The following is a 56651-nucleotide window of genomic DNA, read 5'->3' on the forward strand; positions in this document are numbered from 1 at the left end:
CTACCAGTCGATCGAGGTCGTCTTCCTCGTCCGCGACCTCGGCGTAGGAGCGGGCGCCACCGGCCTCGTGCTCGCGCTCGTCGGCGCGGGCGGCGTCCTCGGCGCCGCGCTGTCGGGCAAACTCGCCGCGCGGATCGGCACCGCCCGTGCCTTCGTGCTCTGCGAGGCCTTCGGGGCGCTGATGATGCTGCTCGGCCCGCTTGCGCGGGGCGGCTGGGGGCTCGCGTTCTTCGTCGCCGCCGGGTTCTCGCTCAGCGCCGGCGTCGTCGGTTCGAACGTCCTCAACGCCACCTTCAAGCAGCGGTACGTCCCGGCGGCGATGTTCGGCCGGGTCACCGCCAGCATGTCCGTGCTCAGCTTCGGCGCGATCGCGCTGGGCGGCCTGCTCGGCGGGATCCTCGGCGAGACCGCCGGCGTACGGCAGACGCTGGGCCTGATGGCCGGGCTGGAGGTCGTCGCCGTCTTCGCGCTGCTGTTCACGCCGATCGGCCGGTGCCGCGACTTCCCCACGGATCGCGATTAGCCCGCTAAACGCAGGTCAGAGCAGGAGGACGGTCACCTCGTCGCCCTGCTCGACCGAGTCCACGTCCTCCGGCAGCACGATCAGGCAGTTCGCCTGCGTGAACGACGCCAGCAGATGCGACCCCGGTCCGCCGCGCGGGCCGACGATCCCGGTGACCTCGCCTTCGGAATGCGTGTAGAAGCCCCGCCGGAACTGGCGCCGTCCGGCGGGGGAGGTCATCGCCTCGGTCAGCCGGGCCCGCACCTGCTGCCGGTCGACGCCCGCGTGCCCCATCGCCGCCAGCAGCGCCGGCCGCAGGAACGCTTCGAAGGAGACGAGCACGCTCACCGGATTGCCCGGCAGCGTCACCACCGGCACGCCGTTCCAGCGTCCGCAGCCTTGCGGCCCGCCCGGCTGCATCGCGACCTTCCGGAACTCCACGCCCTGTCCGGTCAGCGCGTCCTTGACCACTTCGTACGCGCCCGCGCTGACCCCGCCCGAGGTCACCAGCAGATCCGCGTCCGCCAGCCGCGGCTCGATCACCGAGCGGAACTCCTCCACGTCGTCGACCACACTGCGCACGACCTCGGCCTCGCAGCCGAGCGCGCGGATCGCCGACGCCAGCATGATGCTGTTCGACTCGTAGATCTGCCCGTGCCGCAACGGCTCCGGCGCGTCGACGAGTTCGGTTCCGGTGGACACCACGAGCACCTTCAGCGGCCGGTACACGGGAACCTCGGCGAGCCCGACGGCCGCCGCGAGGCCCAGTTGCGCCGGGCCGAGCACGGTCCCGGCCGAAAGCGCCACCGTGCCCTCGACGACGTCTTCGCCCCGGCGCCGGATATGCGCGCCCGGGACGGCTGTCCGGAGAATCCGGACGTCCGTCACACCGGCCGTGTCGCTCTCCGTGTGCTCCACCATCACCACCGAGTCGGCGCCGGGCGGCATCGGGGCGCCGGTCATGATCCGGTGCGCGGTGCCCGGCTCCAGCTTCGTGATGTCGACCCGGCCCGCGGGGATGTCTTCGGCGACCGGCAGCGTCACCGGCGCCGTCGCTGTGTCTTCGGCGCGGACGGCGTAACCGTCCATCGCCGAGTTGTCGAACGGCGGCAGCGAGACCCCCGCGCGCACGTCCTCGGCCAGGACGAGCCCGGCGGCGGAGGCGAGCGGAAGGCGGATGACGGGGGCGTTTCCGAGCAGGCCGGTGACGGTCTCACGGTGGGCTTCGACGGAGATCACGCCGACCATCCTCCCGCCTCGTGGCCCGCATGCAAGACTCTGCGCGTCACAACCACCACCGGGGAGAAGAAGACATGCAGGTTCAGATCCGTCACCAGCCCTCGTTCGCGGTGGCGAGGCTCATGCTCGCCCCGGGTGAGCCGGCGCAGGTCGAGTCGGGCGCGATGATGGCGACGAGCTACGGCGTGCAGGTCCAGTCCCAGGCGCAGGGCGGCATCATGAAGGGCCTCGGCCGCGCCTTCCTCTCCGGCGAGTCGTTCTTCATCTCCACCTACACCGCCCCGCAGAACGGCGGCTGGGTCGACGTCGCCGCGAACCTGCCGGGCGACATGCAGATCATCAACCTCGACGGCCGCACCGGCTGGTGCGTCACCCGCGGCTCGTGGCTCGCGTCGTCGCACGGCGTGCAGACCGAGACCAAATGGGGCGGGCTCAAGAACCTCGTCGGCGGCGAGGGCGGCTTCCTGACGCACGCGACGGGACAGGGCCCGCTCGTCGTGGCCTGCTACGGCGCGCTGGAGACGGTGACCCTGCAGCAGGGCGAGGTGATCACCATCGACACCGGGCACGTCGTCGCGTTCGCCGACACCCTGCAGTACCAGATCCGCAAGGTCGCCACCGGCGTCATCCAGTCGATGAAAAGCGGTGAAGGCCTCGTCTTCGATTTCGCCGGGCCCGGCCAGCTGCTCACCCAGACCCGCAACCCGTCGGCGCTGTCCGCCTGGGTGATCGCCCAGGTCCCCTCCCGCTGAGCGCATGCGAGTCCAGACGAGACACACCCCGAACTTCGGGGTCGCACGAGTGCTGTTGTCCCCCGGCGAGGCCGTCCAGGCCGCCGGGGACACCATGCTGGCCAGCAGTTTCGGCATCACCGAAACCGTTCCCTCCCGCGGCGGTTCGCGGGCGGGCAAGGGCGCGCCGTCGGTGTTCAACGCGCCCGAGGGCGGCGGCTGGATCGACTTCGCGCCGCTGGCGGCCGGTGACGTCTACCCGCTGGAATTCACCGGCGGGGCGGGCTGGTGCGTGAGCCGGGACGCGATCCTCGCCCGGCCGGCGACCGTCCGGCTCGATCCCGGCTGGGCGCCGCTGCAGACGCTCTTCGGGGCCGACTCCGGCTTCCTGGAGCACTACAGCGGAACCGGCCCGCTCGTACTGGCCGCGCAGGGCCCGGTCGACGCCTTCGAACTCACCGCGGGCGAGCTCGTCACCGTCCGGCCGGAGTTCCTGCTGGCCTACCCGGACACCGTCCAGTGCCGTCTCCGCGCCATCGACCAGTCCGGCCCGCAGTCGGTCCGCACCGGCGAAGGGCTCGCGCTGGACTTCGCGGGACCAGGACGCGTCCTCGTGCAAGCGCGCAATAGGCGGCTTTCCCGCGGATGACCTTCGGACGAATTGAGCATTGCCGACGCCGGTAATTCGGGTAGCGTGAACTGCACTCGAAACCGCCGGCCGGGGCAGAGAAGGCCGACGGATCCTGTGCTGAGGGAGTGCGCCGTGGCAGTCGGCACCGTCAAGTGGTTCAACTCGGAAAAGGGCTACGGATTCATCGAATCCACCGAAGGGCCCGATGTCTTCGTCCACTACTCGGCCATTCAGGCCGACGGATTCCGGACGCTCGACGAGGGTGATCGCGTGGAATTCGAAGTCCAGTCCGGCCGTGATGGGCGGAGTCAGGCGGCGGACGTCCGCAAGGTCTCGTAGCAAGACTTCGGCCGACCCCCGGCGGCCTCCGGAACTGGCGCGTTAGGCTGCGCTGCGTGACAGGCGATGAGTCGGGGGACCTGACCGGTCGCCGGCTGGGCAACTACCGCATCGACGGAGTGCTCGGCAAGGGCGGCATGAGCGTGACCTACAAGGCCACGGACGTGCGGCTCGGACGCAAGGTGGCACTGAAGGTCATCGGTGATCACCTCGGGGCCGACGCCGAGTTCCGCGAACGCTTCGTCGACGAGGCGCGGAACACGTCCGCGATCGACCATGCCAACGTCGTGCCCTTGTACGACTTCGGCGAGCTCGAAGGCATGCTCTACATCGCCATGCGGATGGTCGACGGCGGCGACCTCGCCGGCCTGATCTCGGGCGGCCCGATCGCGCCCGCCCGCGCGCTGAACATGCTCGACCAGGTCGCCGACGCGCTCGACACCCTGCACAACCGGGGTCTCGTGCACCTCGACGTCAAACCGGCGAACGTCCTGGTCACCAGCAAGGAGACCTCGCGCGAGCACGTCTACGTCGCCGACTTCGGCCTGACCCGCCGCGGCGCCACCGGGCACCGGACCCGCGGCGGCGACTTCCTCGGCTCGCCCACGTACGCGGCCCCCGAGCACCTGCGCGGCGAGCCGCTCGACGGCCGCACCGACCAGTACGCGCTCACCTGCGTCCTCTACGCCTGCCTGACCGGCAGCCCGCCCTTCAAGGGCGACGTGCAGACGGTCATCAAGGGGCATCTGAACGGCGAGCCCCCGGCCATCTCGCGGATCGTCGGCCTGCCCGCCGGCATCGACGAGGTCGTCCGGAAGGGAATGGCGAAGAATCCCGCCGAGCGCTACCCCAACTGTGTTGAGATGATCGCGGCCGCCAGGCGCGCGCTCGGTCCGCTCGCGACTTCGAACGAGCCTCCCGGCCCGCCCGGGGCCGCGGCGCCGGTCCAGCAGACCGCGCCGCACCAGGCGCCACGGCAGAACACGCCGCCACAGGGAGAGGGGGGCCCCGTGCACCCGTACGGAGGACAGCAGCCCGGCTACGGCCAGCAGGGACCGGGACCGCAGGGTCCCCCGCCGCAGGGGCCGCCGCCCGGCTACGGCCCCCCGCCGCAACAGCAGGGCGGCTACCAGCAGGGCGGTTTCCAGCAGGGTCCGCCGCCGGGTTACGGCCCCCCGCCGCAGCAAGGCGGTTTCCAGCAGGGTGGCTTCCAGCAGGGTCCGCCCCCCGGTTACGGTCCCCCGCCCCAGCAGCAGGGCGGTTTCCAGCAGCAGCCCAAGAAGGGCGGCGGCGCCAAGTGGATCTGGATCATCGTCGGTGCCCTCGTGGTCGCGGGCGCGATCGTCGCCGCGATCTTCATCTTCGGCGATTCGAGCGGCGGCAACGGCCCGCAGACCACCGCGCCGAACATCCCGGTCGGCCCCGGCGGCTCCCAGTCGCAGGCCCCGGGCTCGTCGCTGAAGCCGCCGCCTTCGTCCATCTCCATCAAGCCGAGCAGCTGACGCCGGGGGCCGAAGGACGCTTTCACCGCATGAGACGTGGCGAAAGCGTCCTTCGCCGCGTCTGATGAGGGCGTGGTCCCCTCAGCCACGCCACCGCGCTGACCTGCGGTTCTTGCACTCGCCCCTGGAGAGTGCTAAACACGACGTTGGCACTCGACGCCGTCGAGTGCCAGGCAGAGCGGTCACCGATCGCTCGCCTGAAGGTCGGGACGGTGAGGCCGCACCCTTGATCGGGTGGGTCGTCCGTCGCGGGCACCGAGCCTGGCCGAGGAAGAGTCCTGCCGCCGCGCTGTAGTAGGCGTGCGGCGGCGCCCAATACCGGAGGACCACACCGCAATGGCCAAACTGATCGCGTTCGACGAGGACGCCCGCCGCGGTCTTGAGCGCGGCTTGAACACCCTCGCCGAAGCCGTCAAGGTGACCCTCGGCCCGCGGGGCCGGAACGTCGTGCTCGAAAAGAAGTGGGGCGCGCCGACGATCACCAACGACGGTGTCTCCATCGCCAAGGAGATCGAGCTCGAGGACCCGTGGGAGAAGATCGGGGCCGAGCTCGTCAAGGAAGTTGCCAAGAAGACCGACGACGTCGCGGGTGACGGCACCACCACCGCCACCGTGCTCGCCCAGGCTCTCGTCCGCGAGGGTCTGCGCAACGTCGCCGCCGGGGCCGACCCCATCAGCCTGAAGCGCGGCATCGAGGCGGCCGTCGAGGCCATCACCGAGCAGCTGCACAAGGCCGCCGTCCAGATCGAGACCAAGGAGCAGATCGCCGCCACCGCGTCGATCTCCGCCGCGGACCGCACCATCGGTGAGCTCATCGCCGAGGCGCTGGACAAGGTCGGCAAGGAAGGCGTCGTCACCGTCGAGGAGAGCAACACCTTCGGCCTCGAGCTCGAGCTCACCGAGGGTATGCGCTTCGACAAGGGCTACATCTCCGGTTACTTCGTGACCGACCCGGAGCGTCAGGAAGCCGAGCTCGAGGACCCGTACGTCCTCCTCTTCGGCTCCAAGATCTCCACCGTCAAGGACGTCCTGCCGCTGCTGGAGAAGGTCATCCAGTCCGGCAAGCCGCTGCTGATCATCGCCGAGGACGTCGAGGGCGAGGCCCTGGCCACCCTCATCGTCAACAAGATGCGTGGCACCTTCAAGTCCGTCGCCGTCAAGGCCCCGGGCTTCGGTGACCGCCGCAAGGCGATCCTGCAGGACATCGCGATCCTGACCGGTGGCCAGGTCATCTCCGAGGACGTCGGCCTCAAGCTGGAGAACGCGGACCTTTCCCTGCTGGGCAAGGCGCGCAAGGCCGTCATCACCAAGGACGAGACCACCATCGTCGAGGGTGCGGGCGACGCCGACCAGATCCAGGGTCGCGTCAACCAGATCCGCGCCGAGATCGACAACTCGGACTCGGACTACGACCGCGAGAAGCTCCAGGAGCGGCTGGCGAAGCTGGCCGGCGGCGTGGCCGTCATCAAGGCCGGTGCCGCCACCGAGGTCGAGCTGAAGGAGCGTAAGCACCGCATCGAGGACGCGGTGCGCAACGCCAAGGCCGCCGTCGAAGAGGGCATCGTCGCCGGTGGTGGCGTCGCTCTCATCCAGGCCGCCGAGGCCGCCTTCGCCGGTCTGAAGCTCGAGGGCGACGAGGCCACTGGTGCCAACATCGTCAAGGTCGCCGTCGAGGCGCCGCTCAAGCAGATCGCGATCAACGCCGGCCTCGAGGGCGGCGTCGTGGCGGAGAAGGTCAAGTCCCTCCCGCAGGGTCACGGCCTCAACGCCGCCACCGGTGTCTACGAGGACCTGCTCGCCGCCGGCGTGCCGGACCCCACGAAGGTCACCCGCTCCGCGCTCCAGAACGCCGCTTCCATCGCGGCGCTGTTCCTGACCACCGAAGCCGTCGTGGCGGACAAGCCGGAGAAGGCCTCGGCCGCTCCCGCCGACCCGTCCGGTGGCATGGGCGGCATGGACTTCTGAGTTCGAGCCTGTAGCACCACCGGAAAGCCCGGACGCGCCCCGCGCGTCCGGGCTTTTCCTTTGCCCCGTTGCCGTAACTCGCGTGCTCGGGGACGTAACTCGCGTGCTTGGCGCCGTAACTCGCGTGATACGCCTTCAAGCACGCGAGTTACGGCTTCAATCACGTGTGATACGGAAAGCGAAAGGCCCGGGCATCCCCATGCCCGGGCCTTTCCTCGTCCCCCTGCCCCTTCGGACGCCGCGCCCCCTGCGCGCGGCGTCCGTCCCGTCAGGATTCGCCCGGCTGTTCCGGAGTCAGGAGCCACGCGGCGGCGTAGAGCGGGATGGCGAATCCGGCGGTGAAGAAGACGCCGGCCACGAGGGCGATGCGCAGGATCGCGGCGTCGACGCCGAGGTAGGCGGCCCAGCCGCCGGCGACGCCCGCGAGCATCTTGTCGGTGCGGCTGCGGTAGAGCTTCTTGGTGGCCTGGGGGGTGTACACGCTGTTCGTCATGGCTCAATGTTCGCTCCGGAACGACCCCCGGCACATCAGGGACCGGCCCCGAACCGACCCTGGAATCCGACCCTGAGGGGCCGGAAAACCGGATGCCCCGGGATCGTCCGCGCTGGTACGACTTCTCCGGCGAAACACGACAGCCCCGAATTCGCCGCCATCGCCGAGCAGGGCACCATCCTGCGGTGCCAGGTCGGTTCCGGTCTGCACGGCACCGCCGTGCTCGGCCAGGACGACCGCGACGAACTCGGCATCTGCGTCGAGCCGCCGGACCACGTCATCGGCCTGAAGCGGTTCGAGCAGTACGTCTACCGCACGCAACCCGAAGGCGTCCGGTCCGGTCCCGGCGATCTCGACCTGATCGTCTACTCGCTGCGCAAGTGGCTGCGGCTCGCGCTCAACGGGAATCCGACCGTCCTGCTGCCGTTGTTCGCGCCCGAGACCGAGATCGTGGCGATCGACGAGCTCGGTGCCGAACTGCGCGAGAACGCGCACCGGATCGTCTCGCGTCGCGCGGGCCTGCGGTTCCTCGGCTACTTCCGTGCACAGCGCGAGCGGATGCTGGGGCTGCGGGGCAAGGCCGGGCGGCCGGAGCTGATCGAGAAGTACGGCTTCGACACGAAGTTCGCCATGCACATGGTGCGCCTCGGCGTCCAGGGCGTCGAGCTGCTGGAGACCGGGCGGATCACGCTGCCGGTCCCCGAACCGTGGCTCGGCTGGCTCCGCGATCTGAGACAGGGCGAGAAAACCCGTGAGGAAGCCCTGGAAGCGGCCGAGTCCCTCGAGAGCCGTCTCGTCGAACTCGTGCGCGGGGCCTCGCCGCTGCCGGAGGAACCGGACACCGGCTGGGTCGACGCTTGGCTTGTGCAGGCGTACCTCCGGGCGTGGAAAATGCCTTGATGACGATCAAGGCGAAAGTACTCACGTTCGGGGTCGCGGTGCTGACCGTGCTGGGAATCGGCACGGCCGGCGCCGCGCCCGAAGGTCATGACGCGCGGAGCAGGCTCGACGTCGTCCAGGCTCGTGGCGAGATCCGCGTGTGTTCGACGGGCGACTATCGCCCGTTCACCTATCGCGACGCGGCGGGCGCGTGGAGCGGGATCGACATCGACCTCGCGGGCGACCTCGCGAAGCGGCTCGGCGTCCGGCTCCAACTGGTCCAGACCACATGGAAGGCGATCGCCGACGACGTCGGGCGGAAATGCGATCTGGCGATGGGCGGGGTGTCGGTGACGTTGGACCGCGCGAAGAAGGGATTCTACGGCGTTCCCTATCTTCGTGACGGAAAGACCCCGATCACCTTGTGCGAGAACGAAAAGCGGTTCCAGACCCTGGAGCAGATCGACCAGCCGGGCGTCCGGGTGATCGTGAATCCGGGCGGTACCAACGAACAGTTCGCCGACGCCAATCTCAAGCACGCGACCATCGTGCGGCATCCGGACAACAACACGATCTTCGCCGAGATCCTGGCCGGCCGGGCCGACCTGATGATCACCGACGCGACCGAAACCCGTTGGCAGGCAAAGCAGAACCCGCGGCTGTGCGCGGTGCATCCCGACGAGCCGTTCACCTTCTCGGAGAAGGCGTACCTGATGCCGCGTGACGTCGTGTTCAAGGAGTGGGCCGACCAGTGGCTGCATCTCGCGCTGAACGACGGCACCTACGCGCGGATCGCGAAACCCTGGCTCGGCTGAAACCGGTTTGAACCACTTCCGTTACCCGGCCGTATCCCTGGTTGTGGGTGAGGAGGAACCAGACCGGAGGAAGCACCGATGATGAACAGTGCCGGGAAACACCGCAAGCGTGCGACGATCGGCATCGCGTCCGTTCTCGGCGTGGCCGCCATCGCCGCGGCGATGTTCGCGATCAGCACTCCGGACGGGCAGGCCGCGGAAAGCTGCCAGGGACTGGACACCGCTCTGCGGAACAACCTCGACTTCATCGCGGGCCAGCAGGCCGATCCGGACGCGCAGTCCGGGGCGCGGATCGCGAACCGGCAGGCCGTCGTCGACCTCATCCAGCAGCGTCGTGAGGCCGCGGGATGCACCGAGGACGTCCAGGCCGGCGCCGGGAAGCAGGGGCAGGAGGACACCATGGCGGGTGAGGCCGCCGAGCAGGCGGCGGGGGAAGGAGAAGTCGTCTGCCAGGGCTCCACGGTGACGCTGTCCGGCGAGGGTGGCGCGCCCGCGGCGTCCAGCAGCGAATTCCCGGCGGGTACCAAGCTGAAGGTGACGAACCTGGACAACGACAAGTCCACGACCGTCGAGGTCACCGGCGTTTCGGGCAGTTGCGCGCTGCTGAACAACGCGGCCTTCGAACAGGTCCGCGAGCCGGGCAAGTTCCTGATCCGCCGCGCCACCATCGAGCGGGTCGGCTGAGGCACCCGCACCGGGGCGGGGAAGACGCGGACGGTCCCGGTGCGGAGGCGGCACGAGTCCTCCCGGTCCCCTCGGCCGGGAGGGCTCGTGGTCGTTTGTATCTCGCTTGTACGCCCTTTCGGGACGCTTCTCGCGAAACGCCGAGAAAGGACATCCGATGAGAATCAGACGAGTGCTCACGGCGGCCGCGACCGCCTTGCTGGGCATGGCCGGGCTGGCGATCACCGCGACGTCGGCCGAAGCCGCCGTCGGGCCGCGTCCCAACTTCCAGCTCCCGTTCCCCTGCAACCAGGTGTGGAACGGCGACAACGACAACAGCAGCGCGCACCGGGCCTACGAGATCGACTTCAACCGCGGCGGCTCCGCGGGGGCGGACCTGGGCGACACCGTGGTCGCGGCGGCGGCGGGCAAGGTCGTCATCTCGGCGCACCAGGGGTCGCAGAACGGTTTCGGCAACCTGGTGAAGATCGACCACGGTGGGGGATGGTCGACCTACTACGCGCATCTGAAGGTCCGCTCGGTCGCGCTCAACGCGCAGGTCGCGCAGGGGCAGAAGATCGGCGAGGTCGGCAACACCTCCAAGCCGGGCAACAACATCAGCCCGCACCTGCACTACGAGGTCCGCACCAACGACTCGTCGTGGCCGAGCAACATCAAGCCCGCGTACTTCAACGGCGTGCGCTTCGGCTACCCCAACGCCAACGTGACCTCGAAGAACACCTGCGGCGGCAACGGGAATCCCAACCCGTACGACGCCGTCGAGGTGTGCGGCGACGGCTACAAGGTGATCGACTCGCAGGCGCTCGGCAGCGCCGCGACCGCGTACCTGCTGTACAATTCCGCGAACCGGAACAACTGCGTCACCACCATCAAGGCCACCTCGGTCGGGACGGGCAGCGCGGTTTCCGCCTTCCTCGAGGTCCAGGGTTCGGCGAGGAAGACCGACTCCGGCAGCTTCGAGTACTACGCGGGGCCGGTGAGCGCGGCCGCCGGCGCGAAATGCGTCCGGTGGGGCGGCTCGGCGGGTTCCAATACCTACGAATCGCCTTTCGAGCACTGTAGCTGAACCCCCATGAACGCGTCGTTCCTCGCGAAATCCGGGAGGAACGACGCGTTCATGGCGTCGGCAGGTGGGTGCGGACGCGGGTGAGGCGGGCTTCCCAGGCGTCCCGGACGTCCGGGGTGGCGGCGTGTGCGGCGAACAGGTCGGGTGTGGGAGCCTGAAGCGGCACCGGCAGCCTACCGTCCACAGGGGACAGTGAGTCGCCGCAGACATCCCCCGTCAGCAAGGACATCGTGCCCAGTCCGCAGGCGAAGTCCAAAGTGGGCAGTGCGCCCGCGAGGGCCAGCCCGGCCGCGAGACCGACGCTCGTCTCGACGGCGGACGACACCACGCACGGCAACCCGCATGCTTCGGCGACCTCCAGCGCACGCCGGACGCCGCCCAGCGGAGCGACCTTCAGCACGGCGACGTCGGCCGCCCCCGCCACGGCCACCTTGAGCGGGTCTTCGGCCCGGCGGATGGATTCGTCCGCGGCGATCCGCACCCCGACCCGGCGCCGGACGCCGGCGAGTTCCTCGATCGACGGGCACGGCTGTTCGACGTATTCGAGCCCGCCGGCCGCGCGGTCCAGTTCACCGATGGCCTTGACCGCGGTGTCCACGTCCCAGGCCATGTTCGCGTCGACACGGACCGCGCCGCGCGGGCCCAGCGCCGACCGCACCGCCTCCACCCGGGCGCAATCCTCGGCGAGGCTCACCCGGGGGTCGGCGACCTTCACCTTCGCCGTGCGGCAGCCCGACGCGGACACGAGTTCGTACGCCTCGTCCGGGGACACCACCGGGACGGTCGCGTTCACCTCGACGCTTTCCCGCACCGGCGACGGCCAGCCGCGTTCGCTCGCCTCCAGTGCGGACGCCAGCCACGGCGCGCTCTCGGCGTCGGAGTAGTCGGAGAACGGGCAGAATTCGCCCCAGCCCGCTTCGCCGCGGATCAGCAGTCCTTCACGGACGGTGATGCCGCGGAAGCGCGTGCGCAGGGGGATCGCGTAGACGTCCATCGGCACCGATCATGCCACCGCGGGAATCACGTGCCGTTCGGCTCGGTTCCGGTCAGAATGAGCGGCGTGGCACTCGACTTTCGCGTGCTGGGGCCCACGGAGGTCACGGCGGACGGGCTGCCGGTGCCCTTGGGCGGCAGCAGGCCGCTCATCGTGCTGGCAGGCCTGGTGCTGCGCGCGAACACCGTGGTGCCGGTCGAGGAACTGGGCCGCTGGCTGTGGCCGGACGACCAGCGGCGGTCGAAAGGTGCCCTGCAGACCTACGTCCTGCGGGTCCGGCGCGCGCTCGGCGACGAGGTCGCCATCCGCACCGAACGCGGCGGCTACCTGCTCGAACTCGACGAGAAGCTGCTCGACCTCGCCCGGTTCCGGTCACTCGCCGCGGCCGGGACGGAGGCCGCGCGGGACGGTGACCTGCGCGGGGCGGCGGACCGGTTCGCCGCCGCGCTGGCCGAGTGGCGTGGCCCGGCGTTGCAGAACGTCCACTCCGAAGCGCTCCTTCGGGACGAAGCCGACCAGTTGGGCGAAGAGCGGTTGCGCGTGCGCGAGCAGTGGGCCGACGCGCTCATCGCCCTCGGCGAGCACGCCACCGTCGTCCCCGAGCTGACCAGGTTGTGCCGTGAACATCCGCTGCGGGAGCGGCTGCACGAACAGTTGATGATCGCGCTCTACCGCTCCGGCAGGCAGGCGGAGGCGCTGGACGTCTACCGCCGGATCGGCGCGGTGCTGGCCGAAGAACTCGGCCTCGATCCCGGCGCGTCGCTGCGGCGGGCGCACCAGGCCATCCTGACCGGTGAAGAGTCCGTCGAGACCACATTGGACTCCGGACTGACGCGGTACCGGCTCGGCGCCGAACCGTTGATCCCACGGCAGCTCCCCGCCGATCTCCGGGTGTTCTCCGGCCGTCAACGCGACCTCAAGGCGCTGCACGGCCTCGTCCCGGAGGCGCTGGACACCGAACGCTCGACGTCCATCGCGTCGATCGAGGGGATGGGCGGTATCGGGAAGACGACCCTCGCCGTCCACTTCGCGCACGAGGTCGGAGACCGCTTCCCCGGCGGGCAGGTGTACCTCAACCTGCGCGGCTACGGCCCCGGTGAGCCGGTCGAAGCCGCCGCCGCGCTCGAAACCATGCTCGTCTCGGTCGGCGTCCCCGCCGACCGGATCCCCGCCGACGTCGACGGGCGCGCGGCCACCTGGCGCACCTACAGCGCCGGCCGCCGGATGCTGATCCTGCTCGACAACGTGGGGAGCACCGAGCAGATCGGGCCGTTGCTGCCCGGCCCCGGCTGCCTCGTGCTGGTGACCAGCCGATGGCAGTTGCGGGCGCTCGTGGCGACCCACGGCGCGCGGCGTGTCGCGCTGGAGGAACTGCCTGACGAGGACGCGATCGCCCTCCTCGCGTCGACGATCGGGCTGGACCGGGTCGCCGAGGATCCCGAGGCCACCGAACGGTTCGTCCGGTACTGCGGCGGGCTGCCCCTGGCCATCCGGATCCTCGCGGTGCGGGCGGCGCAGTTCCCGGACCTCGGGCTGCGGGAGTTCGTCCGGCTGCTGGAAGCCGAACAGGACCGGCTGGGCTCGTTCGATCTCGCCGACGGCGACGAGACGAACATCCGGGCCGTCTTCTCGTACTCGTACCGCGCGCTCGACGAGCGGGCCGCGCGGCTGCTGCGGCTGCTCGGCCTGCCCACCGGCGGCGACTTCAGCGTGCCCGCGGCCGCGGCCGTGGCCGGGGTCGACATCGACGAAGCGCACGAGGATCTGGCGAAACTCGCGTCCGCGCACCTGATCGCGCGGTCCAAGCCCGGCCGGTACCAGTTCCACGACCTGATCCGCGCGTACGCGGCCGAGCTCTCGGCGAAGATCGACGGGCCCGAAGCGCGGACGGCCGTGCTCGACAGGCTGCTCCGCGCGTCGCTGGCCTCGGCGTTGAACGCGTCGAGGCTCCTGCGTCCGGAGCGGCACTACCGGCTCGTCGAGCCGGAGCGGTTCGACGGTGACGGCCTGAGGTTCGGGCACTACGAGCAGGCGCTGGACTGGTTCGACGAGGAGGCGGGGAACCTCATCGCCGCGGTGAACGGCGCGTACCGGGAGCGGCGGTACCGGGAGTGCTGGCAGCTGGCGTGGTTGCTGCAGTCGTACTTCATCGTGCGGGCGCGGCTGGAGGACTGGCGTTCGGTGTTCGGGGTGGCGCTCCGCGCCGCCCGCGACCTGGGGGACCGCTCCGGCGAGGCCGCCATCCTCAGCGGGCTCGGCGTGGCCTGCGGGGTCGCCCGCCAGTACGACGACAGCATCGCCTACCTGAAGCAGGTCGTCGAACTGCAACGGCAGGTCGGGGACCGGCAGGGCGAGGCGCGGGCCCTCTACAACCTCACGCTGGCCAGCCAAGACCCCGAAACCGGTTGGGAATACGGGACGCGGGCGTTGCGGCTCATCCGGGAGAGCGGCGTCGGTGCCGGCATGGAGGCCAGCGCGTTGCAGGCCCTCGGCGACATCTGCACCCAGGCGGGCCGCTTCCGGCAGGCACTCGACTTCGCCGATCAGGCCCTGGCGCTGGAGGCGCACGCGCTCCCCGACGAAGCCCGCTTCACCCTGCACACCAAGGGGACCGCTCTGGTCGGGCTCGGCCGCGGCGACGAGGGCATCGCCTGTATGCGGCGCGCCGTCGAGATGTTCTTCGCCCACGGCGAGCTCTACGAGGCGGCCGACGTGCTGGCCCAGCTCGGCGGAATCCATCTGCGGCTCGGTGATCCCCCGTCGGCGAGGGAGTGCTGGCTGCGTTCGGTCCGGGTGCTGACCGAGCTTTCGCATCCCGACGCCGAGGACGTCCGGACGAAGCTGGCCTCGCTCGTCGGCGAAGCGGCCAAGGCGGAGTGAGGCACGGGCGCCCGGCGTGCCGACCCCCAGCCGCAGCACGCGAGTACGCCCGTGCCCGCACACGTCATCCAACAGGACACCGCTCACTGGGCGCTGACTGTGCAGCGTGCGCGGGTCAAGCCAGCAGTTTCGCGAGGGTGATCGCGTTCTTCGGCGCCTCGACCTTGACGTCGTTGTCGAAGTAGACGTACGTGTCGCGGCCCCATGCCTCGATCTTCCGGGCCCACTTCTTCAAGGCCTTGTCGCTGTACCCGCTGACGTACAGCTCCTCGTCACCGTGCAGGCGGACGTACGCGAACTCGTCGCTCGTCATCTCGTCGACGAACGGGAACTTGCCCGCGGTGTCGGCGACCACGAGGGCGATGCCGTGCTTCCGGAACAGTTCGAGGCTTTCGGGCCCGGCGAAGCTCGGATGCCGTACTTCGACGGCGTGCCGGAGCTTCCGGCGAGGCTTCGGATCGATATGCGGCTCGGACTTCAGCTTGTCGTCGTGCTTGCCCGCGAGCTTGGCGGCGGCTTCACTGGTGCGCGGCAACAGCTTGAAGAACGCCTCGACGCGCTCGGCGTCGAACGCCAGCCGCGGCGGCAGCTGCCAGAGGAACGGCCCCAGTTTCCGGCCGAGCGCCAGCACACCGGACGCGAAGAAGTTCGCCAGCGGCGTCTCGACGTCACGCAGCTGCTTCATATGCGTGATGAAGCGGCCGCCCTTGACGGCGAAGACGAAATCGTCCGGCGTCTCCTCGGCCCAGGACCGATACCGCTCGGGACGCTGCAGCGAGTAGAACGAGCCGTTGATCTCGGCCGAGTTCATCCGGGACGACAGGTATTCCAGCTCGCGCCGCTGCACCAGGCCGCGGGGGTAGAAGTCCCCGCGCCACGGTGGGTAGCGCCAGCCCGAAGTGCCTATCCTCAGCTCCGCGACGTCGATCACCGCCTTCCCGTGTCGCCCTGGTTCCCCCTCCTTTCTCGGGATAAACGCCCGCTCACGCCCACGAGAACCGCCACCTCCGGGTCTGGACCAGGCTGGTGGCGAACTCGCGGAGATTGCCCGGCTGACCGGCGAACGAGGGCAGGCAGAACGCCCGGTGCTCGGCGGCGACGGTGAGCGCGCGGCCCTGGGTGCGCGGTGGCGCGGCCACCGAGAGCTCCATCGAGTCGAAGCCCAGCACCGTGAGCGTCGCGCCGAAACGGTCTTCCCAGCTGCGCAGGACGGCGGACAGCTCGTGGACCTGATCGGTCGCCTTGATCATGCCCGTCCAGCCGAGGATCGCCGGGATGTCGGCGGGCCGCTCCGTCTGCACCAGGGCCAGCCGATGCGGCCCGCGCGCGGCCAGGATCGACCCGGTGTTGCCCGCCTCGGCCAGCGGATCCGCCCGGCGCGATGGACGGCGGGCGAGCCCGGGGAACTTCGCGCCGAACGGGCGCAGGCAGGCGCCGTCGCAGCACGACGTGTCCCACCAGCGGGCGAGCACCTCGGCCGGATCCACCGTGGCGATCCGGTGGTCGGCGGGGGCGAGCCTGCCGCGGTCGTCGATCCAGTCCTCGCCGTTGGCGGCGAAGCGCTGGTCGTGCGGGATCAGCACCGGCCACAGACCGGAGCGATCGAACTCGGCGACGCAGCCGGTGTAGCGCTCCGGCCTGGCCAATGGCAGGTCCGAAACCCAGATCCGGCCGTGCCACCGGCCGGGCGGCAGGGTCTGGACGGGCGGCGTACCCGGACGGAACGGTGCGATCGTCATCGGCTTCCCCTCGAACTGGTGTTCGGTCGACTCTACCCGAACACTAGTTCGAAGCACCGACAGTTTTCGATACCCCGTTTGCGGGATCTCGCGGTGGTGCCCCATGTGTCTCTGGAGTCACAAGGGCACCAGGACCGCGAGTGGTAGCAAAGGTCCCTTGCTCTCTTTTCGCAGTTCAGGCGGCGATCGGACGTGCTGAAGGGCTCCCAGCGGGCCCGATCCCGACTGAAGTACATGAAGGCCCCCTTCACCGCGCTAGACGCAGTGAAGGGGGCCTTCACGTACTTGGGCAGTACCGAAGAAGCGGCCCCTACATGGGGCGCAACAGGTCGTCCGCGTCCACGATCCGGTACGCGTACCCCTGTTCCGCCAGGAACCGCTGCCGGTGCGCCGCGTACTCCGTGTCGACGGTGTCCCGCGAGACGACCGAGTAGAAATGCGCCTGCCGCCCGTCGCCCTTGGGCCGCAGCAGCCGTCCGAGCCGCTGCGCCTCTTCCTGTCGCGAGCCGAACGTCCCGGAGATCTGGATCGCGACCGAAGCCTCCGGCAGGTCGATCGAGAAGTTCGCGACCTTCGAAACGACCAGCGTCCTGATCTCACCGCGCCGGAACGCGTCGAACAGTTCCTCGCGTTCCTTGTTCCGTGTCGCGCCCTGGATCACCGGTGCGTCGAGTTCGTCGCCGATCATCTCCAGCTGGTCGAGGTAGGCCCCGATGACCAGGGTCGGCTCACCGGGATGCCGGTCGACCAGCGATTTGATCACCTTGGTCTTGGTGTCCGCGGTCGCTGCCAGCTTGTACCGCTCTTCGGCCTCGGCCGTCGCGTACGCGAGCCGCTCGGCGTCGGTCAGCGTCACCCGGACCTCGGTGCATTCCGCCGGCGCGATCCAGCCCTGCGCCTCGATGTCGCGCCACGGGACGTCGTATCGCTTCGGGCCGATCAGGGAGAACACGTCGCCCTCCCGCCCGTCCTCGCGCACCAGGGTCGCGGTCAGCCCGAGCCGCCGCCGCGACTGCAGGTCCGCGGTCATCCGGAACACCGGCGCGGGCAGCAGGTGGACCTCGTCGTAGACGACCAGGCCCCAGTCCCGCGAGTCGAACAGGTCCAGGTGCTTGTACTCGCCCTTGGTCTTGCGCGTGACCACCTGGTACGTCGCGATGGTGACCGGCCGGATCTCCTTCTTCTCCCCGGAGTATTCGCCGATCTCCTCCTCGGTGAGCGAGGTCCGCGCGACCAGCTCCCGCTTCCACTGCCGTCCGGCGACGGTGTTCGTCACCAGGATCAGCGTGGTCGCCTTCGCGTGCGCCATGGCCGCGGCGCCGACCAGCGTCTTGCCCGCGCCGCACGGCAGCACGACGACACCGGACCCGCCCGCCCAGAACGCCTCGGCGGCCTTGCGCTGGTAGTCGCGCAGTTCCCAGTCGACCTCGGCGAGATCGATCGGGTGCGCCTCGCCGTCGACGTAACCGGCGAGGTCTTCCGCGGGCCAGCCGACCTTCAGCAGCGCCTGCTTGAGCCGCCCGCGCTCGGACGGGTGCACGATGACGGTGTCCTCGTCGATCCGCGCGCCCAGCATCGGGCTGATCTTCTTGTGCCGGAGGATCTCCTCCAGCACCGCGCGGTCGATGGTCGACATCACCAGGCCGTGCGCCGGGTGGTTCGCGATCTGCAACCGCCCGAACCGGCCCATCGTGTCCACGATGTCGATGAGCAGCGGCTGGGGGACGGGGAAGCGCGAGTACGTCGTCAGCGCATCGACGACCTGTTCGGCGTCGTGGCCAGCCGCGCGGGCGTTCCACAGCGCCAGTGGCGTGATCCGGTAGGTGTGGACGTGCTCGGGCGCGCGTTCCAGTTCGGCGAACGGCGCGATGGCGATCCGCGCGTCGTCGGCCTGGCTGTTGTCGACCTCGAGCAGGACGGTCTTGTCGGATTGGACGATCAGCGGGCCATCGGTCACATCCTCCTTTATACGTTCCGGCCACACCGGCTCCCGCCGCGGCACCGCTGGTGGAAGGATGTGCGGAAGGTGACTGGAGGGGACCTTGACGACTACACCGACCGGCGGGATGCCCGAGTACGACCCGTTCAACGCGCCCGCGCCGCTGCCGTCGATGCCGGAGGCGGTACCGCCGACACCGTTCCCCAAGCCGCCGCCGCTGAGCGTGCTGGCCAAGGCCTCGATCGTGCTGGGCGTCGTCGTCGCGCTGGGCCTCGGGAGCCTGTTCGCGTTCGCCGTCTCGCGGTCGAGCGGGTTCACCAAGGTCGAGGCGGGCAAATGCCTGTACCTGACCGACGAGGCGGGCGGCAACCAGAGCTACACGACGGCCAGCTGCTCGTCGAACCGGGCGACCTTCCGCATCGACGAGGTGCGGTCGGGCTCGTCGGACTGCCGTAGCGCCGACTACGTCCAGTTCGAGCTGTACGGGGGTTCGTCGAGCAAGAGGGTGGAAAAGACGCTCTGTCTCGCGCTGAACGTCGAGAGCGGGGATTGCCTGCGCGACGTCGTGCACGAGACGCGGATCGCGAAGGTCCGCTGCAGTGACATCAGTGCTGAGGCGCGCGCGACGGTGATGCGGGGATCGGAGGCCGTCTGCCTGCCGGACGACACCGAACTGCGCTACACCGGGCCGCCCGTGCGCACCGTGTGCCTGAGGCCGACCGGGGAGAACATCTAGTCAGGGCCGCGCCACCATCGACTGCACGTCGAGCCGCGCGCCGAGCATGCCGGAGTTGTGCATCAGGTCGGCCACGCGTTGCAGCCGGATGCCGTTGAGGGACACCGGGTAAGTCCCGAGCGAGATCAGCGACGCCGTCGTCCGGTCGATGTCGGAGAACGACGGCAGCGCGTCGCGGACGACAGCGGGATCGGCGGCCCGCACCTGCGCTTCGCCGAGCACCTTGCGGAAGACCGCGAGCGTGCGGGCGTTGGCCTGCCCGAAGGCTCCCGTCGAAACGTAGGACGACATCGGGAAGTCGAGTGTCGCGCCGCGGGCGCCGTCGGCGAGGATGCTCGCTCCGAGCTCCTTCTCGGCCCGGGTGATGTATGGCTCGACCATCCACGCGGCGTCGACCTCGCCCGCCTGCAACGCCTGGGGCATCCGGTCGAACGGGTGCTGCTTGAACTGGATCCGGTTCACGTCGACGCCCGCGGTCGCCAGTACCGACCGGGCCGCCAGCACACCGACGTCGTCGAGCATGTTCACCGCGATCTTCGGCGACTTCTTCAGCGTCGGCTCGGTGTAGTCGGAGCCGGGAAGTGTGACGAGCGCCATGGTGTTGCGGCCCGCGGTGTACGCCTCGCCCTGCAACTGGAGCGCCGTCCCGGCCGCGGCGGCGCGGAAGATCGACACGTCGCTGGCGAACGCCAGGTCGACCTCGCCCGCGGAGAGCTTGCCGATCGCCTGGTCGGCGGGAACTTCGACGAGGGTCACGGCAAGGCCGGCCGCGGTGAACTTCCCCTCGGCGACGGCGACCCGCAACGGCGCGGTGTCGATGGGGCTGCCGACGCCGACGCGCAGTTCCGTCCGTTCGAGTGGCGCGTCGGTACTTGCGTCACCACCGGAAAACACTCCGCAACCGGCGGTCGCCAGCAGTGCCGCTACCAGCGGAATCGCCAAGACGTGCATCTTCGTCACCGCTCACCTACCGAGAGAATGTGCTCCTCCTTCTGGATCGTATGGTCCGCGCCCCATACGATCGCCTGCGGGAGGCGCCGGATGGCGCGGCTTTCGATCGTTCTCGAATCTTGTTACTCTACAGTAGGTTCGGGCTCTCGTCCCCGATGTCAGCCATGGGAAAGGGTCCCGTGGTGGGAAAAGGAAACCAGGTGGCCCGTCGCGACAAGCGTCCCCGTGGGGGCGACGCGGCGGAACGGCATCCTCGTGTCGGCGGCCCCTGGCGGCTGCGGAACTGGCACCTGCGTACCAAACTCTTCGTGGTACTCCTGATTCCCGCGCTCGCGGTGGTCGCCCTCGTCGGGCTCCGGGTCAACTCCGATCTGCGGGACGCGCGGCAGCTGGCCGAATTCGCCACCCGCGGCCGCGTCGACAGCACCGTCGCCGAGGCCGTGCACCAGCTCCAGCGCGAACGAGACCTCACCGTCCGGTTCGTCGCCGGCGATCGCAAGGGCGACCTTTCCGAATTGACCGAGCAGCGCAAGCGCGTCGACGAGGCCATCGGCACGTTCGACCGCACGCTCGGCGAGAGCAAGAGCAGGCTCGGCGACAACACCGCGACCAGCCTGCAGCAGACCAGCGACCGGTTGCGTGTGCTGACCGGGCTCCGGTTTTCCGCGGAACACTCCGCTTTTCCCGCCGACGCGGTGCTGCGGTCCTACAGCGACCTGATCTCCGGGCTGCTCGACATCAGCGATTCCACCGCCGCCGACGTCTCCGACCCGGATCTGGGGAAGCTCCGCCTCGCGGGCAACGCGCTCGCGCGGGTCAAGGACCAGATGTCGGTCAAACGCGCGATCATGGCGGCCGCGCTCGCGGAGGGCGGCCTCAACCGGGACCGGACCCGCGCGCTGCTCGGCGCGGAGGCCGAACTCGCCGCCGCCCGCAACGACTACCGCACGTTCGCGACCCCGGAACAGCAGCGGATGTACGACGACACGGTCATCGGCCTGATCGTCGACATCGGCAACGACATGGTCGAATCGGCGCTCATCCGAGCGGAGAACGACCAAGGGCTCGGCGGGCTGGACCCGAACCAGTGGGACACGTCGGCCACGTACACGGTGAATCTGGCCCACCAGGTGCAGCAGGCGCTGCTCGTCCAGCTTCAGGAACGCACCGACGCCCTCGCGGCACAGGCGAGGACGTCCGCGATCTGGGACGGCGGCATCGTGCTCGCCGTGCTGGTCGTCGCCGGGGTGCTCTCGGTGATCATCGCGCGTTCGTTGTTGCGGCCGCTGAGGATCCTGCGCCGCAGCGCGCTCCACGTCGCCGAACACCAGCTGCCGGCGGCCGTCGAAGGACTGCTGAGCGACCCCGAGCCGCAGCCGGAGAACCTGCGGCGGCGCTTGGCCGTCGCCCCGGTCCCGGTGTTCAGCCGCGAGGAACTCGGGCAGGTGGCGCGCGCGTTCGACGCGGTGCACGGCGAGGCTGTCCGGCTCGCCGGGGAACAGGCGATGCTGCGGGAGAACATCAACGCGATGTTCGTGAACCTGTCGCAGCGGAGCCAGGATCTGGTCGAACGGCAACTGTCCGTGCTGGACCGCATGGAGGCCGACGAACAGGATCCCGACACGCTCGCCGGGCTCTTCGAACTCGACCACCTCGCGACCCGGATGCGCCGCAACAGCGAGAACCTGCTGGTGCTGTCCGGAACCGACGTCGTCCGTGAGGACGGTGGCGCCGTCGTCGCCGACGAGATCGTCGGCGCGGCGCTCTCGGAGGTCGAGCACTACCAGCGGATCGAACTCGGCCCGGCGCCGCGGATCGCGGTGCGCGGCGAGGCCGTCAACGATCTCGTGCACGTGGTCTCCGAGCTGCTGGAGAACGCGACCCGCTATTCGGATCAGAGCACGATGGTGCAGGTCGAAGGGCACGAGACCGACCGCGGGGAATGGCAGATCGAGATCACCGACCACGGCGCCGGGATGCCGCAGGCCGAGATCGACCGGACCAACGCGCGGCTGGCGAACCCGCCGGACGTCGACGTCGAGGTCTCCCGGCGGATGGGTCTGTTCGTGGTGGCGACGCTGGCGATCCGGCACCGGATCGACGTCCGGCTCCGGTCCGCCGACGGTGGCGGGATCACCGCGGTGGTCGTCGTGCCCGCCGAGCTCATCGTCGAAGCGCCCCGGCCCGCGCCGCTTCCGGAGCCGGTGCCCGTCACCGTCGTCGTCCCGGAGCCGGAACCCGAGCCGCCACTGGAAGTCCCGCCGCTGCCCGAGCCGGAGGCGAGCGCCGAGGAGTCGCGGTTCGCGCCGGTGCTGGACCCCGGTCCGCTGCGGCGCGCTCCCGTCGTCGAGCGTGAGAACCCGCCGGAATGGCCCTCTTCGGACGACGACGCCGTCAACCATCTCGAAGTGGACGCGCCGACCGAGCGGATGCCCAAGTACCAGAGCGTGCTTTCGCAGTGGTTCGACCACGGTGGCCCGCGCGAAGGGCCTTCGCCCGCGGAGCCCGGCCCGCCTTCCTTGCCTTCGTTCGAGCCGGTCAAGAACACCGTGCCCGAGGAACCCGCGCCGGATCCGGACGAGCCGACCGAACCGACACTGAAGCCGCTGGAGCCGAAGGCTCTGGTGCCGAAGGAACCGGAACCGGCTTGGCCGACGCCCGCCGAACTGGAACAGGAGGACGGGGCGGAGGAGACCTGGCCGGTGCTGCCCGCCGTCGTTCCCGAGGCTCGGTCGCAGGACGACAGGCCGGAGAAGCCGCGAGGGGAGAGGCCGATACTCTCACTTTCCCCCGAAGCGGTCCGTGAACGGATGACCAGCCTGCAAGGCGGATTCCGGCGCGGTCGCCACGCCAGGGGTGACGACAACCCCTCGGTATAAGCGAATTGGAAGGTCCATGAGTTCGAAAACCGGCCTGCTGGAAGTGATCGCGCTGACCGCGGCGGACGCGGAGCGCGCGCAGGAGGGCGGGGCCGATCGCCTCGAACTGGTCAGCGACATGGCCAGCGACGGTCTCACGCCGTCGGTCGAGACGCTGCGCGACGTGCTTGGCGCCACCGATCTCCCGGTGCGGGTCATGCTGCGCGACAACATGTCCTTCGCCGCCGGTGACCTCGACGGGCTGCGCGCGGACACGGTGCGCCTGATCGACGCCGGCGCGCGGGAGTTCGTCTTCGGTTTCCTGGACCTGGAAAGCGAAATCGACGTCGAAGCCTGCGAGACGCTGGTCAAGGAGCTCGACGGACTGCCGTGGACCTTCCACCGCGCCATCGACCGCGCGCGGGACCCGCTGCGCGCCTACGACCAGCTGACCGCCCTCGGCTGCGACACGGTGCTCGCGGCCGGGCATCCGCACGGCGTCGCGCACGGGCTTTCGGTGCTGCAGCGGCTAGCCCGGCGTGACGACGGGCCCCGGCTGCTGGTGGGCGGTGGCCTGCGGGCACAGCAGGTGCATCTGCTGCGAGCGGGCGGGGTCGGCGCGTTCCACGTCGGAAGCGCGGTCCGGCCCGGCGGATGGGAGTCCGATGTGGACGTCGCCGCCGTTCGCGAATGGGCGGCGCTGGTCAAGGAGTAGGCCGCGTGTGCAACTACCGCATCCAGAGGACTAAATGCGGGGGCAGGCTTCCCCGGGGCGCGGCTCCGCCCCGAGCTTCGGAACAATCAGGACGCCGTCGCTGAGGGATTTGGGACGTTCGAAGTCCCAGATCCCTCATCAACGAGACCGCACGCACCGGCTTCCACCGCATTCAGAGGACTAAATGCGGTAGTTGCCGTAAGCGCCGGGTCAGGTCCAGACCACACACGGTGATCCGAGGTTGCATCTTCAACTATCCGGTACCGACCAGATAGCGTGTGGCCATGGCTACCCGCACCGTACGTGACGCGACCAGGGAACTGCTGCGCGATCTGGGCCTGACCACCGTTTTCGGCAATCCCGGCACGACCGAGATCGCCTTCCTCACGGAATGGCCCGACGACTTCACCTACGTGCTCGCGCTCCACGAGGCGTCCGTCGTCGCGATGGCCGACGGGTACGCCCGCGCGAGCAGGCAGGCGGCGCTGGTGAACCTCCACTCCGCGGGCGGGGTCGGCCACGCGCTCGGGCATATCTTCACCGCGTACCGCAACAACGCCCCGCTGATCATCCTGGCCGGTCAGCAGACCAGGTCGCTGCTGCCGGACGATCCGTTCCTCGGTGCCGTCGAGGCGGCGAACTTCCCCAAGCCGTACGTGAAGTGGAGCTGCGAGCCCGCCAGGGCCGAAGACGTCCCGGCGGCGCTGGCGCGGGCGTACCACATCGCGACGCAGGCGCCCATGGGTCCGGTGTTCGTCTCGGTGCCGGTGGACGACTGGGACGTCGAGACCACGAAGCCGATCGTTTCGCGGCCCCAGATCCGGGGATTCGCGCCCGATCCGTCCGCTTTGGACGAACTGGTGTCCGCCTTGGACGCCGCCGAACGCCCGGCGATCGTGGTCGGCCCCGGTATCGACGGGGAAGGCGCCGTGCCGGACGTCGTCGAGCTGGCCGAGAAGGTCGGCGCCGGGGTCTGGGCGCCGCCGATGGGGGCACGCTGCTCCTTCCCCGAGGACCACCCGCAGTTCTTCGGATTCCTGCAGCCGGAACGGAAAGCGCTGGCGAGCGCGCTGGCGGACCACGATCTCGTGGTGGTCATCGGCGCCCCGGCGTTCACCTACCACGTGTACCGGGGCGAGTCGGAAACCGCGCTGCCGCCGCTGTTCCTGGTCAGCGACGACGAACAGATCCTCGCCAGGGCCGCGGAAGGCACCGGCATCCGCGCGACGCCGAAGCTCGCCATCCGCGCGCTGCTGGACCGCGCCGCACCGCGGGAAGCGCCGAAATCCCGCACCAGGCTGGAAACGCCCGCCGCGGTCACGCCGATCACCCCGGCCTACGCCTACTCCGTGATCTCGGAGGTCCTGCCGGACGACGCGATCGTCGTCGAAGAGACGCCGAGCCACCGCAACGATCTGCACGACCACCTGCCGATCAAGTCCACCGACACCGGCTTCCTCACCGTCGCCAGCGGCACCCTCGGCTATGGCCTCCCGGCCGCCGTCGGCGCCGCGCTGGCGCGCCCGGACCGCAAGGTCGTCGCGATCCTCGGCGACGGGTCGAGCATGTACTGCGTCCAGGCACTGTGGACGGCGGCGCAGCACAACCTGCCGGTGACGTTCGTGATCTTCGACAACTCGCAGTACGCCGCCGTGCGGATCCTCGGCGAGGCGGCGGGCGGCGAGAAGGTGCCCGGCGTCGATCTCGGCGGCATCGATTTCCCCGCGCTGGCCAAGAGCCTGGGGCTGCGGACGTCGGTCGTCGAGAAGGCCGAGGAGCTCAAGCCGGTGCTGGAGGCCGCGCTGCCGGACGAGCGGCCGCATCTGGTGCACGTCCGCATCGACGCGAACCCGCGCACGCTGTACTGAGAGAGCCGAAGGGCGCTTTCCCCGCATGTGATGGGGGAAAGCGCCCTTCAGTACGTCGCATGGGTCGAGAGTCCCGTGTGGAGCGTTGCGAAAGCCACTTTCGCAACCTTCAACGTTGCGAAAGTGGCTTTCGCAACACCTGCTCGGCCGTGTCGCCCGACGTGGCCCGGCGCGTCGACTCTTGAGCGTCAGCTCTTGGCGCGCACCTCGGCCTCGGAGGCGTCGGCGGCCGCCTCCCGCTGCGCCAGCTCGTACTCTGCCGCGTCGGAAGCAGCGGTGACGGCTTCAGGGGCACCGCCGTGCAGCAACCGCGCGACCTCGCCGCGCAGCGTCACGAACTCCGCCGACTCGCGCGTGGTGATCTGGTCCCGTTCCGCGGGCAGCCCGACCGGCAGGTCCGCGACGATCTTCGCGGGCGACTTCGACAGCACCAGCACCCGGTCCGACAGGTAGACGCTCTCGTCGATGTCGTGCGTGACGACGAGGACGGTGCTCCCGTTCTCGCGCTGCACGCGCCGCGTCAGGTCTTCGAGCTCGAACCGCGTCTGCGCGTCGACGGACGCGAACGGCTCGTCCATCAGCAGCAGGGCCGGACGGCTGGCCAGCGCCCGCGCGATGGACACGCGCTGCTGCATACCGCCCGAGAGCTGCCACGGGAACTTCGCGCCGACCCCGGACAGGCCGACCGACTCCAGTGCCTCCTGGGCCCGCGTGCGCCGCTCCGTACGGCTCAAGTTGCGCCACCGCAAGGGGAACTCGACGTTCTTCGCGACCGAGAGCCACGGGAACAGCGAGCGGCTGTAGTCCTGGAACACGACGGCGAGGTCCTCCGGCACACCGGAGACGTCGTCACCGTGCAGGCTGACCTGGCCGGACGTCGGCTTGATCAGCCCGGCGATACAGCGCAGGAGCGTCGACTTGCCGCAGCCGGACGGGCCGACGATGCTCGCGAGCTGTCCCGCTTCGACGGTGAACGACAGGTCGTTGACCGCGACGTGCGCCTTTTCTCCCGTGCCGTACCGGTGGTTCAGCCCGGAGACTTCGAGCATGGTTGACATCTTGCTGACCCTTCGAAAGCTAGAGACGGCCGTTGCGGGTGGGCTGCCAGCGAAGCACTCTCTGCTCCACCGCGAGGAAGGCCGCGTTGAACCCGAAGCCGAGCAGGCCGAGCAGGACGAGCCACGACCACATGAGCGGGAAGTCGAACGCCTGCTGGGCGTCCATCAGGGACCGGCCGATGCCGTTGTAGGAGCCGACCAGTTCCGAGATCACCATCAGCAGCAAGGAGATGGACAGGCTCAGCCGCAGACCGGCGAAGATCTTCGGCCCGGCGGCGGGCAGCACGATCGAGCGCACCCAGTGCGACCGGGGGGTCCGGAACGATTTCGCGGTGTCGATCTTCACCTGGTCCACCGACCGGACACCGTCCACGGTGTTGAGCAGCACCGGCCAGATCGCGCCGAAGATGATCGATCCGGTCTGCATGCCCGGTCCCAGTCCGAAAAGGACGATGAACACCGGGATCAGCGCGGGCGGCGGCACCGAGCGGAAGAACGCGAACAGCGGCCCGACGTAGTCCATCCCGGTCTTGGACCGTCCTAAGAGGACACCCAGTGCGACACCGAAGGCGCCGGCCAGCAGCCAGCCGCCGAGTGTCCGGCCGAGGCTCGGGAGGACGTTGTCGAACACGGTGTCGGTCAGGAACAGCTGCGACGCGGGCCCGGTGAACCACAGTTTCGCCGAGGCGGCCAGGATCTCGGTCGGCGGCGGGAAGAACGGGCTCTCGCCGAGCCGGGCCGCGAGTTCCCAGATCCCGATCAGGGCGAAGAAGAGCAGCCAGTTGCGGACGAGGATGCCGATACCCCGGCCCACGCGCCTGCCGACGCGGCTGGTCAGCGTGAGGGTCGTCACGAGACCGCCTCCCGGTCGACCGTGCTCCAGCGGAACGCCCGCCTGCCGATCATCTCGAGCCCGCCGTTGATGAGGAAGCCGAGCGCGCCGACCACCACGGTGCCGGCGAGCACGAGGTCGAACCTGGTCGAGCCGGTGCTGGCCTGCATGATGAAGTTGCCGATGCCGAGTTTGGCGCCGGCCAGGAACTCGGTACTGACCACCGCGATCAGCGCGATGTTGGCGGACAGCCGCACCCCGGTGAACACGAACGGCGCGGTATGCGGCAGCGCCACCGACGTCAGCGTCCGGAACTTGCTCGTACCGCAGGCCTTCGCGGTCTCCAGCAGGACGGGGTCGATCTCGCCGAGCGCGTAGATCGTGTTGAACATGATGGGCCACAACGACGCGTACACGGCCAGCGTGATCTTCGCTTCGGGGCCGCCGCCGATCAGCAGGAGCACCAGCGGGATCAGCGCGACGGCGGGGATCGGCCGCAGGAACTCGATGACCACCGCGGTCGCGGTGCGCAGCCCGGGGATGCTGCCCAGCAGCAGGCCGGCGGGCACGGCGATGGCGACCGCGATCAACAGGGCGATCGCCCACGCGAGGAACGTGGCGATCAGATCCCGGACGAACTGGGTCTCGCCGAACTGCTCGAAGATCGTCACGAGGACGACGGACGGCGGGGGGAGGAACTCTTTACGGACCAGGCCGGCCTGGACGATCACTTCCCAGACGAGGAAGAAACCGGCCAGACCGGCCAGGGCACGGAGAAGTCGTGGCACCTTGACCTTTATCCAGCTTGAGGGGCGAGCATCGGAGCGGCGTCGAGCTTGGCCGTGATCACTCCGGTCTGCAGCAGCAGGTCCGGCACTCGCTGCAGGCGACGGGCGTCCAAAGTGGACCCGAACGTCGGCAGCGTGAGCAGTGAGGCGGTTTCCGCGTCGACCTTGGCGTACTTGACGACCAGGGGTTCGATCTTGGAGCGGTCGGCCGAGTCGCGCACGGCCTTGCCCAGTGCGCGCTGGAACGCGGCCAGCGTCTTGGGGTTCTTGTCCACGAAGGAGCCGAGCGCGCCGAAGCCCGCCAGGGGGAAGTCCTGCGTGGCGCCGGTCGAGATGTCGACGACCGGGGTCGCGCCGACGACCTTCGAGGCCTGGGTCAGGAACGGCTCGGGCAGGTAGCCCGCGTCGACCTGGCCCGAGGAGAGCGCCGCGGCGATGTTCGGCAGCGCCATCGGCACCCACTGGACCTTGCTGGTGTCGACGCCGTGGTCCTTCATCACCGAGACGGTGAGCAGGTGGGAGGCGGTGTTCTTGTCGGTGATCGCGATCTTCTTGCCCGCGAGGTCGTTGATCGTCTTGACCGGGGAGGTCGGCACGGTGACGACCGCGTTGCTCTTGGGGCTGGCCGAAACCGAGTCGGCGACGAGGCGGATGTCGGCCGCGCCCTTGCTCTTCGCGACGAAGAACGGGAAGTAGGTGGAGAAGGCGATGTCGACCTCGCCACCGATCATCTTGGTCATCGCCTGCTGACCACTCGGCGCGTCGACCGCTTCGACCTCGAGACCTTCGGCCTTGAAGTAGCCGCCTTCCTGCGCGAGCCGCAGCGGCGCGAGGTCGACCACGGGCAGCAGGGCCACCTTGATCTTCGTCTTCTCCAGCCCGCCTTCGCCACCCGACGCCTTCGACGTGTCCTCGCCGCCGAGTGCGCCACAGGCGCCCAACGTGGCCAGCATGAGCGCGCTCAGGGCGACGCTGACGGCACCCCGTCCTCTACGTGCACCGGTCCTGCTCATGGCGTTTCGAAACAAAGCCAGCTCCTCGGAAACAATGAATCACCGTTGGGTTTTTTCATCCGTGTCGTGGCTTCATTTCGCCAGGCACGCGGTCACCTTAGAGATTTGCCCACCTGCTCACAATGGGTGTCGTGAGCGGGTGATCATTTTAGGCCATTCGCCCGATCACCTGATCACCCGCTTGGACATCATTACTTTCAGTGACTGAATTTCGCGTGGATGGGCGATTCGGAGTAACCGCGAGTCATCAGCTCGTGGGCTGCGTCGCGATCATCGGGCCGACGTCGATCTTGCTCTGGATCGCGCCCATCTGCAGGAGCAGGTCCGGGACGCGCTGGATGCGGCGGGGGTCCAGGGCGGACTGGAAGGTCAGCAGCGTGGTCAGCGCGGCGGTGTCCTGGTCGATCTTGGCGTACTTGACCAGCAGCGGCTCGATCTTGGAGCGGTCCACCGCGTCGCGGGTGGCCTTCTGCATGGCCCGCTGGAAGGCGGCCACGGTCTTCGGGTTCTCCGAGACGAACTTGCCGAGAGCGCCGTAGCCCGCGGTGGGGAAGTCCTGCGTCGCCCCGGTGGCCGTGTCGACGATCGGGATGGTGCCCGCCTGCTTCGCGGCCTGCGTGATGAACGGCTCGGTGAGGAAGCCGGCGTCGATGTCGCCGTTCTTGATCGCGGCCGCCATGTTCGGCGGCGGGACCGGCACCCACTGGACCTTGCTGAAGTCGACACCGTGGTCCTTCATCACCGACTTGGTGAGGGTGTCGGACACGGTGTTCGGCGCGAAGATGCCGATCTTCTTGCCGGCCAGATCGTTGACGGTCTTCACGGAACTCGTCGGGACGGTGACCACCATGGTGCTCTTCGGCCCGGCGGACGAGGCGTCGGAAACCAGCTTGATGTCGGCGGAACCCTTGCTCATCGCGATGAAGAACGGCGTGTAGCTGGCGTAGGCGATGTCGACCTCGCCGCCGATGAGCTTGGTCAGCGAGATCTGACCGGTCGCGGCTTCGACCAGCTCGACGTCCAGGCCCTCCGTTTTGAAGTACCCGCCGTCCTGGGCCAGGCGCAGCGACGCGGTGTCGATGGTCGACATCGTCGCGATCTTGATCTTCGACTTCTCGAGGTTCCCGGAGCCGCCGGAGGAGGACGACGAATCCTCGCCGCCGAGCAGGCCGCAGCCGCTGACCGATACCGAAACGACGGCCGCCATCGCGAGAGCGAGGGCTCCACGCCGACCCAGGCTGACGCTCAAGGCCTTCTTCGAGCATGCAGAGCCAAGCAAAGGGGTGCTCCTGATCAGGGGAGGGACACGTGATGACGTGGCCTGATGTGGAATTCGGAAGTGACTCTTTGCCGAGTCACGGGGCCCACTGTAGAGAACACGCACAGTGCTCACAATGGGTGGTCATCCTATGATCCCAAGCGGTAACGATCACCCGAACAGGTTGTTTGTCAGAAGTGAACACAACTGGGCGTGTTCGAGGCGGGGACTTGTTGACGATTGAGCGTCAACGGGTCAAGACCCGTCCGGGGCCTACTCGCAGGTCTTGACCGAAGGGTTACATCTGGGCCGCCCGTTCGCTACCCTCATGCACCGGTAGTGAGGTGTGGACCACTGATGTAGTGAAAGAGAGTGCCTTGGATGGCCGAACGCTCTGGACCTTTCCCGAGGTGCAAGGCACTCTGTGTCAAACACGGTGAACACGTCCGTGCTTCACTGGTGCGCGCCCGCGCACTGGCGGGTTAGGCCGAACAGACCAATGGCACCTAGCAGGGTTTCGGTCAAGTGCACTTGAGAGATCGCGTCGAAGAAGACTTCCTCATTCGGATGAGTGGATACTCACGCCGTGCGCGTCCCTCCCGGATGACGGGAGCGTGCGGGTAGTGGTCTCCGACAACCGACCCAGACAGCAGCAGTACGGCCAGCTCGAGAACGGCATGTCCAAAATGGGCTTTCCCGGCCCGAATGAAGATGATGGTGGTGCGGCGGTGCCGAACGAAGACACCGCGGGGGTGGGAGGGACCCCTGCGCGGGAAACCGGAGACGGTCCTGGGGGGAAGGCCGGGTCGTTCCTGGGCCTGCGCAACTGGCGCCTGCGATCGAAGCTCGCGGCCGTCCTGATCATCCCGACGCTGACCGCGCTCGCGCTCGGCACCTTGCGCGTGATCGACGACAGCAGCGAGGCGGCCCGGTTCCAGGACACGGCCGACCAGGTCGCGTTCGCGGACAAGATCACCCTCGTGGTGCACGAGCTGCAGAGCGAACGCGCGCTGGCCGTCGCCAAGATCGCCTCGCAGGACGCGTCGCGCCAGAACGGTCTCGACGCGCAGATCGCCAAGGTCGACCGCGCCATCGACGATCTGCGCGCCTCGGCGAACCAGATCAACCCGGACGACCAGGACACGAGGGACCGCTACGCGCGTGGTCTGCAGCGGCTCGACGCCCTGCGCCCCCTGCGCGGAGCGATGAACACCTCGCTGCTGGGCGACACCCCGGTCCTCATCGCCTACTCCGGCATCCTCGACTCGCTGGTCCAGCTCGGCCGCGAGGTGACCACCGCGGTGGCCAACCGCGACGTGCTCCGGCTCGGCGTCACCGTGCAGGCCATCAGTGAGAGCAAGGAGTACATCGCCCGCGGTGACGCGGCGCTGCTGATCGCCTCCTTCCGCTCCGGGTTCCCCGGCGACCTGTTCGACCAGGCCCGCTCGGCGGTCGCGAGCGGCGACGCCTCGACGGCGGCCTTCATCGCCAACGCCAGCCCCGAACAGCGGCAGCTCTACTCGGACACCTTCTCCGGTCCCGAGGTCGACGACCGCCGCCGGATCACCACGATGGCGTTCTCGCTGCACCAGCAGAACGAACCGCCGTCGATCGACAACGTCGCGCTCGGCAACGACAGCCGGGTCGCGCTGGACAAGCTGCGCGCGGTCGAGACCAATCTGCTCGGCCAGCTGCGGGCGCAGGCCGACGGCCTGGCCACCGACGCGATCAACTCGGCCTGGATCGGCGGCGCGATCGTGCTGCTGGCCCTGCTCGCGGCGCTGGTCCTGATGCTCGTCATCGCCCGCCTGATGCTGCGCCCGCTGCGGGTGCTGCGGAAGACGGCGCTCGACGTCGCCTACACACGGCTGCCGGAAACCGTGCAAGCGATCCTGGACGACCCGGACCCGGTCAACGCCTCGAAGCGGTCGGTCGAGCCGGTGCCCGTCACTTCGCGTGACGAGATCGGTGAAGTGGCGCGGTCGTTCGACGTCGTCCACGAACAGGCCGTCAAGATGGCCGCCGAACAGGCCCTCCTGCGCGAGAACGTCAACGGCATCTTCGTGAACCTGTCCCGCCGGTCGCAGCGGCTGGTGGAACGCCAGCTCGGCGTCATCGACCGGCTCGAGGCCGACGAGCAGGACCCGGACCACTTGGCCAGCCTGTTCGAGCTCGACCACCTCGCCACGCGGCTGCGCCGCAACGGTGAAAGCCTCCTGGTGCTCTCGGGCGCCGGTCTCGCGAAGTCGGTGCCCAAGCCGGTGCCCGCCGCCGACGTCATCGGCGCCGCGGTCTCCGAGATCGAGCAGTACGCCCGGATCGAGATCGGGATCGTCCCCGAGGTCGCCGTCCAGGGCCTGACGATCCACGACCTCGTGCACGTGCTCGCGGAACTGCTGGACAACGCCACCTACTTCTCCGAGCCGGAGACGAAGGTGACCGTCCGCGCGGTGATCACCCGCAAGAAGGCGCTCGCCATCCAGGTCACCGACCACGGTGTCGGCATGACCGAGGAGCGGCTCGCCGAGGTCAACCAGCGGCTCGCCGACCCGCCGGACCTGGACGTCTCGGTGACCCGGCGGATGGGCCTGTACGTGGTCGCGCGCCTGGCGCGCCGCCACGGCATCGAGGTCCGGCTCCGCGAGAACGAGGACATCGAGGGCGGCGTGATCGCGCGGGTCGTCGTGCCCGCCGAGCTGCTCACGCAGATGCGGCCCGGCGTGCGCAACACCCCGCCGCCGGCGAACCGCTCGGAGACGTCGATGCCTTCGATGCCGTCGGTGTCCGAGATGTCGAGTTCGCTGCCGAACGTCCCCGCCTCCGACCGCGGCCTGGAGATGACCCCACCGCCGCCGTCGAAGCCCCCGGCTTCGCAACCGGTCGCGCAGCAGGGCGGGCTCGTCCCGCTCGACCAGCCGATCAGCCTCGACGACCTGGTCGCGGGCAAGAACGCGGCCGGGCCGTTCCTCAGCCCCGCGACACCCGCGGAGGAGGCCCCGGCGTGGCCGACGGCCGAAGACATCTCGCCGGCCAACGGCGACGGCGCCTCCAGCGGTACCGAGACGCAGTTCGCGTCGCTGGTGCTGCCGAAACGGGAGCCGAAGTACACCCCGGTCGAGCCGCGGAACACGCCTGAGGAGCCCGCCGAGTCCTCGGACGCCGGCAAGTCGGCGCTCGAAGACGATGTGCCGACCCGGCGGCTGCCGATCTACCAGTCGGTGCTCTCGCGCTGGTTCAGCGAAGGCGACGAGGCCGGAGGCGACAGCCCGACCACCTACACCGAGCCGGTCGAGTCCGGCCTGCCCGTGCGGACCCCCAACGGTGGCGCCGAGCCGGCGGAACCCGCCGCCGAGGACACGGCCGAAGAGGCATTGCCCACTCGGACCCCGCGCAGTGTTCCGCCGGAGACGGTGCTCCAGGACAATGGCTGGCGCAGCGCGTCGGACGACGGCTGGCAGGCGGCGCAGGTCCTGTACGAAGACCGGAATGACGAGATCACCCCGGCGGGCCTGCCCAAACGGGTGCCGAACCAGTACCTCGTCCCCGGCTCGATCGGCGGGAACGAGCCGAAGAAGGAAGACTCGTTCGCCGACAAGACCTCCGGAATGCCGGGAACGGGCGCGATCGCCCGCTCGGCGACGGCGGCGCGGAGTCGGATGGCAAGCTTCCAGAAGGGCTACACGTCGGGACGGCACGCGTTGAAGGAACGCCCGCTCGATGCGCTGGATGACAACGGCGTTCCGGTGACCGGCAGGGATACCTCTGCCGATGACAGCAGTAAGGAGTGACAGTGACACGGGCGGGTGCGATGCAGCCGGGTGGTCCGGCGCAGCCTGGCGGCCAGGCGCAGGGTAAAGGACACACGAGCAGCTTTGCCTGGCTGATCACGGATTTCGTGCACCGGGTCCCGGGCGCGGCGCATGCCGTGGTGGTGTCGGCGGACGGTTTGCTGCTGGCCTCCTCGAAGGGACTTCCCAAGGACAGGGCCGATCAGCTGGCCGCCGTCGCGTCGGGGCTCACGAGCCTCGCCCGCGGTGCGGCGAAGGTGTTCGAAGGCGGCACGGTCGCGCAGACGGTGGTCGAGATGGCCAACGGCTTCCTCTTCCTGATGTCGGTGTCCGACGGGTCCTGCCTGGCGGTCCTCGGCTCGCCGGAGAGCGACATCGGCCTGGTCGTCTACGAGATGACCCTGCTGGTGGAACGGGTGGGGCAACAGCTGACACCGGAGATGCGCGCGCAGCTGCAGGGCGCGTCGGTCCGCCGCTGAGCGACCGGGAACCGAGGAGAATGCCGTGGACGACGGGCGCTTGAGGGGCGATGGCCGGCTCGGTGACGACTTCTCCGGCGGGTGGTCGGAACGTGACGACGGCCGGGAGGACTGGACGTCCTTCCGGGACCGGGTCGACCGCGAATGGCGATCGCGGCGGACACAGGGGTCGGACAGCGACCCCGTGTCCCCGGACGAGGCCTCCCGCTGGCTGACCGATTCGAACGCGGGTCAGGGACCCGCCGATTTCAGCGTTTCGGACTACCGGGAACGCCTCCTCGGCGGCCCCGGGGCGGAACTGTTCGGTGGTGGCAGCGGTCCGCTCTACGACTCGGGAGAGTTCGCCAAGTTCTCCTTCGACAAGGAGGAGGAGCGCCGGGCGGCGGCGGCCGCCGCCGACCCGCTCGCCGCGGCATTGCCGCAGCAGGCGCAGAACGAGTACGTCGACGAGCAGTACACCACCGACGTCGAATCCTCCGGCCTGGTCCGGCCGTACTTCCGCACGCGGGGACGGACCAAGCCGACGTACGACCTTGCCATCGAGGCGTTGATCTCGACCAGCGAACAGGGACGTGTGCTCGACCGGGTGCGCGTCCCCGAACACCGGTCGATCTGCGACCTTTGCCTGGACACCCGGTCCGTCGCCGAAGTCGCGGCGCTGCTGCGCCTGCCGCTCGGCGTGGTCCGGGTGCTGATCGGAGACGTGGCCGGCCTCGGTCTGGTCCTGGTGCACACCGCCAGCCAGAACGTGGGTGACCGGCCGAGTATCGAGTTCATGGAGAGGGTGCTCAGTGGGCTTCGGAGAATTTGACTCCGACGCGAATGCGCCGCAGGTGACCGGACCGACTTCGTCGGCCAAGATCGTGGTCGCTGGCGGATTCGGCTCGGGGAAGACCACGCTGGTCGGAGCGGTTTCGGAGATCGATCCGCTGACCACCGAGGCCATGATGACCGAGGCCAGTACCGGCGTCGACGACAATTCGGCAACCCCGAACAAGTCGACGACGACCGTGGCCATGGACTTCGGCCGGATTTCGCTGGACTCGGACCTGGTGCTGTACGTGTTCGGTACGCCGGGCCAGCACCGGTTCTGGTTCATGTGGGACGACCTCGCGGTCGGTGCCATCGGCGCCGTCGTGCTGGTCGACACGCGGCGGCTGGCCGACGCGTTCCCGTCGATCGACTTCTTCGAGAACCGGAAGCTGCCGTACGTCGTGGCGATCAACTGCTTCGACCGGCTGCTGCACCACCAGATCGAGGACGTCCGGCACGCGCTGACGATCTCGCCGTCCGTGCCGATCATGGCCTGTGACGCCCGGGAACGTGAGTCCGCCAAGCAGGTGTTGATCTCGGTCGTGCAGCACGCCATCGCACACGATTCGGCGTTGCGCGCGGGGTAGAAACAGACGAAAGCCCGAAGCGGATGCGGCCGTTGGAGTGAACTCGGCAGGCTTCACCCGCTTCGGGGAGTGGCGTCACCGGCCGGACTGAACGCGGGGCGATCCCTTTCACGCGATCCGGCGCCGGTATCGCCCGATCGGGCGGCCAAGACGTCGATGACCTGCGCGGACACCGGTTCACGCCAGGTCTCACCCGGCCACCACGGGGTGACCCACGAATGCGTGGTTCGCGATGGGTCGACGCGGTGAGCGGCTGGACGTTCACGTTCGGTTAGCGCCGGTGGCCGGGTGGCGGGCTCGACACGATCGACGGGGCGAATACGCTGGGTGGAGGCGTCTTCCGGCTCGGCGGCACCGGGATCGGTGCAGGTCGGCGCGAGACGCCCGGACCACGCCGCCCAGGTGGTCTTGACGCAGCGAGGAGGGACTTGTGACGGCATCCGGGCAGCAAAGCTCGTTCGGCTGGCTCATCACGGATTTCGCGCGCCGGGTTCCCGGCGCGGCGCACGCCGTGCTGGTCTCCGCGGACGGGCTTCTCCTCGCGCCGTCGGACGGACTGCCGCAGGAACGGGCCGAACAGCTGTCCGCGGTCGCCTCCGGGCTGATCAGTCTCACCGCCGGCGCGGCGCGCTGCTTCGACGCGGGCGGGGTCAACCAGACCGTCGTCGAGATGGAACGCGGGTACCTCTTCCTCATGTCGGTCGCCGACGGCTCGTCACTCGCCGTACTGGCCGCGCCGACCTGTGACATCGGCACCGTGGCCTACGAGATGACCCTGCTCGTCGAGCGCGTCGGCCAGCAGATCACCCCCGAGCTGCGGGCGCAGCTGCAGGGCGGCGTCCGTGGGTGACCGATGAAGATCACCGGATTCACCGAACCGGAACCGTCCGGCTGGGACTCCCTCTACCAGGGCACCGAACGCGAGGCCTTCGACTCGCCGAGCCGCTTCGAGCTGAGCTCGATCAGCACGGTCATGCCGCGGCGCCCGCCCGCGCCGCCTCCCGAGCCTCCGCCGATGCCTTCGCCGGTCCGTCAGTCGCCGCCGCGTCCCACGCCCGCTGACGTCGCCCCCGCCTCGGTCTACCTGCCGCCGGCTTCGGGCTCCCGGGTGCGGCCCTACACCCGCACCGGCGGGCGCACCCGCACCGCGCACGACCTGGCGCTGGAGGCGCTGGTGTCGACCAGTGAGGACGGCCGCCGGTACCGCGGCGTGCGGACTCCCGAGCACCGTCAGATCTGCGATATCTGCCTGGACACCCGGTCGATCGCGGAGATCGCCGCGCACCTGCGGCTGCCGCTGGGCGTGGTGAAGGTGCTCGTTGGCGACATGGCGGACGCCGGTCTGGTGCTGATCCACCAGACCGAGCTGATCCTCGGCGACTCCTCTTCGCGCGCTTTCATGGAACGGGTGCTCCAAGGCCTGCGCGCCCTCTGACCCCCTCCCGCGTTTAGTCCTCTAAATGCGATCACGCAAGGGAGTTACTGAGGGGTGTGACGGTTCACGCGCATTGGGTGTTCATCGCCGACGGCGATGGTGATCTCTTCGGTCACTGCGACAAGGTGATGCGAGCGCTGCTCGAGCAAGAACGCTGCCTCGACGGCTTCGTGGACAGCGTGGTCTCCGCGGATGGCGGACGAGCGGTCATGGAGATCGAGGCCGACGTTTCCGGCGACGACCTCTCGCATTCGATCGCGAAGGCTCACGCCGCAGTCCGGTCCGCTCTGCATTCGGTCGGGATCGGGACGCCGGATTGGCCGACACACGGAGAGGCCATGTCGATGGTGCTGATGGACCTCCGCACCGAGCAGCTCGCGTAGCTGCCGACCGCATTCAGAGGACTAAATGCGCGGTGTGGTCAGTCTTCGACGAGGGCCGCCGACGTGATCCGGTGCAGCGGGTAGCGCTCGTTGTCGGTCCCTTCGAGGACTCCGCCGCCGACCCGCAGCGGCCGCACCACCCGCTGGCTCGCCGTCCCGCGTGAGTCGACGAACCCGATCCACACCTCGCGGCGCTCGACGGTCGCCTGCGACAGCAGCGCCAGCGTCGCGGAAGTGTCCCCGGCGCCGCCACCCTGCGGTGCGCGCACCGTCTCGCCCCGTCGGCGCGCCGAAGCGGCGTCACCGGCCCGGACATGCGCGACGATCTTGCCGACCTGCTCGTCGGTCAGCCCGGCGGGCTCGCCAGGCGCACGACGCGCGGTACGCGCCTTCGCGGGAAGACGACGTCCAGACGGCCTGATGTCCATGACCCGTCCGTCGGGCCCTTCGGCGGCCGGGGCGAATCCGGCGGCGCGGAGCGCGTCGAGGACTTCGGCGAGCGGGTACGCGCTGATGAGCACCGTCGGCGCGATCATCCGCAAGCCGTACTCGGTCGCGACGGGGCTCCCCATGACTTCGGCGAGCAGCGACGCGTCGTCGCAGCGCAGGAACGACTCGGCCGCCCCGCCGCGCAGCCGTCCGTGCCGCCGGGCGACGTCGTCGATCAGGTAACTCAGCGATTGGGGCACCGGCGTCGCCGACTTCGTCGAGAACAGCTGCTGCAGCTCGCCCGCGGTCCGCCCGGTGTCGAGCGCGCGCCGCACGGAGGTCTCGGTGATCCGGTAGACGGTGGCGTGCCCGGCCGATTCGATGTCGGCGACGGCGGTCATCTCGGCCGCGAGTTCGGCTTCCAACGGCCCGGGCGCGACCACGGTCAGGTCGGCCTGGACCAGCACGTGGTCCACCGGACGCGGCAGCGCGTCGATCATCGCCTCGACCGCTCCAGGCCGGTCTTCGGCCAGCAGGGCCCGGGTCGCCGTGGTGAGGCCGCCCAGCCCGATCAGGCCGAGCGCCGCCCCCTCGGCCATCGTCCAGCGCACCGTCTCGTCGCGCAGCCGCCCGCCCCGCCGCGGCGCGCGCCAGGCGAGCGCCGCGACCAGCTCGTCGGTGCTCTTCACGCCCGCGCCCTCGGGAAGCGCGGCCAAGGCGAGGAGGATCCGCCGCCGCGACGTGGGTGCCAGCGGACGGCGCAGATCTTCCGAGAGCGGCGCGATCGGCTTGTCCTTCGCGTCCCGCCCGCCGGCGAGACCGGGCAGCCGGGGCAGTTCGAGCCAGGCCTGGGCGATCGTCATCCAGCGCTGCGCGGTCGGCGACGCGAGCCACGAATCCGTGAGCGTCGTCGGCACCCATTCCGGCGTGGTCGCTTCGCTGTCGGCCACCAGCCCGGCGCCGACCGCGATCTCCGCGAGCAGGGTCACCCGCGTCTCGTCGACGTCGAGATCCTTGGCGAGCTTCTTGAGCTCGCGGACACCGAGCCCGCCGGATTTCAGCACCGGCGGCGGCGTCTCCGACCACGCGCGAAGCATGCTTTCGGTCTGGCGCAAGAACTCCATCGCTTCGCCGGCCGCCGTTGTGTCCACTGTGGACGTCTGGTGCGGATGCGTGGGGAGCTCCGGTTCGCGCAGCGAGGCCGGGTCGAACACCGACCCGCCGCGCAGCGCGATCCCGATCTCCCGCGGCAGCTCGACGGTCTGGTCGTCGCGGCGCAGCAGCAGGCCGCGCGCGAGCAGACGCTGGACGGGGTTCTGTGCCCGCTCCAGCGTGACGTCGGCCGCCGCGTCGCGGGTGCGGCCGATCGGCGGCCCGGCCGCCAGGGTGGTCAGGACGGCACGCTCGTCCTCGCCGACCTCCGCGAGCGCCGCCTCGATATCCGTTCCGGCGAGAGAGGGCGAAGACGCCCCGAGCCCGGCGGGGAAGGGACCGAGCGCGTCGCGGGCCGACGGCGGGACGCGCAGCGCGTCGTCCTCGCCCCAGACCAGCGCCCGTTTGCGCAACAGCGCCAGCGGCTCGCCGATCTCCTTGCCCACGAGCCGCGCGACCTCGGCCGCGGCGACGGGCCCGGTGTCCGCCCCGGCCAGCAGCAGGGCGTCGAGGGCGGCGAGCGTGAAGGTGTCGAGGTCTTCGCAAGCACGCGCGACGGAGCCCGGCGTGCCTGCCCGGGTGGCGAGCACGATGGTGTCGGACGGGGGCGGCGTGGACAGGTCGCGACGTGTGCGCAGCAGTGCGGCGAGCGCGTCGTCGGACTCCTGGCGCAGCCAGTCCGCCAGGGATGGCGCGGGCATAGACGACCAGGATACCGGGCGGGTGGTGGCCCGCCAGCCGCGTTCGGGCAGACTGTCCGGTGAGAACGGCTTGACCATGCTCTGGAGGACGTTGTGGCGAAGGGCGATAACAAGAAGCGCGCGGGCATCGACCCCACGTGGCCCGGTGAAGACGGGGAGCACCCCGTCACCGAGCTCGCGTCCGACCGGCAGGGCGCCTTGTCCCCGTTCGGCGACGTGACCTTCCCCCTCGAGAGCGTGCCTTACGTGCACCCGGAGACCGAGATCAACCGGTAGAAGTTACTGGTCAGTCACCCCCTGCGAGGGTCCGTGGCGGTCGTCACGGGAGTAGGTTTTCGATCGACCTATTCGAGCGTTCCTCAGCGGGGGTAGTGCCATGCCGGTTCCCGGTCCCGGATATTCGATCACCGTCCGGGTGGAGGCCCCCGCGTCGTCCACCGCGGCGGGTGATCTGACGACCGCCGTCGGCCGGGTCGGCGGCGTGCTGACCGCGTTCGACGTCGTCGAGTCGCACCCTGAGTCGATCGTCGTCGACATCAGCGCCAACGCCCTGTCGGAGAACCACGCGCAGGACATCACGCAGACCCTGGACTCGTTGCCGGGCGTCCGCGTGCGCAAGGTCTCCGACCGGACGTTCCTGATCCACCTCGGCGGCAAGATCGAGGTCAGCCCCAAGGTCGCGCTCCGCAACCGTGACGACCTCTCCCGCGCGTACACGCCGGGTGTCGCCCGCGTCTGCCAGGCGATCGCGGCGAACCCCGAGGACGCGCGCCGCCTGACCATCAAGCGCAACACCGTCGCGGTGCTCACCGACGGCTCCGCGGTGCTGGGACTGGGCAACATCGGCCCGGCCGCCGCGCTGCCGGTGATGGAGGGCAAGGCGGCGCTGTTCAAGAAGTTCGCCGACGTCGACGCGTGGCCGGTCTGCCTGGACACCCAGGACACCGAAGAGATCATCATGATCGCGAAGGCGCTCGCGCCGGTCTACGCGGGTATCAACCTCGAAGACATCGCCGCGCCGCGCTGCTTCGAGATCGAGAAGCGCCTGCGTGAGCAGCTCGACATCCCGGTGTTCCACGACGACCAGCACGGCACCGCGATCGTCGTGGTCGCCGCGCTGCGCAACGCCCTGCGCGTGGTCGGGAAGAACATCGAGGACTGCAAGATCGTCGTCAGTGGTGTCGGCGCGGCGGGCTCGGCGATCATCCGCCTGCTGCTGCGCAAGAACCCGGGCGACATCGTGGCCGCCGACATCGACGGCATCGTGCACTCCGCGCGCGGCAACCTCGACGACAACCTGACCTGGATCGCCGGGCACACGAACAAGGAGCAGCAAGCGGGCACGCTGCACGAAGCGCTCGTCGGCGCGGACGTGTTCATCGGCGTCTCCGCGCCGAATCTGTTCGGGGCCGAGCAGGTCGCGACCATGAAATCCGACGCCGTCGTGTTCGCGCTGGCCAACCCGGACCCCGAGATCGACCCGCTGGAAGCGCAGAAGCACGCGGCCGTGGTCGCCACCGGCCGCAGCGACTTCCCCAACCAGATCAACAACGTGCTCGCGTTCCCCGGCGTCTTCCGGGGGCTGCTCGACGCGCAGGCGCACCACATCGACGACTCGATGCTCCTCGCGGCCGCCGACGCCATCGCGGACGTCGTCGACAACGGCAAGCTGAACGCTTCGTTCATCGTGCCGAGCGTGTTCGACAACGCCGTCGCCCCCGCGGTGGCGGACGCGGTCAAGAAGGCCGCGAAGGCCGCCAAGGTCGCTGCCCACGAGTAGGACGCGGTAGCAAAGGTCCCTTGCTCCATTCGGGGGCGGCGTCATCACTGAGGCCGATCCGGCGGCCGACTTCAGGGTGACGACTCCGCCGATGGCCCGCTCATAGGCTCGACTCCGACCAGGAAGTCGATCATGACGGGGGTTGGGGATGAAACGCTCTGTCCTGAGCAGGATCGGGACACTCACGGCCGCGGCGGTCACCATGGCGGTACTCGTACCCGCCACGGCGTCCGCCGCGGTTTCGTCCGTGCGCTGGGGGCCGTGTCCGGAGGACGTGGCCGCGCCCGGCGTGCAGTGCGCCACCTTGAAGGTCCCGCTCGATTACCGGGATCCGGGTGGCAAGACCATCGACATCGCCGTTTCGAAGCTCGCCAGCACGAAGCCGGCGAAGCGGCGCGGGATCATGCTGACCAACCCGGGTGGCCCCGGCGGCCCAGGGCTGACCATGCCCGCCGGGCTGCGGTCGGCGGGCATGCCGTCGAGTGTGCTCGACGCGTACGACATCATCGGCTTCGACCCGCGCGGGATCGGGCGCAGCACGCCGGTCACCTGCGACCTCAAGCCCGAACAGCAGGTGAGCAACGTCCCGCCGTACGCGCGTGACGCGGCGGCGGTGGCGGAGCGCGCGAAGTACGTGGAGGGCATCGCGAAGCAGTGCGGGGCCTCGAAGACCGCCGCGAACCTGCCGTACATGACCACGGCCAACACCGCCCGCGACATGGACCGCATCCGGGAAGCCCTCGGCGAGAAGAAGCTCTCGTACTACGGCGTTTCGTACGGCAGCTACCTGGGCGCCGTGTATTCGACGCTGTTCCCGCGGCAGACCGATCGCGTCGTGATCGACAGCGTGACCGGCCCCGGCGGGCTCGATCCGGTCACCTCGCGCCGCCTGGCGGAGGGGTTCGAGGACCGCTTCCCGGACTTCGCGAAATGGGCGGCGGCACGGCACGCGAGCTACGGGCTTGGCCGCACTCCGCAGCAGGTGACGGCGAAGTTCTACGAACTGGTCGCCAAGCTCGACGGCGGCGCCGTCCCGGGTGTCGACGGAGCGGCGTTCCGCATGGGCACCTTCGGCGCGCTCTACGCGACCAGTTCCTTCCCGGTGCTGGCGCAGCAGTGGCAGGCGCTCGACACCGAGGGCACCGTGGAGCAGACCGCTCAGGCCCAGCAGATCGACCCGGCGCAGCTGCTGGCCGGTCAGCTGCACGTGGTCTGCAACGACGCGAACTGGCCCGAGGACGTCGCGACCTACCAGCGCAACGTCGCGAAGGACCGGGTGAAGTACCCGATGTTCGGCGCCGCCGGTGCGAACATCTGGGCCTGCGCGTACTGGCCGTCCGAGCCGATCGAGCCGCCGGTGCGGATCGGCGACCGGGGACCGTCGAACATCCTGATGGTGCAGAACCTTCGTGACCCGGCGACGCCGCTGAGCGGCGCCAAGGAGATGCGCCGCGCACTCGGTGACCGGGCGCGGATCGTGACCGTGGACGAGGGCGGGCACGGGGTCTGGCTGAGCGACGAGAACGCTTGCGGCAACAACGCCGTCAACCGGTTCTTCGTGGACGGCAAGCGTCCCGCGCGCGACACGGCCTGCGCGGCGGACAAGGGCGGGCTCTTCGCTTCGATGACGCCGGAGCAGCGGCAGGAACGGGAGAAGGCGCTCGACGAGGTTCGCTCGAAGCAGCGGATGTTTTAAGGACTAGCCTGCTGGGCGTGAGTGAACTCAGCCACGTCGACCATACGGGTGCCGCCCGTATGGTCGACGTTTCCGGCAAGACGCCCACCGCCCGCACCGCGCTGGCGGGCGGCACCGTGCACACCACGGCCGAGGTGCTCGGCCTGCTGGCGACGGACGGGCTCCCCAAGGGCGACGCCCTCGCGACCGCCAGGATCGCGGGCATCATGGGCGCGAAGAAGGTGCCCGAGCTGATCCCGCTCTGCCACCAGATCGCGTTGTCCGGTGTGAAGGTCGAGTTCGTCCTCGACGAGACCGCCGTGCACATCACCGCGACCGCGAAGACGAACGACCGGACCGGCGTCGAGATGGAGGCGCTGACCGCCGTCGCCGTCGCCGGGCTGACCCTGCACGACATGATCAAGGCCGTCGATCCCGCGGCGACCCTCGACGACGTCCGCCTGATCCGCAAGGACGGCGGAAAGACCGGCACCTGGGAGCGGCCGTGAACCGGGTCGCGAGGGTGATCGTGGCGTCGAACCGCGCCGCGAAGGGTGTCTACGAGGACACCACGGGCCCGGTCATCACGGACTGGCTGACCGCGCGGGGCTGGGAGGTGCCGGAGCCGGTGGTCGTCGAGGACGGGGAACCCGTCGGCGCGGCCCTGCGGGACGCCGTCGCGGCCGGGGTGCAGGTGATCGTGACGACCGGCGGCACCGGTATCTCGCCGACGGACCGCACCCCGGACGTCACGCGCGCCGTCCTCGACTACGAACTCCCCGGCGTCGCGGACGCGATCCGCGCCGCCGGGCTGCCCAAGGTGCCCACGGCCGTGCTCTCGCGCGGGGTCGCCGGCGTCGCGGGCCGGACCCTGGTGGTGAACCTGCCGGGTTCACGCGGCGGGGTGAAGGACGGCCTTGGCGTACTGGACGGGATCCTCGACCACGCCGTCGACCAGCTGGCAGGCGGCGACCACCCACGGGAGGTACAGCAGTGAGCGTTCGGGTCGCACGGATCGCGGTGGTCGACGAGCCGCTTTCGGTCGAGGAACACGCCCGCCTGGTGGACGACGCGGCCGCGGGTGCCGTCGTCACCTTCGGCGGGGTCGTGCGGGACCACGACCGCGGGCGGTCGGTGGAGCGGCTCGCCTACGAAGGACATCCCAGCGCCGCCGACGTGCTCGCGGAGGTCGTCGCGGACCTCTCGGGGAAGTGGGAGGGCGTGCGGGCGGTCGCCGTGAGCCACCGGTTGGGCGCGCTGGCCATCGGCGACGTCGCGCTGGCGTGTGCCGTGGCGGCCGAGCACCGGGGCCAGGCGTTCGCCGCCTGCTCCGAGCTGGTCGACGAGGTCAAGGCGCGGCTGCCGGTGTGGAAGCACCAGCACTTCAGCGACGGCAGTGACGAATGGGTCAACTCGCCGTAGGGGGCTGAAGGGCGCTTTCAGCCCGGGCACGACAAAGCCCCACCGCCGGGGGAATGGCGCGGTGGGGCCTTGTCAGCCGTGACGTGGCCGCGCGGGGAATCCCGCGGGCATCACGACTTACCGGTGCTCAAGAGCTCACTTGGTGGCGAGCTTCTGGCCGACGACGATGAAGTCGGCGTTCGGCACGTATTCCTTGTTCAGCTCCTGCAGCTTCTGGTAGCCGCCCTGGACGTTGAACTTGGAGGCGATCTTCGACAGCGTGTCGCCGGCCACGACGGTGTAGTCACCCGCCGGGTTCGAGTTGGCGACGTTCGCGGCGGCCGGGGCCGGAGCCTGCTGCTTCTGGACCGGCGCGGTCGACTTCTTCGGGGTCACCTTCTTGGTGGCCTTCGGGGCGCTCGACTTGGCCTTGGCGGGGCTGGCGGAGCCGCCCTTCTTGCCACAGTGCGGCCACGCGCCGATGCCCTGGCCCTGGAGGACCCGCTCGGCGACGGCGATCTGCTGCTCGCGCGACGCGTTGTGCGCGCTGCCGGTGCCACCGTAGGCGCGCCAGGTGCTCGGCGAGAACTGCAGACCACCGTAGTAACCGTTACCGGTGTTGGTGCTCCAGTTGCCGCTGCTCTCGCACTGCGCGATGGCGTCCCAGTTGGTCGCCGACGCGGGGGTCGCGGCGATTGCGAGGGGAGCGCCGACCGCGACACCCGCAATGGCGACGCGGGCGATGTGACGGGTGGCGGCGGACATCTTGCGGTGCTTGCCTCGGTAAGACATGTGAATGAATCTCGCTCCCTGCGCCTACGAGCCTGTGCTGAGGGAAAGACCCGTGGGTCCTGCCGGCCGTCTCAGGCCGGCTGACTTCGCCTGACGCACAACGCGTCGGCTCGGTCCCCTCGTCCCTGTCCGGAAATGCTTTCGCTCGGGGTTGGGTCCGGGAATCCGTTGGACAGGGCTCGGCGCTACGGGTTCCCGGTGTTGCGTGGTCGGTCGGGGCCAACCGAAAAGCGACGGTACGTAACGAACGGCCTGATCGGAAATTATTCGAGCTGTGACCTACATCACAGTAACAGCACGCAACCCATAACGATTCGGCTGTTTATGCAGGTCAGCGGGCCGTTATCTGGCCGTTTCCTGACCGAGATAATTCACGGATCGTGAGGCTTGCATCACGTGGATTAAGGAGTGACTGGCCCATTCGTGCGCCTTCGCGCGCGAATGGGCCGCGCACTTTAGCGAGACCTCAAGAAGTTCGCCAGCCCTGGCAGGTCATCCGTATTCAGGTGGTCGACCCCGGCGGTGACCAGCTCTTTCCACAACGCGTCACGTGCTGGTCCGGCGGTGTCCGGCGTGGCCCAGAAGCGCACGCGCTGACCCGCCGCGTGGGCCCGCTTGACCAGATCGTGCAGTTTCGCCCGCTCCTCGGAGGGGAAGGGGCCGTCACCGGTCCAGGTGAACAGGCCGCTCCAGGAGTCCGAGACCAGCGGGGTGACCCGGGGGTCCGAGCCGATGCCGAGGTCGTTCTGGTCCTTGATCCGGCCGTCGTAGAAGGCGAGCCGGAACTTCTGCCCGAGCATCACGTCCTTGGGGCGCCCGCCGGAGATCACCGCGGTGACGGCCCGCTTCTTGACGTGGCCGAACGCGTACAGAGAGAAAAGAAAGGAGTAGCGCGGGTCGTACAGGCGCTTCTCGAGAGCCGCGTAGGTGCTGTTCGCATCGCCCTTGACGTCGATCAGCAGCTGGAACTCCGTCGATGCCTTCTCGGCGGGAAAGCGTGCCTCGAAGGGCGCGCGCTGCCGGTAGACGCCGACGCCGTGGTTGGCCAGCACGCGCTTGCGCAGCGGCTCCAGGTAGAGCGACTCCAGGGTGCGGTCCGGCCGGGTGTCCGCGAGGTCGTGGGCGACCAGGAGCTGCCCGTCCACCAGGAAGATGTCGGCTTCGACACTGGTGAAGCCCTGATCGAGCGCGTCGTGCAGTGGACGGGTGTGCTCGTAGTCGTTGTGGCTGTGCGCCTGCGGCAGCGGCCGGACGCCGCGTTCGTGAGCGGAGGCCGGAGCGGTCGCGAGGCTCGTGGCGGCGACCGCGGCGAGCAGTGCGGCGAGGAGACGGCGGGGAGTGATCACTGGCGCATCCTCGGCTGCTTCGGCGACCGGACGGTGAACTCGAGAGGGCGAGCAAGGGACCTTTGCTACCACTTTCGCCGTTCGCGCAGGTCAGCGGCGGTCGGCGAGCGGCCAGTGTGTCGCGAAAGCCACTTTCGAGACGTCAGGTGTTCCGAAAGTGGCTTCGCGACACGCTCTGGCGGGCGACAGCAGGTCAGCCGCCGGCGAACGGGGGCAGGACGTCCAGTTCGGCGCCCTCGGTCAGCGGCCGCGTGAGATCCCGCACCGCGACGCCGTCCAGCAGATAGGAGACCGCGTCGAGCAGCTTTGCCAGCTTCTCCGGGTGGAGTTCGCGCAGGCGGGTGACGGCGTCGGCGACGCGGGCGCCGTCCGGCAGGGTCACCTTCTCCTCGTCGAGGCCGGCGGCCGCGCGGGCCGAGGCGAAGTACCGCACCACGATGGTCACCATGTCAGCCGCCGATCGCGCTCATCGGCCGGATCGGCTGCGCGAACCCGGCCTCGTTGATCTCGTGCCCGGCGAGCTTGCCCCACATGGTCGCCCGCCAGGCGTCCGCCACCTCTTCTTCGCGCGCGCCCGCGCGCACGAGGGCGCGCAGGTCGGTCTCGTCGTTGCTGAACAGGCACGAGCGCACCGCGCCGTCCGCGGTCAGCCGGGTCCGCTCGCAGGCGCCGCAGAAGGGACGGGTCACCGACGCGATCACGCCGACGTCGCCCGGTCCGCCGTCGACCAGCCAGCGTTCGGCGGGCGCCCCGCCACGCGCGGCGGGGAACGGCGACAGCGCGAACTCCTCGCCGAGCATGCCGAGGATCTCCTCGGCGGTGATCATGTCGCCGCGGTTCCAGCCGTGCTGCGCGTCCAGCGGCATCTGCTCGATGAACCGCAGGTGATACCCCTCGGCGAGGCAGAACTTCAGCAGCGGCACGGCCTGGTCCTCGTTCAGCCCGCGCATCAGCACCGCGTTGACCTTCACCGGGTCCAGCCCGGCCTCGCGCGCCGCGGCCATGCCGGCGAGCACGTGCGAAAGCCGGTCGCGACGCGTGATCGTCTCGAACAGCGCGCGGTCGACGGTGTCCAGTGAGACGTTGATCCGGTCCAGCCCCGCGTCGGCGAGCGACTTCGCGCGCTTCGCGAGCCCGATTCCGTTCGTGGTCATGGAAAGCCGCGGCCGCGGTTCGAGCGCCGCGACCCGCTCGACGATCTTCTCCAGGCCCTGGCGCAGCAGCGGTTCGCCGCCGGTGAGCCGGATGTCGGTGATGCCGAGCCGTTCGACGGCGATCCGCAGCAGGAGCACGAGCTCGTCGTCGGTCAGCACGTCCGCGCTCGGCATCCATTCGAGCCCTTCGGCGGGCATGCAATAGGTGCAGCGCAGATTGCACTTGTCGGTGAGCGACACCCGCAGGTCGGTCGCCACGCGGCCGAAGGTGTCGATCAGAGCGGGGTTGTCCGGCCTGGGCACGCTGGGGCGACCGCGTGTACCGGGGACACGGGGAAACCCGAGATCGACTGCTGTCATTGACACCAGACTAACCCCGAGGCGGCCGAAAACCGACTGTCCATCCATGCCCCCGCCGCCGCCCTCAACGGAGAAGCTCCGCTTCGCCTGCTTATATCTTGATTCCGAACGCACCGAATCGGAAGGGTTTCCGGATGGCGAAATATCCGCTCTCGGCGGAGGAATTGACCCGGTTCGCCCATCTCGGCAGGGAAAGCAGCACCCTGACCGTTCTCCGGCACGCGCGCATCGCCGAGCGGATGGGCCTGTCGGCCACCGATCACAAGGTGCTCGAGCTGGCGGGCCAAGCGCCGGGACCGTTGACGGCGGGCAGGATCGCCGAGCTGACCGGACTGTCGACGGGTGCTGTGACCGGCGTCATGGACCGGCTCGAGAAGGCCGGTCTCGCCCGCCGTGTCCGCGACACCGCCGACCGCCGGAAGGTACTGATCGAGGTCGTCCCCGGCGCCATGGAGCGGCACGCGCCGCTCTTCGAATCCGCGTACACGAACATGAAGACGGTGCTCGAACAGTTCTCTCCCGAGGAACGGAAAGTGCTGGAGCGATTCCAGAGCGCGGTGCTCGACGGCCTCCGCGACGAACTGACCGGCGACGCGTAGCTTTTCCGCATCTGCGGAAGTAACCTTCCGGACATGCCGCAATTCCGGTTGTCCGAGGCCGCTCGTCTGCTCGGCGTCAGTGACGACACCGTCCGCCGCTGGGTCCGCGCCGGCCAGCTGACCGCGTTCGACGACTCGGCGGGCCGCAAGGTCGTCGACGGCGCCGAGCTCGCCGCGTTCGCCAAGGCGCAGGCCGAGCAGCCGGAAGACCCCTCGAGCGTCGGCCGTTCCGCGCGGAACCGGTTCGTCGGGCTCGTCACCGAGGTGATCACGGACAAGGTGATGGCACAGGTCGAGCTGCAGTGCGGGCCGCATCGCGTGGTCTCCCTGATGAGCGCCGAGGCCGTCCGCGAACTCGGGCTGCGGCCGGGGGTGCTCGCGGTCGCCGTCGTCAAGGCGACCACCGTCGTGATCGAAACCCCGGAAGGAAGCCGATGAGGAAGCTCGCGCCCGCCCTGGCCGCGCTGGCGCTGGCCGCGACGGCCTGCGGTTCGGACGGGCCCGTCACTGCGACCATCGAGTCCAGGACGCTGACCGTGTTCGCGGCGGCGTCACTGACCGAGTCGTTCGGGGCGCTGGGCAAGCGGTTCGAGGCGCAGAACTCCGGGGTGACCGTGAAGTTCAGCTTCGAGGGCTCCTCGGCGCTGGTCCAGAAGCTGACCCAGGGCGCGAAGGCGGACGTCTTCGCGGCCGCCGACAAGGCCAATATGGACAAGGCCGCCAAGGCGGAGCTGATCGACGGGCAGCCGTCGGTCTTCGCCACCAACCGGCTCGCCATCGCGGTCGGAAAGGGCAACCCCAAGGGCGTCAAGGGGCTGGCCGATCTCGCGAAGGACGGGCTGACCGTCGTCGTCTGCGCGCCGCAGGTGCCGTGCGGGTCGGCGGCGAAGAAGGTCCAGCAGTCGTCCGGGGTCACGCTCAAGCCGGCGAGCGAGGAGCAGGACGTCAAGTCGGTGCTCGCGAAGGTGCGGTCGGGCGACGCCGACGCCGGGCTCGTCTACGTCACCGACGCGGCATCGGCGTCCGCCGACGTGGACGAAGTGGACTTCCCCGAGGCTGCCGGCGCGCTCAACGACTACCCGATCGCGGTGGTGAAGGACGCTCCGCAGGCTCAGCTCGCCGGGCTCTTCAGGGACTTCGTCCTCGGTCCGGAGGGCAAGACCGAACTCGCGAAGGCCGGTTTTGGCACGCCCTGACCCCGCGTTTCGTCCTCTGGATGCGGTAGATGCACGCGCAAGTACCGCATTCAGAGGACGAAACGCGGGAGCCGGGGTGCCGTGGGTGCTCTGGCCGCCCGCGATCTGCGCGCTGGCGCTGGTGGTGCTGCCGGTCGTCGGCCTGCTGGTGCGCTCGGACCTGACCCGGTTCCCGAGCCTCATCGCCTCGCCGTCGTCGCTGAACGCGCTCAAGCTCTCGCTGCTCACCGCCGGACTGTCCACTGTGGCCTGTGTGCTGCTCGGTGTCCCGCTCGCCGTGGTGCTCGCGCGCTCGGGGGCGCGCGGTGTCCGCGTGCTGCGCGCGGTGGTGCTGCTGCCGCTGGTCCTGCCGCCGGTGGTCGGCGGTCTGGCGCTGCTGTACCTGCTGGGCCGCAAGGGTTTCCTCGGCATCCTGGTGACCACCCTGACCGGTGAGCAGGTGCCGTTCACCACGGCGGCCGTGGTCATCGCGCAGACCTTCGTCGCGATGCCGTTCCTGGTGGTCAGCCTCGAAGGAGCCCTCCGGGGCGCCGGTGACCGGTACGAACGGGTCGCCTCGACACTGGGCGCCAAACCGTGGACGGTGTTCCGCCGGGTCACGCTGCCGCTGCTGCTGCCCGCGCTCGGTTCGGGCATCGTGCTGAGCTTCGCGCGGGCGCTGGGCGAGTTCGGCGCGACGATCACCTTCGCGGGCAGTCTGGAGGGGGTGACCCGGACGCTGCCGCTGGAGGTCTACACCCAGGCCGAGGTCGACGTCGACAGCGCGGTGGCGCTCGCGTTGCTGCTCATCCTGGTCGCCGTCGCGGTGATCGCGCTCGCCCGGCCGCGCGCGCTCGAAGGAGTCCGGTCGTGACCCTGACGGCCGAGCTCGCCCTCCGGCGCGGCGAGTTCACCTTGGACGTCGGCTTCGAAGTCCCCGACGGCGGTGTGCTCGCGCTGCTCGGCCCGAACGGGTCGGGGAAGTCCAGTGTGCTCGGCTGCCTCGCCGGTCTGCTCCGGCCCGGCCGGGCGCGGATCACCCTCGACGGCCGCGACCTGGCGGGCCTGCCGCCGCACGCGCGCGGCATCGGCCTGCTTTCCCAGGACGCGCTGCTCTTCCCGCATCTGTCCGCTTTGGACAACGTCGCCTTCGCTCCGCGCTCGACCGGCGCCGGCCGCACCGAGGCGAGGAAGCGCGCGCGGGAGTGGCTGACCGAAGTGGACGCGCTCGAACTGGCCGGACGGCGGCCCGCGCAGCTCTCCGGCGGGCAGGCACAGCGGGTGGCGATCGCGCGGGCGCTGGCCGCCGAGCCGGGACTTCTGCTGCTCGACGAGCCCTTCGCCGCGCTGGACGTCGACGCGGCGCCCGCGATCCGGGGGCTGCTTCGGCGGGTCCTCCATTCCGGCCCGCCGACCGTGCTGGTCACCCACGACCCGCTCGACGCGCTGGCGCTGGCCGATCACGTCGCCGTCCTCGACGGCGGCCGGATCGTCGAACGCGGCGAAACCCGCAAGGTCCTCTCCGCGCCGCGCACGGCGTTCACCGCGCGGATCGCCGGGCTGAACCTGGTGCCCGGCGTCGCCGCTGAAGGCGGTTTGCGCACGTCAGGCGGGCAGTTGGCCGGCATCCCGGCCGAGGACGTCGTCGAGGGCGAAGCGGCCGTCGCCGTCTTCGCGCCTAGTGCCGTCGCGGTGTATCTGCGGGACGGCGAGCACCGGGGCAGCCCGCGCAACACCGTCGAGGGGATCGTCGACGCGCTCGAACCACACGGACCGGTGATCCGCGTCCGGATCCGCGGTGACGACTGGGCGGCCGGTCTCGCCGCGGATCTCACCCCGGCCGCGGTCGCCGAACTGGCGCTCGAACCCGGCACACCGGTCAATCTTTCGGTCAAGGCGGCGTCCGTGGCTGTTCACGCCGTCTCGGATCATTAGGGTGGGCGATATGAACGAGCGCCGTTGGACATACCTCAGCGACATGGATGGCGTGCTGGTCCAGGAGGAGCACCTCGTACCCGGCGCGGACGAGTTCCTCAAGGAGCTGCGCGCCAACGACATCGGCTTCCTGGTGCTGACCAACAACTCGATCTACACCCCGCGCGACCTGCGGGCGAGGCTCGAGCGGACCGGTCTCGACATCCCCGAGGAGGCCATCTGGACCTCCGCGCTGGCGACCGCGAAGTTCCTCGCGTCGCAGCGGCCGAACGGCTCGGCGTTCGTGATCGGCGAGGCCGGGCTCACCACCGCCCTGCACGAGGTCGGCTACGTGCTGACCGAACGCGACCCGGACTACGTGGTCCTCGGCGAGACCCGCACGTACAGCTTCAGCGCGATAACCCGCGCGATCAGGCTCATCGAGGGCGGCGCCAAGTTCATCGCCACCAACCCGGACGCGACGGGCCCGAGCATGGAGGGCTCGATGCCCGCCACCGGTTCGGTCGCGGCGCTGATCGAGAAGGCGACCGGCCGCTCGCCGTACTACGTCGGCAAGCCGAACCCGCTGATGATGCGCTCCGCGCTGCGGCGGCTCGGCGCGCATTCGGAGTCGACGCTGATGATCGGCGACCGGATGGACACCGACGTCCACTCGGGAATCGAGGCCGGATTGCAGACGATCCTGGTGCTGACCGGCATCTCCTCGCGGGAGAGCGCCGAGCACTACCCGTACCGGCCGACCAAGATCATCGACTCCATCGCCGATCTGGTCGGGCGCACCGGCGACCCGTTCGGTGAAGGCTGAGCGACACGGTCGCATGCGGAGGGCTTATCGTCAGACGATGCACGACGATCAGCCCGCGTCCCCGACCTATGTGGTCGGTGACGTGCACGGACACCGGGACGAGCTGGCCGAAGCGCTCCGGGAGAAGGGGCTGATCGACTCCGACGACGACTGGTCGGGCGGAGAAGCGACCCTGTGGTTTCTCGGCGACTTCGTCGACCGGGGGCCCGACGGCGTCGGCGTCATCGATCTGGTGATGCGGCTGGAACGGCAGGCCGCGACCGCGGGCGGGCGCTGCGGGACGCTGCTGGGCAACCACGAGATCCTGCTGCTCGGGATGTACCACTTCGGTGACACCGAGGTGCCGTCCGACTTCGGGCCGCGCAGCTTCGCCCGCAGCTGGGAGATCAACGGCGGGCTGCTCGAAGACCAGGACAGGCTCACCCCGCAGCATATCGAATGGCTGACTTCCCGCCCGATGCTGACGCTGGCCGCGGACCACCTGCTGATGCATTCGGACACGCTCGAGTACCTCGGCTGGGGCGAGGACATCGACGAGATCAACACCCGGGGCCGCGAGATCCTCGAAGGCAGCGACATCCAGGCCTGGTGGGACGTCTGGCGGCGGATGACCACGCGGTACGCCTTCCGCGGCCCGGACGGCGCCGACGTCGCGCAGCAGCTCATGGACCGGCTCGGCGGCGAACGCATCGTGCACGGGCACAGCGTCATCGCCGACCAGCTCGGGATCCACCCCGCGCAGATCGAGGGGCCGTACCTCTACGCGGGCGGCAAGGCGCTCGGGATCGACGGCGGGCTGTTCGTCGGCGGCCCGTGCCTCATCGTGCCGTTGCCCTGGGAGCCCGAAGACTGAGTCTCAGGGGTCGTGAGTGGCGGTCGTCGCAACGCGGCTATGACTGTCCACAAAGGACTGAAGACCGGTCCCCGGCGCCCGATTTGAGCATTTTGCGCGGGGGTCGTGAATGATAAAGCGGGTGGAGGGCCTCGGTGTCCAGCCTGCGCGGCAGGGCGCTCTTGGTGCGGAAGTCTCAGGGGAGCTCGACGATCTCCTTGCCCAGCGGCATCAGTGAGACCGGGATCATCTTGAAGTTCGCCACGCCGAGCGGGATCCCGATGATCGTGACGCACAGCGCGACCCCGGTCAGCACGTGCCCGATCGCGAGCCAGAGCCCGGCGAAGAGGAACCAGATGACGTTGCCGATCGTCGACGCGGCCCCGGCGTCGCGCCGGTCCACCACCGTGCGGCCGAACGGCCAGAGCGCGTAGGCCGCGATCCGGAACGACGCCAGCCCGAACGGGATGGTGACGATCAGGATGCAGCAGATGACGCCGGCGACGATGTAGCCGAGTGCCATCCACAGGCCGCACAGCACTAGCCAGATGACGTTCAGGATCAGGCGCATCAGACGTGCAACTCCCCGCTGGCCACGGTGACCGCCTGCCCCGAAAGCAGGACCCGGTCGCCTTCGAGGTTCATCCGCACGATGCCGCCGCGGGCCGAGGCCTGCTCGCCGACGAGCTCGTCCCGGCCGAGGCGAGCGGCCCAGTACGGCGCGAGGACGCAGTGCGCGGATCCGGTGACCGGGTCTTCGTCGATGCCGACGCCCGGCGCGAAGAACCGGGTGACGAAGTCGATGCCATCGACGTCACCCGGAGCGGTGACCATCAGCCGTCCGTTCCAGTGCGCGCGCAGCGCGGCGAGGTCCGGGGCGAGCGAGCGCACCACGGACGCGTCGTCCACCACCGCGAACAGGTTGTGCTTGCTGCGCCCGACGTACTCGAACTCCAGTCCGGGCAGGATCGCCGACAGATCGTCGTCCGACTCGCGGGGCGGATCCGACGGGAAGTCCATCGACACCCAGCCGTCTTCGGCGCGGCAGCGCAACTCGCCGCTTTTCGTCGTGAAGGTCTGCTCACCGCCGAGGACGTGCGTGGTCGCCAGCGTCGCGTGCCCGCACAGGTCGACCTCGGTCTCCGGCGTGAACCAGCGAAGCGACTTCGGGCCTTCGCCTCCGACCTCGACGAAGGCCGTCTCGGCGTGCTTCAACTCGGCGGCGACGGACTGCATCCAGCCCGCGTCACCCGGCGAGTCCAGCAGCACGACACCGGCGGAGTTACCGGCGAAGGCCTCGGAGGTGAAGGCGTCGACGATGTAGAGGCGCATGTCTTCGACGATATCGGCCGCCGCCGGACCCGGCCTCCGGGTTTCCCCTGAGGTGGTCTCCACTTGCAGGTGGCCGCCGTCACGCCACGTTCCTAGACTCGACGCGTCGATGCCGCCGAACGCAGGAGCTCTCCATGCCCGACGCCCCCGCAGTACCGAGTTACGCATCGGGAATCTCGGACACCCCGCTGCTGGGGGACACCATCGGTGACAACTTCGATCGCACCGTCGCCGCCTTCGGCGACCGGGACGCGCTCGTCGACCGCGCCGCCGGGAAGCGCTGGACCTACACCGAACTCGCCGCCGAAGTGGACGCGCTCGCGCTGGGCCTGCTCGACCTCGGGATCGCCAAGGGCGACCGCGTCGGCATCTGGTCGCCGAACCGGTGGGAGTGGACCTGCGTCCAGTACGCCACCGCGAAGATCGGCGCGATCCTGGTCAACATCAACCCGGCGTACCGCTCGCACGAACTCGAATACGTGCTGAACCAGGCCGGGATCAAGCTCATCGTGGCCGCGGCGTCGTTCAAGACGTCGGACTACGCGGGCATGATCGCCGAAGCGGGCCCGAAATGCCCGGCGCTGGACCATGTCGTGCTGCTCGAAAGCGCGGAGTGGGCGTCGCTGCTGGAGAACGGACGCGGCGCGGATCCCGCGCGGCTCGCCGAGCGCCAGGGCGAGCTGTCCGCCGACGACCCGATCAACATCCAGTACACGTCCGGCACCACGGGTTTCCCCAAGGGCGCCACGCTGAGCCACCACAACATCCTCAACAACGGCTACTTCGTCGGCGAACTCTGCAACTACACCGAAGCCGACAAGATCTGCATCCCCGTGCCCTTCTACCACTGCTTCGGCATGGTGATGGGCAATCTCGCGGCGACGAGTCACGGCGCCTGCATGGTCATCCCGGCGCCCGCGTTCGAGCCGAAGGCCACTCTCGAAGCCGTCGCGGCCGAGAAGTGCACGTCCCTGTACGGCGTTCCGACGATGTTCATCGCCGAACTGGCCGACCCGGATTTCGCTTCCCACGACCTGTCTTCGCTGCGCACCGGGATCATGGCGGGCTCGCCGTGCCCGGTCGAGGTGATGAAGCAGGTCATCGACCGGATGGGCATGGCGGAGGTGTCGATCTGCTACGGCATGACCGAGACGTCGCCGGTGTCCACGCAGACCCGCGCGGACGATTCGGTGGAGCGGCGGGTGTCGACGGTCGGCCGCGTC

General features: G+C 69.6%; 53 protein-coding genes and 1 pseudogene (2 of these 54 cut by a window edge). 35 read left to right on the plus strand and 19 right to left on the minus strand.

Annotated features, from left to right (window positions below):
• Positions 1-523, plus strand: partial view of an MFS transporter gene (locus ACZ3HL_RS07105; RefSeq protein WP_465529407.1) — the final stretch only. 722 nt of this gene lie to the left of the window's left edge; 523 of the gene's 1245 nt are visible here — the last part of the coding sequence; its start codon lies beyond the left edge, outside the window; the stop codon is at positions 521-523.
• Positions 524-538: 15 nt separating this feature from the next.
• Here ACZ3HL_RS07105 and moeA read toward each other — a convergent pair whose 3' ends face one another.
• Positions 539-1741 carry a molybdopterin molybdotransferase MoeA gene (gene moeA, locus ACZ3HL_RS07110; protein WP_465410758.1) on the minus strand — a complete coding sequence of 401 codons (1203 nt, stop codon included), beginning with the start codon at positions 1739-1741 and terminating at the stop codon, positions 539-541.
• 74 nt (positions 1742-1815) lie between these two features.
• On the opposite strand from moeA, the gene ACZ3HL_RS07115 reads away from it, so the two are divergent.
• From ACZ3HL_RS07115 to groL, 5 genes are all read left to right on the plus strand, one after another.
• A complete protein-coding gene (locus ACZ3HL_RS07115; protein WP_034308282.1) occupies positions 1816-2493 on the plus strand; it encodes a TIGR00266 family protein in 678 nt (225 codons plus the stop codon).
• 4 nt (positions 2494-2497) lie between these two features.
• Positions 2498-3121, plus strand: a complete 624-nt coding sequence (locus ACZ3HL_RS07120; protein WP_465410759.1) for an AIM24 family protein — start codon at positions 2498-2500, stop codon at positions 3119-3121.
• A gap of 114 nt (positions 3122-3235) precedes the next feature.
• On the plus strand, positions 3236-3442 hold the full coding sequence (locus tag ACZ3HL_RS07125) for a cold-shock protein (protein WP_005164266.1): 207 nt from the start codon (positions 3236-3238) through the stop codon (positions 3440-3442).
• A 56-nt stretch (positions 3443-3498) separates the two neighbouring features.
• The gene (locus ACZ3HL_RS07130; protein ID WP_465529409.1) at positions 3499-4944 is read left to right on the plus strand and encodes a serine/threonine-protein kinase; all 1446 of its coding nucleotides are present in this window, start codon (positions 3499-3501) and stop codon (positions 4942-4944) included.
• A 336-nt stretch (positions 4945-5280) separates the two neighbouring features.
• The gene (gene groL, locus ACZ3HL_RS07135) at positions 5281-6909 is read left to right on the plus strand and encodes a chaperonin GroEL (RefSeq protein WP_005164277.1); all 1629 of its coding nucleotides are present in this window, start codon (positions 5281-5283) and stop codon (positions 6907-6909) included.
• 268 nt (positions 6910-7177) lie between these two features.
• Here the strand turns inward: groL and ACZ3HL_RS07140 are convergent, their stop codons facing one another.
• Positions 7178-7402 (minus strand): PspC domain-containing protein, encoded by a 225-nt coding sequence (locus tag ACZ3HL_RS07140; RefSeq protein ID WP_007033414.1) that lies wholly within the window; start codon positions 7400-7402, stop codon positions 7178-7180.
• Between the two features lie 6 nt (positions 7403-7408).
• On the opposite strand from ACZ3HL_RS07140, the gene ACZ3HL_RS07145 reads away from it, so the two are divergent.
• From ACZ3HL_RS07145 to ACZ3HL_RS07160, 4 genes are all read left to right on the plus strand, one after another.
• Positions 7409-8302: a nucleotidyltransferase domain-containing protein gene (locus tag ACZ3HL_RS07145; RefSeq protein WP_465529411.1), complete on the plus strand. Its 894-nt coding sequence runs from the start codon at positions 7409-7411 to the stop codon at positions 8300-8302.
• A complete protein-coding gene (locus ACZ3HL_RS07150; RefSeq protein WP_465410762.1) occupies positions 8302-9096 on the plus strand; it encodes a transporter substrate-binding domain-containing protein in 795 nt (264 codons plus the stop codon). Before ACZ3HL_RS07145 ends, ACZ3HL_RS07150 begins: the two co-directional genes overlap by 1 nt.
• A 78-nt stretch (positions 9097-9174) precedes the next feature.
• Positions 9175-9780 (plus strand): RlpA-like double-psi beta-barrel domain-containing protein, encoded by a 606-nt coding sequence (locus ACZ3HL_RS07155; protein WP_465529413.1) that lies wholly within the window; start codon positions 9175-9177, stop codon positions 9778-9780.
• Positions 9781-9937: 157 nt separating this feature from the next.
• Positions 9938-10846: a M23 family metallopeptidase gene (locus ACZ3HL_RS07160; protein WP_465529415.1), complete on the plus strand. Its 909-nt coding sequence runs from the start codon at positions 9938-9940 to the stop codon at positions 10844-10846.
• A gap of 49 nt (positions 10847-10895) precedes the next feature.
• Here ACZ3HL_RS07160 and ACZ3HL_RS07165 read toward each other — a convergent pair whose 3' ends face one another.
• Positions 10896-11840: an o-succinylbenzoate synthase gene (locus tag ACZ3HL_RS07165; RefSeq protein WP_465529417.1), complete on the minus strand. Its 945-nt coding sequence runs from the start codon at positions 11838-11840 to the stop codon at positions 10896-10898.
• 66 nt (positions 11841-11906) lie between these two features.
• Between ACZ3HL_RS07165 and ACZ3HL_RS07170 the strand changes: the two genes are divergently transcribed.
• A complete protein-coding gene (locus tag ACZ3HL_RS07170; RefSeq protein ID WP_465529419.1) occupies positions 11907-14720 on the plus strand; it encodes an AfsR/SARP family transcriptional regulator in 2814 nt (937 codons plus the stop codon).
• A 115-nt stretch (positions 14721-14835) separates the two neighbouring features.
• On the opposite strand, the gene ACZ3HL_RS07175 is transcribed toward ACZ3HL_RS07170, so the two are convergent.
• The 3 genes from ACZ3HL_RS07175 to ACZ3HL_RS07185 all read right to left on the minus strand — a co-directional run bounded on the left by ACZ3HL_RS07175 (position 14836) and on the right by ACZ3HL_RS07185 (position 18416).
• The gene (locus ACZ3HL_RS07175) at positions 14836-15651 is read right to left on the minus strand and encodes a DUF72 domain-containing protein (RefSeq protein WP_465529421.1); all 816 of its coding nucleotides are present in this window, start codon (positions 15649-15651) and stop codon (positions 14836-14838) included.
• 52 nt (positions 15652-15703) lie between these two features.
• Positions 15704-16459 (minus strand): DUF4253 domain-containing protein, encoded by a 756-nt coding sequence (locus tag ACZ3HL_RS07180; protein WP_465529423.1) that lies wholly within the window; start codon positions 16457-16459, stop codon positions 15704-15706.
• Positions 16460-16769: 310 nt separating this feature from the next.
• The gene (locus tag ACZ3HL_RS07185) at positions 16770-18416 is read right to left on the minus strand and encodes a DNA repair helicase XPB (RefSeq protein WP_219147873.1); all 1647 of its coding nucleotides are present in this window, start codon (positions 18414-18416) and stop codon (positions 16770-16772) included.
• Positions 18417-18501: 85 nt separating this feature from the next.
• On the opposite strand from ACZ3HL_RS07185, the gene ACZ3HL_RS07190 reads away from it, so the two are divergent.
• Complete coding sequence (locus ACZ3HL_RS07190) at positions 18502-19134, plus strand: LppU/SCO3897 family protein (RefSeq protein ID WP_465529425.1); 633 nt, start codon at positions 18502-18504, stop codon at positions 19132-19134.
• Here the strand turns inward: ACZ3HL_RS07190 and ACZ3HL_RS07195 are convergent, their stop codons facing one another.
• Positions 19135-20094 carry an ABC transporter substrate-binding protein gene (locus ACZ3HL_RS07195; protein WP_465529427.1) on the minus strand — a complete coding sequence of 320 codons (960 nt, stop codon included), beginning with the start codon at positions 20092-20094 and terminating at the stop codon, positions 19135-19137.
• Between the two features lie 191 nt (positions 20095-20285).
• On the opposite strand from ACZ3HL_RS07195, the gene ACZ3HL_RS07200 reads away from it, so the two are divergent.
• The 3 genes from ACZ3HL_RS07200 (at position 20286) to mdlC (ending at position 25526) form a co-directional block, all read left to right on the plus strand.
• Complete coding sequence (locus ACZ3HL_RS07200; RefSeq protein WP_465529429.1) at positions 20286-22964, plus strand: nitrate- and nitrite sensing domain-containing protein; 2679 nt, start codon at positions 20286-20288, stop codon at positions 22962-22964.
• A 16-nt stretch (positions 22965-22980) separates the two neighbouring features.
• Positions 22981-23658, plus strand: coding sequence for a copper homeostasis protein CutC (locus ACZ3HL_RS07205; RefSeq protein ID WP_465529431.1), 678 nt, complete (start codon positions 22981-22983; stop codon positions 23656-23658).
• A 284-nt stretch (positions 23659-23942) separates the two neighbouring features.
• Positions 23943-25526, plus strand: a complete 1584-nt coding sequence (gene mdlC, locus ACZ3HL_RS07210) for a benzoylformate decarboxylase (RefSeq protein ID WP_465410773.1) — start codon at positions 23943-23945, stop codon at positions 25524-25526.
• Positions 25527-25714: 188 nt separating this feature from the next.
• On the opposite strand, the gene ACZ3HL_RS07215 is transcribed toward mdlC, so the two are convergent.
• The 5 genes from ACZ3HL_RS07215 to ACZ3HL_RS07235 form a co-directional block, all read right to left on the minus strand.
• Entirely contained in the window at positions 25715-26584 is an 870-nt protein-coding gene (locus tag ACZ3HL_RS07215; RefSeq protein ID WP_465410774.1) for an ABC transporter ATP-binding protein, read from the minus strand.
• A 19-nt stretch (positions 26585-26603) separates the two neighbouring features.
• Positions 26604-27437 carry an ABC transporter permease gene (locus tag ACZ3HL_RS07220; protein WP_465410775.1) on the minus strand — a complete coding sequence of 278 codons (834 nt, stop codon included), beginning with the start codon at positions 27435-27437 and terminating at the stop codon, positions 26604-26606.
• Entirely contained in the window at positions 27434-28204 is a 771-nt protein-coding gene (locus ACZ3HL_RS07225; protein ID WP_350573550.1) for an ABC transporter permease, read from the minus strand. The genes ACZ3HL_RS07220 and ACZ3HL_RS07225 overlap by 4 nt, the downstream gene beginning before the upstream one ends.
• An 8-nt stretch (positions 28205-28212) precedes the next feature.
• Positions 28213-29217 (minus strand): ABC transporter substrate-binding protein, encoded by a 1005-nt coding sequence (locus ACZ3HL_RS07230; protein WP_465410776.1) that lies wholly within the window; start codon positions 29215-29217, stop codon positions 28213-28215.
• Positions 29218-29464: 247 nt separating this feature from the next.
• Entirely contained in the window at positions 29465-30424 is a 960-nt protein-coding gene (locus tag ACZ3HL_RS07235; protein ID WP_465410777.1) for an ABC transporter substrate-binding protein, read from the minus strand.
• 728 nt (positions 30425-31152) lie between these two features.
• Here ACZ3HL_RS07235 and ACZ3HL_RS07240 point away from each other — a divergent pair.
• The 7 genes from ACZ3HL_RS07240 to ACZ3HL_RS07270 all read left to right on the plus strand — a co-directional run bounded on the left by ACZ3HL_RS07240 (position 31153) and on the right by ACZ3HL_RS07270 (position 37960).
• Positions 31153-34263, plus strand: coding sequence for a sensor histidine kinase (locus ACZ3HL_RS07240; protein ID WP_465411202.1), 3111 nt, complete (start codon positions 31153-31155; stop codon positions 34261-34263).
• Positions 34264-34283: 20 nt separating this feature from the next.
• Entirely contained in the window at positions 34284-34742 is a 459-nt protein-coding gene (locus ACZ3HL_RS07245) for a roadblock/LC7 domain-containing protein (protein WP_085939650.1), read from the plus strand.
• A gap of 25 nt (positions 34743-34767) precedes the next feature.
• Complete coding sequence (locus tag ACZ3HL_RS07250) at positions 34768-35553, plus strand: DUF742 domain-containing protein (protein WP_465410778.1); 786 nt, start codon at positions 34768-34770, stop codon at positions 35551-35553.
• Positions 35534-36142 carry a GTP-binding protein gene (locus tag ACZ3HL_RS07255; protein WP_007033392.1) on the plus strand — a complete coding sequence of 203 codons (609 nt, stop codon included), beginning with the start codon at positions 35534-35536 and terminating at the stop codon, positions 36140-36142. Before ACZ3HL_RS07250 ends, ACZ3HL_RS07255 begins: the two co-directional genes overlap by 20 nt.
• 430 nt (positions 36143-36572) lie before the next feature.
• Positions 36573-36992, plus strand: a complete 420-nt coding sequence (locus ACZ3HL_RS07260) for a roadblock/LC7 domain-containing protein (RefSeq protein ID WP_005156190.1) — start codon at positions 36573-36575, stop codon at positions 36990-36992.
• Between the two features lie 3 nt (positions 36993-36995).
• Complete coding sequence (locus ACZ3HL_RS07265; protein ID WP_465410779.1) at positions 36996-37577, plus strand: DUF742 domain-containing protein; 582 nt, start codon at positions 36996-36998, stop codon at positions 37575-37577.
• 56 nt (positions 37578-37633) lie between these two features.
• A complete protein-coding gene (locus ACZ3HL_RS07270; protein WP_465529433.1) occupies positions 37634-37960 on the plus strand; it encodes a hypothetical protein in 327 nt (108 codons plus the stop codon).
• Positions 37961-37998: 38 nt separating this feature from the next.
• On the opposite strand, the gene ACZ3HL_RS07275 is transcribed toward ACZ3HL_RS07270, so the two are convergent.
• Positions 37999-40242: a helicase-associated domain-containing protein gene (locus ACZ3HL_RS07275; RefSeq protein ID WP_465529435.1), complete on the minus strand. Its 2244-nt coding sequence runs from the start codon at positions 40240-40242 to the stop codon at positions 37999-38001.
• A gap of 93 nt (positions 40243-40335) precedes the next feature.
• On the opposite strand from ACZ3HL_RS07275, the gene ACZ3HL_RS07280 reads away from it, so the two are divergent.
• From ACZ3HL_RS07280 to ACZ3HL_RS07300, 5 genes and pseudogenes are all read left to right on the plus strand, one after another.
• A complete protein-coding gene (locus tag ACZ3HL_RS07280) occupies positions 40336-40518 on the plus strand; it encodes a hypothetical protein (protein WP_007033389.1) in 183 nt (60 codons plus the stop codon).
• Between the two features lie 100 nt (positions 40519-40618).
• Positions 40619-42022 (plus strand): NAD-dependent malic enzyme, encoded by a 1404-nt coding sequence (locus ACZ3HL_RS07285; RefSeq protein ID WP_465410782.1) that lies wholly within the window; start codon positions 40619-40621, stop codon positions 42020-42022.
• A gap of 148 nt (positions 42023-42170) precedes the next feature.
• Positions 42171-43718: an alpha/beta hydrolase gene (locus tag ACZ3HL_RS07290; protein ID WP_465529437.1), complete on the plus strand. Its 1548-nt coding sequence runs from the start codon at positions 42171-42173 to the stop codon at positions 43716-43718.
• Positions 43719-43735: 17 nt separating this feature from the next.
• The gene (gene moaC / locus ACZ3HL_RS07295) at positions 43736-44206 is read left to right on the plus strand and encodes a cyclic pyranopterin monophosphate synthase MoaC (protein WP_016337573.1); all 471 of its coding nucleotides are present in this window, start codon (positions 43736-43738) and stop codon (positions 44204-44206) included.
• Positions 44203-45119 (plus strand): annotated as a pseudogene (locus ACZ3HL_RS07300) (molybdenum cofactor biosynthesis protein MoaE). The gene moaC and the pseudogene ACZ3HL_RS07300 overlap by 4 nt, the downstream one beginning before the upstream one ends.
• A 135-nt stretch (positions 45120-45254) precedes the next feature.
• Here the strand turns inward: ACZ3HL_RS07300 and ACZ3HL_RS07305 are convergent.
• From ACZ3HL_RS07305 to moaA, 4 genes are all read right to left on the minus strand, one after another.
• A complete protein-coding gene (locus tag ACZ3HL_RS07305) occupies positions 45255-45890 on the minus strand; it encodes a transglycosylase family protein (protein ID WP_465410784.1) in 636 nt (211 codons plus the stop codon).
• A gap of 455 nt (positions 45891-46345) precedes the next feature.
• Positions 46346-47236, minus strand: coding sequence for a phosphatidylinositol-specific phospholipase C/glycerophosphodiester phosphodiesterase family protein (locus ACZ3HL_RS07310; RefSeq protein WP_465529439.1), 891 nt, complete (start codon positions 47234-47236; stop codon positions 46346-46348).
• A 193-nt stretch (positions 47237-47429) separates the two neighbouring features.
• Positions 47430-47684: a MoaD/ThiS family protein gene (locus ACZ3HL_RS07315; protein WP_465410786.1), complete on the minus strand. Its 255-nt coding sequence runs from the start codon at positions 47682-47684 to the stop codon at positions 47430-47432.
• Between the two features lies 1 nt (position 47685).
• Entirely contained in the window at positions 47686-48750 is a 1065-nt protein-coding gene (moaA, locus tag ACZ3HL_RS07320) for a GTP 3',8-cyclase MoaA (RefSeq protein WP_465410787.1), read from the minus strand.
• A 134-nt stretch (positions 48751-48884) separates the two neighbouring features.
• On the opposite strand from moaA, the gene ACZ3HL_RS07325 reads away from it, so the two are divergent.
• From ACZ3HL_RS07325 to ACZ3HL_RS07355, 7 genes are all read left to right on the plus strand, one after another.
• Complete coding sequence (locus ACZ3HL_RS07325) at positions 48885-49349, plus strand: MarR family transcriptional regulator (protein ID WP_465410788.1); 465 nt, start codon at positions 48885-48887, stop codon at positions 49347-49349.
• 33 nt (positions 49350-49382) lie between these two features.
• The gene (locus ACZ3HL_RS07330; protein WP_192743799.1) at positions 49383-49787 is read left to right on the plus strand and encodes a TOBE domain-containing protein; all 405 of its coding nucleotides are present in this window, start codon (positions 49383-49385) and stop codon (positions 49785-49787) included.
• Positions 49784-50545: a molybdate ABC transporter substrate-binding protein gene (gene modA, locus ACZ3HL_RS07335; protein WP_465410789.1), complete on the plus strand. Its 762-nt coding sequence runs from the start codon at positions 49784-49786 to the stop codon at positions 50543-50545. Before ACZ3HL_RS07330 ends, modA begins: the two co-directional genes overlap by 4 nt.
• Positions 50546-50630: 85 nt before the next feature.
• Positions 50631-51398, plus strand: a complete 768-nt coding sequence (locus ACZ3HL_RS07340) for an ABC transporter permease (protein ID WP_465411203.1) — start codon at positions 50631-50633, stop codon at positions 51396-51398.
• Positions 51395-52459 (plus strand): sulfate/molybdate ABC transporter ATP-binding protein, encoded by a 1065-nt coding sequence (locus ACZ3HL_RS07345; protein ID WP_465529441.1) that lies wholly within the window; start codon positions 51395-51397, stop codon positions 52457-52459. The genes ACZ3HL_RS07340 and ACZ3HL_RS07345 overlap by 4 nt, the downstream gene beginning before the upstream one ends.
• A 10-nt stretch (positions 52460-52469) precedes the next feature.
• Positions 52470-53264, plus strand: a complete 795-nt coding sequence (locus tag ACZ3HL_RS07350; RefSeq protein ID WP_020631842.1) for an HAD-IIA family hydrolase — start codon at positions 52470-52472, stop codon at positions 53262-53264.
• Between the two features lie 37 nt (positions 53265-53301).
• Positions 53302-54117 carry a metallophosphoesterase family protein gene (locus ACZ3HL_RS07355; RefSeq protein WP_465410791.1) on the plus strand — a complete coding sequence of 272 codons (816 nt, stop codon included), beginning with the start codon at positions 53302-53304 and terminating at the stop codon, positions 54115-54117.
• Between the two features lie 175 nt (positions 54118-54292).
• Here the strand turns inward: ACZ3HL_RS07355 and ACZ3HL_RS07360 are convergent, their stop codons facing one another.
• Both ACZ3HL_RS07360 and ACZ3HL_RS07365 read right to left on the minus strand, forming a co-directional pair.
• On the minus strand, positions 54293-54667 hold the full coding sequence (locus tag ACZ3HL_RS07360) for a YccF domain-containing protein (RefSeq protein WP_364211551.1): 375 nt from the start codon (positions 54665-54667) through the stop codon (positions 54293-54295).
• Positions 54667-55428 (minus strand): PhzF family phenazine biosynthesis protein, encoded by a 762-nt coding sequence (locus tag ACZ3HL_RS07365; RefSeq protein ID WP_465529443.1) that lies wholly within the window; start codon positions 55426-55428, stop codon positions 54667-54669. The genes ACZ3HL_RS07360 and ACZ3HL_RS07365 overlap by 1 nt, the downstream gene beginning before the upstream one ends.
• 134 nt (positions 55429-55562) lie before the next feature.
• Here ACZ3HL_RS07365 and ACZ3HL_RS07370 point away from each other — a divergent pair, with 134 nt between their 5' ends.
• Positions 55563-56651, plus strand: the 5' portion of a protein-coding gene (locus tag ACZ3HL_RS07370; RefSeq protein WP_465529445.1) for an AMP-binding protein. The gene runs 570 nt beyond the window's last position; 1089 of the gene's 1659 nt are visible here — the first part of the coding sequence; its start codon is at positions 55563-55565; the stop codon falls past the right edge of the window.

The sequence above is a fragment of the Amycolatopsis sp. NPDC000009 genome, from assembly GCF_055563465.1.

Bases quoted from the DNA above. Each gene is read 5' to 3' on its own strand.
- ACZ3HL_RS07115 (WP_034308282.1), top strand. From the start codon at position 1,816: ATGCAGGTTCAGATCCGTCACCAGCCCTCGTTCGCGGTGGCGAGGCTC.
- ACZ3HL_RS07120 (WP_465410759.1), top strand. From the start codon at position 2,498: ATGCGAGTCCAGACGAGACACACCCCGAACTTCGGGGTCGCACGAGTG.
- groL (WP_005164277.1), top strand. From the start codon at position 5,281: ATGGCCAAACTGATCGCGTTCGACGAGGACGCCCGCCGCGGTCTTGAG.
- ACZ3HL_RS07140 (WP_007033414.1), bottom strand. From the start codon at position 7,402: ATGACGAACAGCGTGTACACCCCCCAGGCCACCAAGAAGCTCTACCGC.
- ACZ3HL_RS07145 (WP_465529411.1), top strand. From the start codon at position 7,409: ATGTTCGCTCCGGAACGACCCCCGGCACATCAGGGACCGGCCCCGAAC.
- ACZ3HL_RS07150 (WP_465410762.1), top strand. From the start codon at position 8,302: ATGACGATCAAGGCGAAAGTACTCACGTTCGGGGTCGCGGTGCTGACC.
- ACZ3HL_RS07155 (WP_465529413.1), top strand. From the start codon at position 9,175: ATGATGAACAGTGCCGGGAAACACCGCAAGCGTGCGACGATCGGCATC.
- ACZ3HL_RS07160 (WP_465529415.1), top strand. From the start codon at position 9,938: ATGAGAATCAGACGAGTGCTCACGGCGGCCGCGACCGCCTTGCTGGGC.
- ACZ3HL_RS07165 (WP_465529417.1), bottom strand. From the start codon at position 11,840: ATGGACGTCTACGCGATCCCCCTGCGCACGCGCTTCCGCGGCATCACC.
- ACZ3HL_RS07180 (WP_465529423.1), bottom strand. From the start codon at position 16,459: ATGACGATCGCACCGTTCCGTCCGGGTACGCCGCCCGTCCAGACCCTG.
- ACZ3HL_RS07205 (WP_465529431.1), top strand. From the start codon at position 22,981: ATGAGTTCGAAAACCGGCCTGCTGGAAGTGATCGCGCTGACCGCGGCG.
- mdlC (WP_465410773.1), top strand. From the start codon at position 23,943: ATGGCTACCCGCACCGTACGTGACGCGACCAGGGAACTGCTGCGCGAT.
- ACZ3HL_RS07215 (WP_465410774.1), bottom strand. From the start codon at position 26,584: ATGTCAACCATGCTCGAAGTCTCCGGGCTGAACCACCGGTACGGCACG.
- ACZ3HL_RS07230 (WP_465410776.1), bottom strand. From the start codon at position 29,217: ATGAGCAGGACCGGTGCACGTAGAGGACGGGGTGCCGTCAGCGTCGCC.
- ACZ3HL_RS07235 (WP_465410777.1), bottom strand. From the start codon at position 30,424: ATGGCGGCCGTCGTTTCGGTATCGGTCAGCGGCTGCGGCCTGCTCGGC.
- ACZ3HL_RS07240 (WP_465411202.1), top strand. From the start codon at position 31,153: ATGTCCAAAATGGGCTTTCCCGGCCCGAATGAAGATGATGGTGGTGCG.
- ACZ3HL_RS07245 (WP_085939650.1), top strand. From the start codon at position 34,284: ATGCAGCCGGGTGGTCCGGCGCAGCCTGGCGGCCAGGCGCAGGGTAAA.
- ACZ3HL_RS07265 (WP_465410779.1), top strand. From the start codon at position 36,996: ATGAAGATCACCGGATTCACCGAACCGGAACCGTCCGGCTGGGACTCC.
- ACZ3HL_RS07275 (WP_465529435.1), bottom strand. From the start codon at position 40,242: ATGCCCGCGCCATCCCTGGCGGACTGGCTGCGCCAGGAGTCCGACGAC.
- ACZ3HL_RS07285 (WP_465410782.1), top strand. From the start codon at position 40,619: ATGCCGGTTCCCGGTCCCGGATATTCGATCACCGTCCGGGTGGAGGCC.
- ACZ3HL_RS07290 (WP_465529437.1), top strand. From the start codon at position 42,171: ATGAAACGCTCTGTCCTGAGCAGGATCGGGACACTCACGGCCGCGGCG.
- ACZ3HL_RS07305 (WP_465410784.1), bottom strand. From the start codon at position 45,890: ATGTCTTACCGAGGCAAGCACCGCAAGATGTCCGCCGCCACCCGTCAC.
- ACZ3HL_RS07315 (WP_465410786.1), bottom strand. From the start codon at position 47,684: ATGGTGACCATCGTGGTGCGGTACTTCGCCTCGGCCCGCGCGGCCGCC.
- moaA (WP_465410787.1), bottom strand. From the start codon at position 48,750: ATGACAGCAGTCGATCTCGGGTTTCCCCGTGTCCCCGGTACACGCGGT.
- ACZ3HL_RS07325 (WP_465410788.1), top strand. From the start codon at position 48,885: ATGGCGAAATATCCGCTCTCGGCGGAGGAATTGACCCGGTTCGCCCAT.
- ACZ3HL_RS07330 (WP_192743799.1), top strand. From the start codon at position 49,383: ATGCCGCAATTCCGGTTGTCCGAGGCCGCTCGTCTGCTCGGCGTCAGT.
- modA (WP_465410789.1), top strand. From the start codon at position 49,784: ATGAGGAAGCTCGCGCCCGCCCTGGCCGCGCTGGCGCTGGCCGCGACG.
- ACZ3HL_RS07350 (WP_020631842.1), top strand. From the start codon at position 52,470: ATGAACGAGCGCCGTTGGACATACCTCAGCGACATGGATGGCGTGCTG.
- ACZ3HL_RS07355 (WP_465410791.1), top strand. From the start codon at position 53,302: ATGCACGACGATCAGCCCGCGTCCCCGACCTATGTGGTCGGTGACGTG.
- ACZ3HL_RS07360 (WP_364211551.1), bottom strand. From the start codon at position 54,667: ATGCGCCTGATCCTGAACGTCATCTGGCTAGTGCTGTGCGGCCTGTGG.
- ACZ3HL_RS07365 (WP_465529443.1), bottom strand. From the start codon at position 55,428: ATGCGCCTCTACATCGTCGACGCCTTCACCTCCGAGGCCTTCGCCGGT.